At 62.6% G+C, this 56,396-nt stretch carries 55 protein-coding genes (2 of these 55 running past the window's edge); 29 read left to right on the forward strand and 26 right to left on the reverse strand.

The annotated features are described in order from the left end of the window. From A7A77_RS07495 to A7A77_RS07505, 3 genes are all read left to right on the forward strand, one after another. Positions 1-319 carry the 3' portion of a TonB-dependent receptor gene (locus A7A77_RS07495; RefSeq protein WP_082835979.1) on the forward strand. 2,075 nt of this gene lie to the left of the window's left edge, so the window shows 319 of its 2,394 coding nt (coding positions 2,076-2,394); the start codon falls outside the window, past its left edge; it ends in the stop codon at positions 317-319. 72 nt (positions 320-391) lie between these two features. Further along, positions 392-1,306, forward strand: coding sequence for an SDR family oxidoreductase (locus A7A77_RS07500; protein WP_066555874.1), 915 nt, complete (start codon positions 392-394; stop codon positions 1,304-1,306). Positions 1,307-1,393: 87 nt separating this feature from the next. Beyond that, positions 1,394-2,029, forward strand: coding sequence for a TetR/AcrR family transcriptional regulator (locus A7A77_RS07505; RefSeq protein ID WP_066555877.1), 636 nt, complete (start codon positions 1,394-1,396; stop codon positions 2,027-2,029). 3 nt (positions 2,030-2,032) lie between these two features. On the opposite strand, the gene fahA is transcribed toward A7A77_RS07505, so the two are convergent. From fahA to A7A77_RS07520, 3 genes are all read right to left on the reverse strand, one after another. Beyond that, positions 2,033-3,328: a fumarylacetoacetase gene (gene fahA, locus A7A77_RS07510; protein ID WP_066555879.1), complete on the reverse strand. Its 1,296-nt coding sequence runs from the start codon at positions 3,326-3,328 to the stop codon at positions 2,033-2,035. Further along, positions 3,325-4,635: a homogentisate 1,2-dioxygenase gene (hmgA, locus tag A7A77_RS07515; protein WP_066556079.1), complete on the reverse strand. Its 1,311-nt coding sequence runs from the start codon at positions 4,633-4,635 to the stop codon at positions 3,325-3,327. Before hmgA ends, fahA begins: the two co-directional genes overlap by 4 nt. A 110-nt stretch (positions 4,636-4,745) precedes the next feature. Then, positions 4,746-5,960: an MFS transporter gene (locus tag A7A77_RS07520; protein WP_066555881.1), complete on the reverse strand. Its 1,215-nt coding sequence runs from the start codon at positions 5,958-5,960 to the stop codon at positions 4,746-4,748. 250 nt (positions 5,961-6,210) lie between these two features. Here A7A77_RS07520 and A7A77_RS07525 point away from each other — a divergent pair, with 250 nt between their 5' ends. The 6 genes from A7A77_RS07525 to A7A77_RS07550 all read left to right on the forward strand — a co-directional run bounded on the left by A7A77_RS07525 (position 6,211) and on the right by A7A77_RS07550 (position 12,214). Then, complete coding sequence (locus A7A77_RS07525; RefSeq protein ID WP_082835980.1) at positions 6,211-7,824, forward strand: bifunctional 3-(3-hydroxy-phenyl)propionate/3-hydroxycinnamic acid hydroxylase; 1,614 nt, start codon at positions 6,211-6,213, stop codon at positions 7,822-7,824. A 22-nt stretch (positions 7,825-7,846) separates the two neighbouring features. After that, positions 7,847-8,590 carry an SDR family NAD(P)-dependent oxidoreductase gene (locus tag A7A77_RS07530; protein WP_066555883.1) on the forward strand — a complete coding sequence of 248 codons (744 nt, stop codon included), beginning with the start codon at positions 7,847-7,849 and terminating at the stop codon, positions 8,588-8,590. Positions 8,591-8,714: 124 nt separating this feature from the next. Further along, a complete protein-coding gene (locus tag A7A77_RS07535; RefSeq protein ID WP_066555885.1) occupies positions 8,715-9,851 on the forward strand; it encodes an FAD-dependent oxidoreductase in 1,137 nt (378 codons plus the stop codon). 11 nt (positions 9,852-9,862) lie between these two features. Next, a complete protein-coding gene (locus A7A77_RS07540) occupies positions 9,863-10,747 on the forward strand; it encodes an ABC transporter substrate-binding protein (RefSeq protein ID WP_066556084.1) in 885 nt (294 codons plus the stop codon). 19 nt (positions 10,748-10,766) lie between these two features. After that, positions 10,767-11,765: a fumarylacetoacetate hydrolase family protein gene (locus A7A77_RS07545; protein ID WP_066555888.1), complete on the forward strand. Its 999-nt coding sequence runs from the start codon at positions 10,767-10,769 to the stop codon at positions 11,763-11,765. Next, the gene (locus A7A77_RS07550) at positions 11,762-12,214 is read left to right on the forward strand and encodes a PaaI family thioesterase (protein ID WP_066555891.1); all 453 of its coding nucleotides are present in this window, start codon (positions 11,762-11,764) and stop codon (positions 12,212-12,214) included. The genes A7A77_RS07545 and A7A77_RS07550 overlap by 4 nt, the downstream gene beginning before the upstream one ends. Before the next feature lie 10 nt (positions 12,215-12,224). Here A7A77_RS07550 and A7A77_RS07555 read toward each other — a convergent pair whose 3' ends face one another. After that, a complete protein-coding gene (locus A7A77_RS07555) occupies positions 12,225-12,890 on the reverse strand; it encodes a FadR/GntR family transcriptional regulator (protein ID WP_245638422.1) in 666 nt (221 codons plus the stop codon). 139 nt (positions 12,891-13,029) lie between these two features. Here A7A77_RS07555 and A7A77_RS07560 point away from each other — a divergent pair, with 139 nt between their 5' ends. Genes A7A77_RS07560 through A7A77_RS07575 form a run of 4 tightly spaced genes read left to right on the forward strand, consistent with a single transcriptional unit; the run spans position 13,030 to position 17,727 of the window. After that, entirely contained in the window at positions 13,030-14,037 is a 1,008-nt protein-coding gene (locus tag A7A77_RS07560; RefSeq protein ID WP_245638423.1) for an ornithine cyclodeaminase family protein, read from the forward strand. Positions 14,038-14,051: 14 nt separating this feature from the next. Then, the gene (locus A7A77_RS07565) at positions 14,052-15,062 is read left to right on the forward strand and encodes a dihydrodipicolinate synthase family protein (protein WP_066555894.1); all 1,011 of its coding nucleotides are present in this window, start codon (positions 14,052-14,054) and stop codon (positions 15,060-15,062) included. Positions 15,063-15,100: 38 nt separating this feature from the next. Further along, positions 15,101-16,588 (forward strand): NAD-dependent succinate-semialdehyde dehydrogenase, encoded by a 1,488-nt coding sequence (locus A7A77_RS07570; RefSeq protein ID WP_066555896.1) that lies wholly within the window; start codon positions 15,101-15,103, stop codon positions 16,586-16,588. A 32-nt stretch (positions 16,589-16,620) separates the two neighbouring features. Beyond that, positions 16,621-17,727 (forward strand): aromatic ring-hydroxylating oxygenase subunit alpha, encoded by a 1,107-nt coding sequence (locus A7A77_RS07575; protein ID WP_066555897.1) that lies wholly within the window; start codon positions 16,621-16,623, stop codon positions 17,725-17,727. Here the strand turns inward: A7A77_RS07575 and A7A77_RS07580 are convergent. Beyond that, a complete protein-coding gene (locus A7A77_RS07580) occupies positions 17,724-18,428 on the reverse strand; it encodes an EthD domain-containing protein (RefSeq protein WP_066555899.1) in 705 nt (234 codons plus the stop codon). The two genes, A7A77_RS07575 and A7A77_RS07580, sit on opposite strands and share 4 nt — an antisense overlap. Then, positions 18,425-19,489, reverse strand: a complete 1,065-nt coding sequence (locus A7A77_RS07585; RefSeq protein ID WP_066555900.1) for an aromatic ring-hydroxylating oxygenase subunit alpha — start codon at positions 19,487-19,489, stop codon at positions 18,425-18,427. Before A7A77_RS07585 ends, A7A77_RS07580 begins: the two co-directional genes overlap by 4 nt. 113 nt (positions 19,490-19,602) lie before the next feature. On the opposite strand from A7A77_RS07585, the gene A7A77_RS07590 reads away from it, so the two are divergent. Further along, positions 19,603-20,511 (forward strand): AraC family transcriptional regulator, encoded by a 909-nt coding sequence (locus A7A77_RS07590; RefSeq protein ID WP_066555902.1) that lies wholly within the window; start codon positions 19,603-19,605, stop codon positions 20,509-20,511. On the opposite strand, the gene A7A77_RS07595 is transcribed toward A7A77_RS07590, so the two are convergent. Genes A7A77_RS07595 through A7A77_RS07625 form a run of 7 tightly spaced genes read right to left on the reverse strand, consistent with a single transcriptional unit; the run spans position 20,488 to position 24,940 of the window. Then, a complete protein-coding gene (locus A7A77_RS07595; RefSeq protein ID WP_066555904.1) occupies positions 20,488-21,243 on the reverse strand; it encodes an HpcH/HpaI aldolase family protein in 756 nt (251 codons plus the stop codon). The genes A7A77_RS07590 and A7A77_RS07595 overlap by 24 nt on opposite strands. Continuing rightward, on the reverse strand, positions 21,240-22,046 hold the full coding sequence (gene hpaH / locus A7A77_RS07600) for a 2-oxo-hept-4-ene-1,7-dioate hydratase (RefSeq protein ID WP_066555906.1): 807 nt from the start codon (positions 22,044-22,046) through the stop codon (positions 21,240-21,242). Before hpaH ends, A7A77_RS07595 begins: the two co-directional genes overlap by 4 nt. A 6-nt stretch (positions 22,047-22,052) precedes the next feature. After that, a complete protein-coding gene (locus A7A77_RS07605) occupies positions 22,053-22,436 on the reverse strand; it encodes a hypothetical protein (protein ID WP_066555908.1) in 384 nt (127 codons plus the stop codon). Next, positions 22,436-23,254: a DODA-type extradiol aromatic ring-opening family dioxygenase gene (locus A7A77_RS07610; RefSeq protein WP_066555910.1), complete on the reverse strand. Its 819-nt coding sequence runs from the start codon at positions 23,252-23,254 to the stop codon at positions 22,436-22,438. Before A7A77_RS07610 ends, A7A77_RS07605 begins: the two co-directional genes overlap by 1 nt. After that, positions 23,251-23,577 carry an aromatic ring-opening dioxygenase subunit LigA gene (locus A7A77_RS07615; RefSeq protein ID WP_066555912.1) on the reverse strand — a complete coding sequence of 109 codons (327 nt, stop codon included), beginning with the start codon at positions 23,575-23,577 and terminating at the stop codon, positions 23,251-23,253. The genes A7A77_RS07610 and A7A77_RS07615 overlap by 4 nt, the downstream gene beginning before the upstream one ends. Continuing rightward, the gene (locus tag A7A77_RS07620; RefSeq protein WP_066555914.1) at positions 23,574-24,326 is read right to left on the reverse strand and encodes a fumarylacetoacetate hydrolase family protein; all 753 of its coding nucleotides are present in this window, start codon (positions 24,324-24,326) and stop codon (positions 23,574-23,576) included. Before A7A77_RS07620 ends, A7A77_RS07615 begins: the two co-directional genes overlap by 4 nt. Continuing rightward, on the reverse strand, positions 24,323-24,940 hold the full coding sequence (locus A7A77_RS07625; RefSeq protein WP_066555917.1) for a fumarylacetoacetate hydrolase family protein: 618 nt from the start codon (positions 24,938-24,940) through the stop codon (positions 24,323-24,325). Before A7A77_RS07625 ends, A7A77_RS07620 begins: the two co-directional genes overlap by 4 nt. 68 nt (positions 24,941-25,008) lie before the next feature. Here A7A77_RS07625 and A7A77_RS07630 point away from each other — a divergent pair, with 68 nt between their 5' ends. Continuing rightward, entirely contained in the window at positions 25,009-25,494 is a 486-nt protein-coding gene (locus A7A77_RS07630; protein WP_066555920.1) for a MarR family transcriptional regulator, read from the forward strand. Positions 25,495-25,524: 30 nt separating this feature from the next. On the opposite strand, the gene hpaE is transcribed toward A7A77_RS07630, so the two are convergent. The 7 genes from hpaE to A7A77_RS07665 all read right to left on the reverse strand — a co-directional run bounded on the left by hpaE (position 25,525) and on the right by A7A77_RS07665 (position 32,645). Further along, the gene (hpaE, locus tag A7A77_RS07635; protein WP_066555922.1) at positions 25,525-27,027 is read right to left on the reverse strand and encodes a 5-carboxymethyl-2-hydroxymuconate semialdehyde dehydrogenase; all 1,503 of its coding nucleotides are present in this window, start codon (positions 27,025-27,027) and stop codon (positions 25,525-25,527) included. 150 nt (positions 27,028-27,177) lie between these two features. Further along, positions 27,178-28,590 carry a sulfatase family protein gene (locus tag A7A77_RS07640; protein WP_066555924.1) on the reverse strand — a complete coding sequence of 471 codons (1,413 nt, stop codon included), beginning with the start codon at positions 28,588-28,590 and terminating at the stop codon, positions 27,178-27,180. A 29-nt stretch (positions 28,591-28,619) separates the two neighbouring features. Then, a complete protein-coding gene (locus A7A77_RS17445; RefSeq protein WP_082835984.1) occupies positions 28,620-29,027 on the reverse strand; it encodes a c-type cytochrome in 408 nt (135 codons plus the stop codon). After that, complete coding sequence (locus A7A77_RS07650) at positions 29,024-30,697, reverse strand: FAD-binding oxidoreductase (RefSeq protein WP_066555926.1); 1,674 nt, start codon at positions 30,695-30,697, stop codon at positions 29,024-29,026. Before A7A77_RS07650 ends, A7A77_RS17445 begins: the two co-directional genes overlap by 4 nt. A gap of 3 nt (positions 30,698-30,700) precedes the next feature. Continuing rightward, the gene (locus A7A77_RS07655; RefSeq protein ID WP_066555933.1) at positions 30,701-31,330 is read right to left on the reverse strand and encodes a hypothetical protein; all 630 of its coding nucleotides are present in this window, start codon (positions 31,328-31,330) and stop codon (positions 30,701-30,703) included. Positions 31,331-31,445: 115 nt separating this feature from the next. After that, positions 31,446-32,069, reverse strand: a complete 624-nt coding sequence (locus A7A77_RS07660; protein ID WP_066555934.1) for an O-methyltransferase — start codon at positions 32,067-32,069, stop codon at positions 31,446-31,448. Between the two features lie 3 nt (positions 32,070-32,072). After that, positions 32,073-32,645, reverse strand: coding sequence for an NADPH-dependent FMN reductase (locus A7A77_RS07665; RefSeq protein ID WP_066555937.1), 573 nt, complete (start codon positions 32,643-32,645; stop codon positions 32,073-32,075). A 215-nt stretch (positions 32,646-32,860) separates the two neighbouring features. On the opposite strand from A7A77_RS07665, the gene A7A77_RS07670 reads away from it, so the two are divergent. Further along, complete coding sequence (locus tag A7A77_RS07670; RefSeq protein ID WP_066555939.1) at positions 32,861-33,781, forward strand: VOC family protein; 921 nt, start codon at positions 32,861-32,863, stop codon at positions 33,779-33,781. A 166-nt stretch (positions 33,782-33,947) separates the two neighbouring features. On the opposite strand, the gene kce is transcribed toward A7A77_RS07670, so the two are convergent. The 3 genes from kce to A7A77_RS07685 all read right to left on the reverse strand — a co-directional run bounded on the left by kce (position 33,948) and on the right by A7A77_RS07685 (position 37,018). After that, positions 33,948-34,874: a 3,5-dioxohexanoate:acetyl-CoA acetone transferase gene (gene kce / locus A7A77_RS07675; RefSeq protein ID WP_066555941.1), complete on the reverse strand. Its 927-nt coding sequence runs from the start codon at positions 34,872-34,874 to the stop codon at positions 33,948-33,950. Beyond that, positions 34,871-35,440, reverse strand: a complete 570-nt coding sequence (locus tag A7A77_RS07680) for a cupin domain-containing protein (RefSeq protein WP_245638424.1) — start codon at positions 35,438-35,440, stop codon at positions 34,871-34,873. The genes kce and A7A77_RS07680 overlap by 4 nt, the downstream gene beginning before the upstream one ends. A 183-nt stretch (positions 35,441-35,623) precedes the next feature. Then, a complete protein-coding gene (locus tag A7A77_RS07685) occupies positions 35,624-37,018 on the reverse strand; it encodes a spinster family MFS transporter (protein ID WP_082835985.1) in 1,395 nt (464 codons plus the stop codon). Positions 37,019-37,233: 215 nt separating this feature from the next. Between A7A77_RS07685 and A7A77_RS07690 the strand changes: the two genes are divergently transcribed. Beyond that, complete coding sequence (locus A7A77_RS07690) at positions 37,234-39,573, forward strand: TonB-dependent receptor (protein WP_245638425.1); 2,340 nt, start codon at positions 37,234-37,236, stop codon at positions 39,571-39,573. Positions 39,574-39,647: 74 nt separating this feature from the next. Here A7A77_RS07690 and A7A77_RS07695 read toward each other — a convergent pair whose 3' ends face one another. Beyond that, positions 39,648-40,214 (reverse strand): TetR family transcriptional regulator, encoded by a 567-nt coding sequence (locus A7A77_RS07695; RefSeq protein WP_082835986.1) that lies wholly within the window; start codon positions 40,212-40,214, stop codon positions 39,648-39,650. Between the two features lie 146 nt (positions 40,215-40,360). On the opposite strand from A7A77_RS07695, the gene A7A77_RS07700 reads away from it, so the two are divergent. Further along, entirely contained in the window at positions 40,361-41,413 is a 1,053-nt protein-coding gene (locus tag A7A77_RS07700) for an aromatic ring-hydroxylating dioxygenase subunit alpha (protein ID WP_066555947.1), read from the forward strand. A 24-nt stretch (positions 41,414-41,437) separates the two neighbouring features. On the opposite strand, the gene A7A77_RS07705 is transcribed toward A7A77_RS07700, so the two are convergent. Continuing rightward, positions 41,438-42,970: an aldehyde dehydrogenase gene (locus A7A77_RS07705; RefSeq protein WP_066555949.1), complete on the reverse strand. Its 1,533-nt coding sequence runs from the start codon at positions 42,968-42,970 to the stop codon at positions 41,438-41,440. 242 nt (positions 42,971-43,212) lie between these two features. Between A7A77_RS07705 and A7A77_RS07710 the strand changes: the two genes are divergently transcribed. The 11 genes from A7A77_RS07710 (at position 43,213) to A7A77_RS07760 (ending at position 55,743) form a co-directional block, all read left to right on the forward strand. Continuing rightward, positions 43,213-44,556, forward strand: coding sequence for a spinster family MFS transporter (locus A7A77_RS07710; protein ID WP_082835987.1), 1,344 nt, complete (start codon positions 43,213-43,215; stop codon positions 44,554-44,556). Positions 44,557-44,602: 46 nt separating this feature from the next. Further along, complete coding sequence (locus tag A7A77_RS07715; RefSeq protein ID WP_082835988.1) at positions 44,603-46,819, forward strand: TonB-dependent receptor; 2,217 nt, start codon at positions 44,603-44,605, stop codon at positions 46,817-46,819. A gap of 100 nt (positions 46,820-46,919) precedes the next feature. Then, positions 46,920-47,927 carry a LacI family DNA-binding transcriptional regulator gene (locus A7A77_RS07720; protein WP_082835989.1) on the forward strand — a complete coding sequence of 336 codons (1,008 nt, stop codon included), beginning with the start codon at positions 46,920-46,922 and terminating at the stop codon, positions 47,925-47,927. 117 nt (positions 47,928-48,044) lie between these two features. Continuing rightward, positions 48,045-49,067: a dihydrodipicolinate synthase family protein gene (locus A7A77_RS07725; protein WP_066555954.1), complete on the forward strand. Its 1,023-nt coding sequence runs from the start codon at positions 48,045-48,047 to the stop codon at positions 49,065-49,067. A 60-nt stretch (positions 49,068-49,127) separates the two neighbouring features. Then, positions 49,128-49,772: an RraA family protein gene (locus tag A7A77_RS07730; protein ID WP_066555956.1), complete on the forward strand. Its 645-nt coding sequence runs from the start codon at positions 49,128-49,130 to the stop codon at positions 49,770-49,772. Positions 49,773-49,812: 40 nt separating this feature from the next. Beyond that, positions 49,813-50,394: an OsmC family protein gene (locus A7A77_RS07735; RefSeq protein WP_156500469.1), complete on the forward strand. Its 582-nt coding sequence runs from the start codon at positions 49,813-49,815 to the stop codon at positions 50,392-50,394. A gap of 28 nt (positions 50,395-50,422) precedes the next feature. Then, on the forward strand, positions 50,423-51,379 hold the full coding sequence (locus tag A7A77_RS07740; protein ID WP_066555958.1) for a C-terminal binding protein: 957 nt from the start codon (positions 50,423-50,425) through the stop codon (positions 51,377-51,379). Positions 51,380-51,381: 2 nt separating this feature from the next. Beyond that, a complete protein-coding gene (gene eno / locus A7A77_RS07745; protein WP_066556096.1) occupies positions 51,382-52,662 on the forward strand; it encodes a phosphopyruvate hydratase in 1,281 nt (426 codons plus the stop codon). After that, complete coding sequence (locus A7A77_RS07750; RefSeq protein WP_066555959.1) at positions 52,659-53,645, forward strand: phosphotransferase family protein; 987 nt, start codon at positions 52,659-52,661, stop codon at positions 53,643-53,645. The genes eno and A7A77_RS07750 overlap by 4 nt, the downstream gene beginning before the upstream one ends. 49 nt (positions 53,646-53,694) lie before the next feature. After that, a complete protein-coding gene (locus A7A77_RS07755) occupies positions 53,695-54,564 on the forward strand; it encodes an alpha/beta hydrolase (RefSeq protein WP_172799863.1) in 870 nt (289 codons plus the stop codon). Positions 54,565-54,606: 42 nt separating this feature from the next. Continuing rightward, positions 54,607-55,743 (forward strand): FAD-dependent monooxygenase, encoded by a 1,137-nt coding sequence (locus A7A77_RS07760; protein ID WP_066555965.1) that lies wholly within the window; start codon positions 54,607-54,609, stop codon positions 55,741-55,743. Between the two features lie 45 nt (positions 55,744-55,788). Here A7A77_RS07760 and A7A77_RS07765 read toward each other — a convergent pair whose 3' ends face one another. Continuing rightward, positions 55,789-56,396, reverse strand: the 3' portion of a protein-coding gene (locus A7A77_RS07765; RefSeq protein WP_066555967.1) for a VOC family protein. Its footprint extends 439 nt past the window's final position; only the last 608 of its 1,047 coding nucleotides appear in the window; the start codon falls outside the window, past its right edge — the gene reads right to left on this strand; its stop codon occupies positions 55,789-55,791.

A 56,396-nucleotide genomic window follows, 5' to 3' on the forward strand; every position in this document is an offset into this window, starting at 1 on the left:
GCAGGGCGGCATTGACCAGCGCATCCCGCTGGGCGAGACCGGCGACATCACGGTCAGCCTGAATACGCGGTATGAAAGCGGCAGCTATACGGGCATCGAGCTCTTGCCCTCGCAGTACCAGTCGGGCTTCTTCACGTCCGGAGCGCAAGTCGGCTTCACCACAGCTGACAGACGTTTCAACATTGCCGGCTTCGTCGACAATATCGAGGACAATGCGACGGTCGGGTTCTCCCAGCCGCACAACTTTGCCGGGGGACAGCTGTTCGTCCGCCTCCAGGCACCGCGGACTTACGGCGTACGCGCTGGCTACAAGTTCTGATAGTCGACCCGACCTGACGACGGATTTGCCGTCGTCAGGTCGGCACTTCTGATCCAACGGAGACACCGCCCCATGACCGAACCCACTTATCTCGTGACCGGCGCGTCCGGAAACCTTGGCAGGGCGATCGTGCAATCGCTGTTGCGGCGGGGCGCGAAACGCGTGATCGCAACGACGCGCTCACCCGATTCCCTCGCCGACCTGGCCGCGGCTGGCGTTGAAGTGCGCAAGGCCGATTTCAACGATGCCGAAGGTCTGGTGGAGGCGTTCTCCGGCGCGACCCATCTGCTGCTGATCAGCACACAGTCGGTCGGTGCGCGCGTAGACCAGCATGGTGCGGCGCTGGCTGCCGCAAAGGCGGCGGGCGTGCAGCAACTGTTCTATACCTCGCACTCGTTCCCCGACACTTCGGTGTCGGCTGTTGCGCCCGAACATGCGGCGATGGAACGCAAGATCATCGCCAGTGGGATGACTTATACCATCCTTCGCAACTTCCTCTATTCGGAAAACGTGCTGCTGATGCTGGCAGGGCCGATCCAGGCGGGCATCTGGCATGGCGCGGCGAAGGACGGCCGCAATGCATTCCTGAGCCGCAAAGACTGTGCCGATGCCGATGCCGGCGCGATGCTGGCGGCAGACCGGTTAAAGAACATGGTGCTCGATATAACGGGTCCGCGAACCTATTCTTACCCGGATATCGCCCGGATCGCGAGTGAAGTGCTGGATCGCGACATTCCCTACGTCGATCTTTCGCCTGACGAGTTTCTGGAGCATCTGGTGGGCGCGGGCCTGCCACGCAGCCATGCCGAAACGCTGGTCAGCTTCGACCGTGCCACCAGTCTTGGCGACGGGGACCTCGTCACTCCGACGTCCGAGGAACTCGCGGGGCATCCGCTCGAGTTGCTGGAGGATTTCCTCGCGCGCGAATTGCCGCGAATGGATGCGACGCAGACGCTGTCGGTACTGCTCGACAATCACCTCGGGTGATGGCCTGGGATGTCCGGCGAAACGGATGGTGCGTTTCGCCGGTCGAGATGGTTGACCGGTGCACAGGCACTCCGTAGGGGAGGTGAGATGGAGGGCAAAGAGACCGAACGGAAAGCCAAGGGAGGCGGGCGACCGCGTAGCGAGTCGACGCGTCGATCGATCCTTTCCGCAACGATCGCTCTGCTCCAGAACGAATCCCTGCAATCGATCACCGTAGAAGCGATCGCTCGCGAGGCGGGGGTCAGCAAGGCCACCATCTATCGCTGGTGGAGCTCCAAGACGGCGGTTGCCATCGATGCCTTCATCGAGAACCATCTCGTCAAGACACCGATGCCCTATGACATCCATCCGGCAGAGGCGCTGATCCGCCACTGGCGCGCGATGGCGGACCAGTATCGCGGGTTCGCGGGGCGGATCGTCGCGCAAATCCTGGCGGAGGGGCAGTCCGATCCGGAAATCATGCGGGAATTCCGCCAACGCTTCCACTATGGTCGCCGCGCCGTGGTGCGCGAGGTGATCGAAAACCTGAAGGCAGTGCATTCGCTGCCGGAAGGGCTCGGCAGCGAACAGCTGATGGATATGTTCTACGCGCCGATCTACATGCGCCTTCTGTGGGGCCATGCCCCGCTCGACGATGAATTTATCCTCGAATATCCGAGATCGGTGATGAGCCTGATCGGCATCACTCTGAACGAAAACGACAAGGTCGTCACTGTCGCCTGACGGTTATCGCGCGGGCGCGATGGTCGCCCGGCATTCGCCAAGCCCGATCGAACGGAAACCTTCCTTCGTTGCCGTGCCGGATAGCACGACTTCGTCGCCATCTTCCAGAAACGTGCGCGTTTCGCCGCTGGGCAGGGTAATCGACTGAGTCCCGCCCCGGCTCATTTCCATCAAACTGCCGTAGGCGTCGCTCTCCGCACCCGATATCGTGCCCGAACCCAGCAGGTCGCCTGCGGCAAGATCGCAGCCGTTGACTGTGTGATGGGCCACCATCTGGGCAGGCGTCCAGTACAGGTTCGTCGCAGCGGTCCGTCCCAGTCGCATCGGCTCCATGACGGCATTGCGCATACTTTGCGTTCGCAGACTGACGTCGATCCGCACGGCAAGCGCTCCCTCTTGCTGGTCGCGTTCGTCGTCAAGATAGGGCAGGGGTGCCGGATCGCCATCCGGCCGTTCCGGCTGCGCCACACGGAACGGGGCGAGCGCTTCGGCCGTCACCACCCACGGGGAAACGGTGGTGCCGAAGTTCTTGGCAAGGAACGGGCCGAGCGGTTGATATTCCCATGCCTGGATATCCCGTGCCGACCAGTCGTTGAGCAGGCAAAGCCCCGCAATCCGCGAACCGGCCCGATCGATGGGCACCGGCTCGCCCAGATCCGAGCGTCCTCCGATCCAGAAGCCGAGTTCGACCTCATAGTCGAGCCGGCGGCTCTGGCCGACGACCGGAACTTCGGAATCGGGCGCGCGCAACTGGCCCGATGGACGACGCACTTCGCCGCCCGAAACCCGGATAGATGAAGCACGACCGTGATAGCCGACGGGAATGTAACGATAGTTGGGAAGCAGCGGATTATCGGGGCGCAGCAGCGACCCGACGTTGCGGGCGTGGTGTATCCCGGCATAGAAATCGGTGTAGTCGCGCACGGCCAACGGCAAGTGCATCGTGCACTGTGCGGCGGGGACCAATGCAGCCTGACAGTGGGCTGCATGCACCTCGTTCGTCAGCAGTGCGAACACGGCGCGACGCAAATCCCGGCGAGCGACGTGTTCGAGCGCAAACAGGGCGTTCAACGTCTGCGCGCCTTCGATCGCCGCAACCGCTGCAGCCGCCTTGCCGCGAAGGAGCTCGGCAACTCCGCTCAGGTCGAGCACATGATCGCCGATGGCCGTGCCGATGCGCGGGGCCGATCCCGACGTCGAGAACACGCCCAGCGGAAGGTTCTGCACGGGGAAATCGGCATGATCATCAGCCCCCGCCACCCAGCTGGAGACCGCGGCATCGTGCGTGTGATCGATCATCGCGCACTCCCCCGGAAACGCCCTTCAATACCGGCCCAGCAATCGTCATAGTCCGGCTGCAGGGTGGCGGCACAGGCTGGCGCCAGGCTGGCGGCGAAGTTGGCGTGGGTCTCGAACATGAAGGCCATCGTGCCTTCCTGCTTGTGCGGCGCGAGCGCGGCTTCTTCCGCGCGGCGGGTGGTGTCCTTGTCGGGGCCGTGCGCGCTCATCCGCGGATGCAGGGAAACGCCGCCCGGCGTGAACCCTTCGGCCTTGGCGTCATAGACGCCCGTCACCAGTCCCATCAGCTCGTTCATCAGGTTGCGGTGATACCACGGCGGCCTGAAGGTGTTTTCCGCGACCATCCAGCGTGGCGGGAAGATTACGAAATCGATGTTGGCCTGCCCCCGAATCGGCGAGGGCGAGGTCAGGACCGTGTAGATCGAGGGATCAGGATGGTCGTAACTGACCGTACCGACCGCGTTGAAGCGGAACAGGTCGTACTTATAGGGCACGTTGTTGCCATGCCACGCCACCACATCCAGCGGTGAGTGATCCAGCGTCGTCGTCCAAAGCGCGCCCTGGAACTTGGCCACCAGTTCGTGATCGCCGGTCGTCTCGTCATAAGCGGCGACGGGCGTCAGGAAATCGCGCGGGTTGGCAAGGCAGTTCGATCCGATCGGGCCCAGATCGGGCAGGCGCAGATCGGCGCCGTGGTTTTCGCAGATGTAGCCGCGAACAGGGCCGGCGACCGGGTCTATCGCGAATTTCATGCCGCGCGGAATGACACAGATTTCACCCGGAGAGACTTCCAGCGTGCCGCATTCGGTGCGGAACCGGGAGAGCCCTTCGTGCGGCACGAACAGCATTTCACCATCCGCACTGTAGAAGGATCGCTGCATCGCCCGATCGGCGGCATAGCGCCACGCGGAAATGCCGCAATCGGGCGCGTCGACCGTGCGGGCGATCGGGACGAGGCCATCTATGAAGTCGCTTCCCGGCACCAGCGGCATCGGGTCCCAGCGCATGCGATTGGGCGATGCCTTCGCGTAGCCCGCATCGACGCCCGCATGGGCCAACGGAACGAATGCCGACTGTGCGGCGGATGGACGGATGCGGTAGAACCAGGTCCGCCGAACCTCGGTGCGGGGCATGGTGAATGCCGTGCCGGAGAATTGTTCGGCATAGAGGCCGAGCGGGACGCGTTGGGGCGAGTTCTGGCCGATCGGCAGGGCGCCCGGCACGGCTTCGGTTGCGAACTCGTTGCCGAAACCGCTCATATATCCTTCGACGATCGCCGAATGCTGCATCTTGTCCTGAATGGTCATCACAAATCCCTCGTCGCGCGCTCGTTCGGCGCGCATGAATGCCCGGTCCATTGAGTTGTTAATTAGTAAACGTGACGGATCGAAATGTCCATCCTCTGGTGTCGTTATGATTAACCCACCTGTACCGGAACTGCGCCGCGCTCCGTCATAAAAGCGATCAGGGCAGCGCCGAACAGGCCGCCCGCTGCGACAATTAGCCACGTTTCGTAACTTCCGGTTGCGTCGAACAGCGCGCCGGCAGCCATCCCGCCGATCCCGGCGCCGAAAGCGTGAACCGCGAAGATGGAACCATAAACGCTACTGAAGCCCTTGATCGGGAAGCGTCGGCCCAAAAGGTATGCGAGCAGATCGGTTTCGGTCCCGACACCGAAGCCGATCAGGGCCGCGCCGGCAATGGCAAGGCCCGGACTGTCGATACGCAGCATCAATGCGCCAAACGCTGCAAAAGTGAGAAGCAGGAAAGTGACCCATCCTGCGTCCCACCGATCCAGCAGAACGCCCGCAACGAGCCGTCCCCCGATGACGGACATGCCGAGCACTGAAGCGATCGCGCCGGCTTCTACCGCGCTGACGCCGCGGTCGGTCAACATCGGTACCAGGTGCAGCGTCGTGCCCAGCACTGCGGTCGACGACAGGAAGATGAGCGCACTGACAGAGTAGAAAGACCGGTTGCGCAAGATTTCGGCGAAAGGCAGCGGTTCCCGGGCGATGTGTACGCCGCGTCTGTCAGGTGTTTCTCGCAGCAGGAGCCATGCGATGCCGCTTAACACAAGTGTCGCTACGGCGAGAGCCAGGTAGGCCGCTCTCCAGCCGTGCGTCGCGATATAGGGCCCCAACACCGGCGGCAGGATGATAGCGCCGACGCCTGTTCCCATAAGGGCGAGGCCGAGGGCCAGGCCGCGGTTGGCCACGAAATGGCGCACGACCACGCGGTTGTAACTTACCGAATTCGTGCCCGCCGATACGAGAGTCAGCAACAGGGTGAAACTGAGGAACGTCACCAGGTTGCTGGTGAACAGGCCCAGCATGGCGAACGTCGCTGCAAGACCGAAGCTGGACAAGAGAGCGACTTTCGCTTCACCGAACCGGTCGACCAATCTGCCGGTAAACGGGAGCGCGAAAACATTGCCGATCATGAAGGCGATCGCGACCAGCGAGGCTTCCTGTCGCGACCATCCGAATTGAGCCGAGAGTGGCTTGATGAACAGGCCGGCCGAATAGAAATATAGGGAGGCGAAGCCGCCGCCGATGCCGACAAACGCGCCCAGCAGGAAACGCCAGCCTGCGCCGAACTCGCGGCGGAATTCCCGTGTGGCACCTGTCACTGAATGTCATCCCCTCACATTTGCCGAATCGATTGCCAAGCCCGGGCATCGTTCGCCGTTACAGCATTATTAGGCTACGTTTAGTTTCGTAACAAGACGCAAGGGTCGTTCCAGCACATAGCGACGGGCAATACGCTCTAATATCTGTAAATAGCGCGAATCTGCACCCGCAATGTGAGATCCGTGCCCGGTTGGGCTTGCTATATCGAGTACATAACGATACTTATCGGCTCGAAAGTTGAGGCGGGCGATGAATGCGTCCGAAAGGGGAGAGATCGCAGTGGCCGAGGTCGGCAAGTACGACATCGTGATCGTGGGAATGGGGCCGGTCGGCGCGACTTTGGCGTGCCTGTGTTCGCGGGCTGGGATGAGTGTCGCGATCGTTGATCGCGAACTCGGCATTTTCGACAAGCCGCGCGCGATCGTGCTCGATCACGAGGCGCTTCGCGTGCTGCAGTTCTGCGGTATGGAAGCTGCGTTTTTCGACACCGTCACACCCCATACCGGAACCGACTTCATCGGCGTTGACGGACAACTGATCAAGCTGTTCGATCCGAAGGCACCGCCGTTCGAGCTCGGCTGGGCGCCGAACGTGATGTTCATCCAGCCGGAGCTGGAAGAGGCCTTGGCGCGGGCGATGGACCGGTGTCAGACGCTGACCGCGATGCGCGGCGTGAATATCACCAGCGTAACGCAGGACGCCGACGGAGCGATGGTGAACGGCACCGATCGCGAAGGGGCGGAAGTGTCGTTTCGCGCCTCGTGGGTCGTCGGGGCGGACGGCGCCAACAGCATGGTTCGCGAAACCGCCGGACTCGCCATGGAGGGGATGGACTTTGCCGAATGGTGGGTCGTCATCGATGCATGGCTGACGGGCGAAATCGACCTGCCGAAGAAGACGACGCAGTATTGCCAGCCCAAGCGGCCGGCGACTTACGTGGTCGGGCCGCGCAATTTGCGCCGCTGGGAAATCAAGCTGCTGCCCGATGAGGATCCGGCAAGCTATCGTGACGAGTCCCGCGTAAGCGAACTGCTGTCGCAATTTGCCGACGTGGATGCCCTGTCGATCTGGCGCAGCGCGGTCTATCGTTTCAGTGCGGCGGTTGCCGATGGCTGGCGCAACGGTCGCCTGCTGATCGCGGGCGACGCGGCACACACCACGCCGCCGTTCCTTGCGCAGGGACTTTGTGCCGGAATGCGCGACGCCGGCAACCTGGCGTGGAAGCTGGCGCAAGTCGTGCTGCGCGGTGCGGACCCGGCCCTGCTCGATACATACGAGGTCGAGCGCAAACCACACGTCGCCCGGATCATCCACCATGCCAAGGAATTCGGCCTGATCATCGGCGAACTCGATCCGGCTGCGGCTGCCGAACGGGACGCTGTATTGGGCGAGCAGCTGCGCACGGGCGCGGCACCGACCGAGCGGCAGGCATTCGTGCCGCGCCTTGCCGGCGGCATGCTCGACAACCTTTCCGCAGCAGCGGGCGACCTGTTCGTGCAACCGCGCATCCGCGGCGAGGATGGCGACGCGTCACTTATGGACGACGTTGTTCCGCCCGAGTTTCTCGTTGTTTCCCGCGATCCTGCAATGCTTGAGCTTGGAACCGACCTTGCGGCAGCCTGGGCGGCGATCGGCGGTGTGCTGCTGCTCATCGGTGATGGTGCCGCCCCGCCCGGCGTTGGATCGCTGGCCGATGCGGAAGGTCTGATCCAGACATGGCTCGATCGCAACGACGCGACCGCAGCGATCGTGCGACCGGACCGCTATGTCTATGGTGCGGCAAGCGAGGTTTCCGAAATACGCCGCATGGCCCGTGACATCGTCGCCATGCATCGCCCTGCCGATACTGCGCAGGCGGCCTGACATCCATGGAGCTGGAATAGTGATGAATCTCGAAGGACGTGTCGCCATCGTCGTCGGTGGCAGCAGTGGCATCGGTGCCGCAACAGTACGCATGCTGGCTGACGGTGGGGCAACGGTTGCCATCGGCTACAACAGTGGCATGGAACGGGCTGAAGCGCTGCGGGCATCTCTGCCGGGCGAGGGACATTCTGTCTTCCAGATCGCGATCGATCAGCCGACCTCCGTGGTCGCGGCGGCCAAGGGGGTGCTGGAAAAGCATGGCCGGGCCGATATCCTCGTCAACTCCGCGGGCACTACACGTCCGGTTCCGCATGCCGATCTAGACGGGCTGGACGATGCCTTGCTCGACGAAATCATGGCCAGCAATGTTCAGGGGCCTTTCGCCACGATCCGCGCCTTTGCTCCGGCATTGAAGGCGAGCGGCGATGCGGTCATCATCAACATATCCTCGATTTCCGGATTCACCGGCAGCGGCAGCAACGTCGGTTACTGCGCTTCCAAGGGGGCGCTGGACACGATGACCTTGTCACTTGCGCGTGCGCTTGGCCCGGAAATCCGGGTACTTGCCGTTTCTCCGGGCGCCGTCGCCACCGATTTCGTGGCCGGTCGCGACCGGGCCGCGCTTGAGGCCATCGCTGCCAAGACTCCACTGAAGCGTGTAGTCGAACCGAGCGATGTGGCCCGGACGGTGATGGCTTGCATCACTCACCTTACGGCCACCACGGGGGCCCGGATCATCTGCGACGGCGGCCGCTTTCTCGTGTGAAAATGACGCGCGACCCGCAGCTGCGGGGTTTACGAAACGCGTCGTATTGTTTAAGTAATAAGCAGATGCCCAAACCGGCGGTTGCACGCCGTGCTTAGGGCGCAACGGACGAGGATGGATCACGATGGCTAATGACAGGCGCGTTCTCATTGTCGGAGGCGGGATCGGCGGCATGGTTGCTGCCGTTGCGCTGCGTCGGCAGGGCAACGCGGTCCATGTTGTCGAGGCAGCCCGGCGGGAGGACCAGCTGGGCACCGGCATCAACCTGCAGCACAACGCGCTGGTCGCCTTGCAGGAGGCCGGACTGCTGGAGCAGTGCAAGGCCGAGGGTTTCCCGTGGGAGACGATCACCAATCGCAACGGACTGACGGGTGAGATCATCAGCCGCGTCGATATGCCCTGGCCCAAACGGCCTGGGGTTCCCGGGGCGATGGGTATCATGCGTACCACGTTTGCCGAGATTCTCGCGCAAGAGGCGCTCTCGCTGGGTGTCGAGATCACTTACCAGACGAAAGTGGCATCGCTGGAACAGGACGGTACCGGCGTAACGGTCGAGCTGACCAATGGCGTGCGTGACCGAGCCGATGTGCTCGTTTCTGCAGATGGAGCCTATTCGCAGATCCGCAGCATGGTGTTCGGCGACGAGCACAAGCTGGAATATGCCGGGCAGGGCGTGTGGCGCTTCACTGTGCCGCGGTCAAAGACGCTGGACGGGTTCACGATGTTCCGCAACCCCGATGGCAAGTCGACTGGCTTCCTGCCGCTCGCGCCCGACCTTGCCTATTACTTCCTGCTGGAATCGACGGAAGAGCCGCTGTGGGTGCCGACAGACAAGGCTGCCGACATGCTGTCGGAGCGCATGTCCGTCTTCGAAGTGCCCGAGATACGCGACCTCCTGCCGCTGATGCATCAGGGGTGGCACGTCAGCTATCGCCCGTTCGACGTGTTGCTGATGCCGGCACCCTGGCACAAGGGTCGTGTCGTGCTGTTGGGCGATGCCGCACATTCGCTGACGCCGCAGCTCACCTCTGGCGGTGGCATGGCGATCGAGGATGCGGTCGTACTGGCGCAGGAATTGCGCGACCACGACGATGTCGATGAGGCGCTGGCTTCCTATAGTGTGCGGCGGCAGGAACGCTGCGGGATTGTCTATCGCAACTCGCGCCGCATCTGCGATATCGAGAAAGAGGGTAGCAAGGACGGCGCTGAAGGCACCCGGATCATGGTCGACAGCTTCAAGCTGCTGGCAGAGGATTATTGAGCGTGGGCGCGATGCCGGCGGCCCTGAATGTCATCTGGTTCCTGCCGCCGACAATCCAGACGGTTGCGGCACACAAGGGGTACCTCGACCGGGTCGGGCTGGAAGTCGTCGGCACCCAGACGCAGTCCTCGGAAGAACAGTTCGAGGCGTTGCGTGACGGCAAGGTCGACGCAGCGGTTACGGCGATGGACAACGTCATCATGTGGAGGCGGCGTCCCGGCGGGGAGAACCTGCGCATCGTGGCCCAGATCGAAGCCGATACCGGGCTGTCCCTGATGGCGCGGCCCGGCACGAAGGGCATCGCCGATCTTGCCGGATCGCGCCTGCTGGTCGATTCCGCGCAGAACGGGTTCGTGATCGCGCTTCGCGCCATTCTGGCCGATGCCGGGGTCGACTATTCGGCTTGCGATATCGTGGAAGCCGGGGGTGTCGTCGATCGGTTCGAGCGGCTGGCAAGAGGCGATGGCGCCGCCACCCTGCTTGGCCCTCCGTTTGTCGAGCGGGGTATCGGCATGGGCATGGCTCGTCTGGCCGAGGTCGGTGAGGCATTTCCCGGATTTCCCGGCCAGGGCATCGTCGTGCGCGGTGATATTATCGAAAGCAAGGAAGAGGCGCTTGCCGACTGGCTGTGCGCGCTCGAACGGGCACGGGCCGAGTGCCGTCGCGATCCTGCGGCGGCGACGAACTTGCTCGAGGCCAACGGACTGCCGCCTGCCATCGCAGCGCGAATGGCGGGATTCGTCGCCGATACGCTCCAGCCCTCCGGCGCGGGCGTAGCAATCCTCGTCGAACAGCGCGGCAGGCTTGGCCTTCCGGGCGGCAACGACGATCCCACTACGCTGCAGGACGACCGGCTGCTGCGCGCAGTCGCGCGACGGTCGGCGGCAGCTTCTTAAACCACGGAAGACCTGATCGATGACACGATACGCCCTGGCAACAATTTCGGTCGATGGCGGTGCCAAGACGGCGGCCATGGTTCTTGGCGACGAGGTCGCGACGCTGGACAATCTTGTCGCGGCGCAAGGGAATACGGCGATCGCGCCCGGCACCACGCTTATGGCGCTGCTGGAAGACTGGGACGGGCTGCTGCCTGTACTGGACGCCATCGCCGCCGGTGCCGAAGCGGCGAACGGGATCGACTGGCATGCTGCTGATGCCGTCCACTATCACCCGCCTGTCGAACCGCGGCAGATTTTCTGCACCGGCGCGAATTATCGCACGCATGTCGTCCATCTCACCATCGACACCAATTCCGGACCGGAAGGCCTGGAAGGCGACGAGCTTCGTAAGTGGGCCGAGAAGATGATGGACGACCGCCTGGCCAATGGCGATCCCTATGTCTTCACCAAACCGCTATGCACCCTGGCCGGCGCAAACGACACGCTGGTCCTGCCCAAGGTCACGACCAAGCCCGACTGGGAACTGGAACTGGCCGTCGTTATCGGCAAGGAAGCCTATCAGGTGTCGGTAGAGGACGCGATGGACTACGTCGCCGGCTACGCGATGGTGAACGACGTCAGCGCCCGCGACCTGATCCCTCGTACCGATTACAAGCTGCTGGGTTCGGACTGGCTGCGCGGTAAAGGCATGGCCGGTTTCCTGCCGTTCGGCCCCTATATCGTGCCTGCCTCCTTCATACCCGATCCCTATGACCTCGGCATCCGGCTCAGCGTCGAGGGTAAGCTGATGCAGAACGAGACGACCGGGGACATGATGTTCGATATCGCGCGGCAGATCGAATATATCACGCGTTATGCAAAGCTGCTGCCCGGTGACATCATCTGCACCGGATCGCCGGCCGGAAACGGCACGCACTACAACCGGTTCCTGCGCGACGGCGACCTGATGGTCGGCGAAATCGACGGCCTTGGTGCACAGCGTATCCGCTGTGTCGCGGAAGGCAGCGGGGCATGACCGAACGCCCCGACAACGAAACACGCCGCTTCATCGCGGATGCTCTTGCCGACGGCAAGGCGAACGTCCCGCTTACCTGCAATGCCGCGTTTGAAACGATGGGCGCCGTACTGGTCGAGGGGACGCCGGGCGATGTGCTCGTATCTTTTCAGGCGGGTGAGGGCACGGCGCAAGGCAATGGTGTCGTCAGCGGCGGAACGCTTGCAGGGTTCCTTGACAGTGCGATGGCGGTAGCGGTCTTGTCGGCCCTGAAACCCGGGCAGACGTGCTCTACCATCTCGCTGAACGTCAACATGATGCGCCCCGGCCTTGTCGGCACGCTTTACGTGAAGGCGGGCGTGGAACGGATGGGCCGCCGCGTAGCCTTCGCCCACGCGCGCCTGATCGACGGGGACGATAAGGTGGTGGCCACGGGTACGTCGTCGCTGGCCGTCATCGACATGGCCTGACGGCGAAACTTCAGGCAGTGGCGAATAGCTGGTCGCGGACCGATCCGATGTGGTCGCGCATCAGCTGCTGTGCCAGCGGGGCGTTGCGACCGGCGATGGCATCGACGATCGCGCGGTGTTCCTCGTTGGTGGAAACGCGTGGTACCGGCGGCGCGTCGAACACTTCCTCCAGCCGGTTTTCTATCCCGACGCGGATCGGCACGTGCAGCGATTCGTGAAGCATCAGGAGCAGGGCATTTTGTGTCGCCATGGCGATCAGGCGATGCAGCCTCGCATCGAGCCGCTTCCATTCCTGGAACGAGCCTGCGCGAACCATCGCATCGATCACCTCGTACATCGCCGCGATGTCGCGATCGGTCGAATGCAGTGCCGCCTGCGCGGCCAGTTGTGATTCGAGGAGGAGGCGCGCGTCGAACAGGTCGTCCGCGCTGACGGATAGGGCGCGGGCCGCATCTTCACTGACGATGGGCCGCGAACCGGCGAAAGTGCCCTTTCCCACGTGGCGCCAGATCAGCCCGTCACTCTCCGCCCGCTTCAGCAGGGTACGCAGGCGCGCCCGCGTCACGCCTACCGCTTCGGCAAGGCGCGGTTCGGGCGGCAGTCGCAAGGTGCCCTCGCGCTCGTGGCTCTCGATGATGTGGCAAAGCCGGTCAAATGGCGCGTCAGCGATGGTCAACTCTGTCTCCTGAATCACAAAATGCATCAATTACTCGATTGATGCAAATTAAAATGCAGATTGACTTCAGGCTATAAAACGATACGAAGGGTTCAGTAATGGTCGCGAATGCAAGCGACCGTCGTTGAGGATGACTTTGGTGACAGCTGCACCCGACTGCCCCGTTTTCGTGTCCGCCGATGTTGTACGTCGGGTATTCGACTGGAAGGATGCCATCGCCGCGTTGCAGGCCGCCTATGGCCACGCGTTCACGGAACAGGCCGCTCCGTCGCGTAGTATCGCCCAGTCGGAAGGTGCCTGGCTGCGCACGCTGCCTGCTGCACCGCCGGGTGGCCGCTATTACGGTGCCAAACTGATGGGTGCGGACATGAAGGCCGCCGACCCCACGGTGGAATATGTCGTCGTCCTGTTCGAGCGGGCCACAAGCCGGATCGCAGGTTTCGTCGATGCGAATCTGCTGACGGGGTTCCGCACGGCCGCCACATCGGGTGCCGCACTGGACAAGCTGGCACCGGAAGGACCAGGCAGACTGGCTGTGATCGGCAGCGGTCTGGAGGCGACGATGCACGTCCGCGCTTTCGCAAGCGTCCGGCCGTTGAGCGAAGTCACGATCTACAGCCCGACGCCCGAAAAGCGCGCAGCCTTTGCCGAAGCGGTGACCCGCGATCTGGGCGTCCCCGCTCGCGCCGTGGAATCGGGTGAGGAAGCGGTCGATGGTGCGGATCTCGTGCTGTCGGCGGCACGCTCGCGCGGTGAAGTCCCGATCCTGTTCGGCGACTGGCTGAAGCCCGGCGCGACCGTGGTTTCAATCGGCTCGACCGTCCCGTCGCAGCGCGAGATCGACGTATCTGTAGCAAACCGCGCCGATTTCATCGTCTGCGATAACCTGCACGAAGTCGTTGACGAAACCGGCGACATGCTCGCCGCGCTGGAAGCAGGCATCGACGTGCGTTCCAAGTCCTTCTCGCTCAACCAGTTGCTGAGCGGCGAGATCGAGGCGCAGCGGCAGGCTGCGGCAATGCCGATGTACAAGTCGGTCGGCGGCGGCGTTCAGGATGTCGTCGTCGCTGAAATGATCCTCACCAAGGCGATCGAGCAGGGGCTGGCCCAGCCGCTGCCGATGACCTTCGACCCCAAGCATCTCTAAGTCAGGAACCGGCAATGGCCAGCTATACGAAATCCGAAGCACGCGCATGGGCGCGGGAGAAGTTGAACGGCGTCGCGCAAGTGACGATCCCGACGATGACCAACGACTTCAAGCGTATCAACGAAAAGGCGATTCGCCACGACGTCGCCCTTGCCAAGGAGCACGGCTTCATCGGCTCGCTGGCGGTGTCGGAAGTGCCGATCTCCGAGGAAGAGCACGACATCTTCCAGAAGATCATGATCGACGAGGCGGGCAAGGACTTCATCGTCGTCCACCACGCGGTGTTCAACACGCTAGAAGACAATATCGAGATGGTCCAGCGGGCCGAGGCGAACGGCTGTGAGCTGGTGCTGCTGGGCTACCCCCCGCACTTCTATCCCAAGTCGATGGAAGACATTTACGCATACACCAAGGCGTTCTGCGACGCGACGAACCTTGCCGTCATGCTGTTCCCGATCCCGATCTGGGGTTTCACCCGGCTCGACCCGTCGGACATCTCGCTCTCGGTCCTGCGCCGTCTGGTCGATGAATGCCCGAACATCGTGGCGATCAAGGCCGAGGGCGGTCAGCCCTACGTCATGTCGCTGATCGAGGTGCACCGCGAATTCCATCAGGAAGTCGTGATCGCATCGCCGCTGGAATACGAATACCTGACGATGGCGCAGCTGATCGACATCCCGTTCTGCGGCACGAACTACAGCGCGTTCTTCGGCCCCACGATCCCGCGCGCGCACAAGTTGATGCAGGAAGGCAAGTACGACGAGGTCACGAAGATCTTCTACCAGATCGACCCGATGCGTCGCGCCGTGGGCCAGATCGGCTTTGGCGGGCCGGGCCTCGCCAGCCGCCTGATGTGGAAATACCAGGCTTGGCTGCAGGGCTACAACGGCGGGCCGATCCGTCACCCCTCGATGCGCGTCTATGCCAAGGACATGGCCCTGCTTCGCAACGCGACGAAGGCGGCGGGGCTCAATCCCACGGAATCGCCGGACGAGGAATTCTTCATCGGTCGCAATCCGGCCTGATCCGGCGCAAACGTCCATTTTTGAAAGAGGCAATTACCATGTCCCAGTCAGGACACCCTTCGGACATCCTCGACGATCGTTCGCTCTGGAAAACAGCCGCGTACATCGATGGCGCATGGGTTGGTGAAACGCCGCATGGCACTTACCAGCTGACCAATCCGGCCAATGGCGCCGTCATCGCCGAATTGCCGCGCTGTAAAGAGGCGGAAACCGACGCCGCGATCGAGGCTGCGGAACGCGCCTTCCAGAGCTGGCGCCGTACGTCTGCCCAGCACCGCGCCGATATCCTGCGCCGCTGGTTCGATCTGACGATCCAGCACAAGGAAGACCTCGCCCGCCTGATCACGCTGGAAGAGGGCAAGCCCATCCGCGAGGCGCGCGGCGAGATCGACTACGCCTCTTCGTTCATGCGCTGGTTCAGCGAGGAAGCGACCCGGGTGCGCGGCGACGTCATTCCCGCCAAGCTGCCCAGCCAGCGTATCGTCACGCTGCGCCAGCCGATCGGCGTTTGCGCCGCGATCACGCCGTGGAATTTCCCCGCCGCGATGATCACGCGCAAGGCCGCACCCGCGTTGGCAGCAGGCTGCACGATGGTGGTAAAGCCGGCCGGCGAAACCCCACTGACCGCGCTGGCGCTGGCCGAACTGGCCGAGCGGGCAGGCGTGCCGAAGGGCGTGTTCAGCGTCGTTACCGGCAACGATTCCCGCGCCATCGGTGGCCGCCTGACCGGCCACGATCTCGTGAGGAAGGTGACCTTCACCGGCTCGACCGGAGTGGGGCGTGTGCTGCTTGAACAGTCGGCGGCCACGATCAAGAAATGTTCGATGGAACTGGGCGGCAACGCACCGGCGATCATCTTCGACGATGCCGATCTCGATGTCGCGGTCGAAGGCGTGATGATGGCCAAGTTCCGCAACACCGGCCAGTCGTGCATCGGCGCGAACCGCATCTATGTGCAGGACGGCGTTTACGAAGAGTTTGCCCGCCGCTTCACCGAGCGTGTCGCAGCTATGAAAGTGGCCGATGGCATGGACGAGACATCGGACATCGGCCCGCTGATCGGTCCGGGTGCCGTGGCCAAGGTGGAGGAACATATCGCCGACGCCGTGTCGAAGGGTGCGCGCGTGCTGTGCGGCGGCGAACGGTCCGAACTTGGCGGGCAATTCTTCCTGCCCACGGTTCTCGCCGATGTGCCGCAGGGCGCATTCGTCGCTTGCGAGGAAACCTTCGGCCCTGTCGCGCCGCTGTTCCGGTTCAAGGATCAGGCGGAAGTCATCGCAATGGCGAACGACACCGAGTTCGGCCTCGGCTCGTACCTCTTCACGCAGAACGCATCGCGCATCTGGGCAGTGGCGGAGCAGATCGAGGCGGGCCTTGTCGGCATCAACACCGGCTTCATTTCCAACGAGACCGCGCCGTTCGGCGGGATCAAGCAGTCCGGCCTTGGCCGGGAGGGTTCGCATCTCGGAATCGATGAGTTCCTCGAAGCGAAATACCTCTGCTGGGCCGGCGTAGAGGATTACTGAAAGGGCTGCAGCCCGGAGATGGGAGACAGGACATGACCTTGCCAACGGCGGAAGTGGTGCGCGCAGCGCGGCGGGCATCGTCAGGAATGGCCGATCGCGATACCCCGTTCATTTTCGACGAGTGGTATGTGGCCGCCTTTTCCGACGACGTCGGTCGTGAGTTGCTGCCCCGCAAGCTGCTTGGCAAGAATGTCCTGCTCTATCGCACATCGGCGGGGGAGGCAGTGGCCCTCGACGATCGCTGTGCGCACCGTTCCTACCCGTTGTCTGACGGCACGCTGGAAGGCGACACCGTCGTCTGCGGCTATCACGGCTTTCGCTACGATGCGAAAGGGGACTGCATAGAAGTTCCCGCCATGGCCAAGTGTCCGCGCAGCATCGGCGTGAAGCGCTATGCGCTGGTCGAGCGGGGGCCGCTGCTGTGGATCTGGATGGGCAACGCAGAGGCTGCCGATCCGGCGCTGATTCCGGATACTTCGTACCACACCAGCCCTGAATGGGCCTGTTCGAAGGAATATCTGCATCTGCCCGGCAACTACGTCAGCCTGCACGAAAACCTGCTGGATCTGACGCACCTTAGCTACATTCACGCCAAGAGCTTCGGTTCGCCCGAATATGCGCGTGCACCCTATACGACCGAACTGGGCAACGGGCGTTTCACAGTCCGGCGCGAGGTCATCCCCACAGTGCTGCCGCCGGTCTGGGCCGATCCGATGGGACTGACCGGTGTGACGACGGCTGCCCGCATCGCCATTTCCGCCTTCGAATCCCCCGGGTTGCACAGGGTGACGACGAGTTTCTATGATTCTGCCGTGCCCGAAAGTGAACGTGTCGTCGGCACGATTTGCACGTCGCACATTCCGACACCCGAAACCCGCACGTCCACGCACTACCACATCGTGCACGGGCGCAATTTCGGGCTGGACGATGCGGTTGCCACGCAGGTGATGCACGAACGGCTGTTCACCGCTTTCCGCGAGGACGTTGACGCGCTGACGAAGCTGGAAGTCGTGCTGGAAGAAACCGCGCCGGAAGACTTTTACGAAATCTCCGTTCCTACCGACGGCCCGTCAGTGGCGATGCGCCGTTACCTGTTGCAACGCGCCGATGCAGAGGCGCAGGCGCGCGCGGAAAGTTAGCCGATCGCCACTGTCCGCGCGTTCACCATCATCGCGCGGGATTTGGCAGGGTCGGTAAAGCGCGGCTCGTCCGGCGCCATGTTCAGGCGGTAGTGATCGCTTGCGAATTCCGCCGCAAGGCTGGCGGCGCTGTCGAACACAATATTGCCGATGCCGTCGAACGGGGCGGCCGCGAACCCGTCAATGACCCGACCGTCAGTGGCACAAGATGCCAGGTTGACCAGCCGTTCGCGCGTGCCCTGTCCGGCAAGGGCTAGACCGGCGTGGTGCACGGTCCAGTATTCGAAGAATTCCGCCATCGTCATTCCCGCGCGCCGCACGGGCAGGGTAAGAATCTTCACGGAATCCGGAGTTGCGGGCTTCCCGTTCCAGATCTGCCGCACCGGACCTGACACCACCTGCGGCGGTTCGGCCAAAAGCGATCTGCGCGGGCCGAGCCAGTCGGCGGTAAAAGCGGTCGACGCGAAGAACGCCGCCGCGTCACCGGCCCGCTCGAACTCGTATTCGTCCACAGTGTCGTAGGGTGCGGGCGGGGCGTTCTCGATCGGGTTGTCCACCGCGCAAGCCGAATTGTGGATGTGGCTGACGAGACCATTACCCATAACGCCCGATCCCGCAGCGAACCATCGGTCCGGGAACTCGTTCGGACTGATGGCATCACTGCGGGTCAGGAAAAGCGCTACCTTGTAGCGGTCGCTCACGCAGGGACCGCTTCGGGAGCCTTGGCTGTTTCAGCCTGCTCTTCGGCGATCTTACGGTCGATCAGGCGCCGGCCCAGCGTCAACCCGTTGTCGAAGTGGGTATAGGCCATCTGGTCCTCGCCTGCTTCATTGACCACCTGTTGCTGCGCCTCGATCATCGTGCGGTCCTCGACGAACCCTGCCGAAACGCGCTCGGCAAGCGAGTTGGTCAGGTTTGCGTCGTCCAGCGCAAAGTTGTGAGCATAGACCCAGAAGTAGTGGGTGTTATGTTCGTCCGCCGGAGTGATCAGCTGGTTCGAATGGAACACCATCGTTTCGGGCGCGAGCTTGCCTTCGGGTGCGCCGGTATTGGCAGGCGCACTGCCTGACGACATCGAGAAGTGATTGCTGAGCGTCGACAGGTGATAGATGTTCCAGCGATCGACCGCTCCCTCGAAGCGTTCGTGACCCTTCAGGTAAGGTGCGAAGCCAGCTTCGTTCAGATACCAGCGGGTCATCTTCACGCCCTTGTCGGTCTGCTCGACCTTGGGATTGACCTCCGCGATCGTGCGCGATCCGCCCAGCGAATTCTCGTGCACGAAGGAAAGGTGCGAGAAGTCGAGCAGGTTGTCGAGCACCAGCAGGTAGTTCGCCTTGAAGCTGGCGTAACGCGGCACGCAGGCCCATTCGGCGCTATCGTTCTGGTGACAGTCTGGGATCAGGTCCGGATCGGCCTTGTCGGCATCGCCCATCCATACCCAGACCAGCTTGTGACGTTCGACTGCGGGGAAGCTGCGGATGTCGGTATTGGGGCTGACGCCCTTGCGGCCCGGTTCTTCCACGCAGGTGCCTTCGCCGTCGAAGACAAGGCCGTGATACATGCAGCGGATGCAATCGCCTTCGCGGCGGCCCAGCGACAGCGGGGCGAAACGGTGGCTGCAGCGATCGATGATCGCCGCGACGGAATCATCGGCCTTGCGATAGAGGATCAGGCCCTTGCCCAAAATCTTGCGGGCGAGGAAATCGTCCTTGGTAAGTTCATGGGCCCACGCACTTGCGTACCAGGCGTTCTGGATGAACATGTCTTCTCTCCGTTGCATCTCGTTGCCCGCATTCTAACAACGGTGTGCCCAAGATTCGATACGCATCGTTCAAATATTTTGGCCATTTCCTGAAATCGGGTTAGGATGGCCGCATGACGTCGGCGCGAACGATCCCTGCCTATTCCCTGTTCGGCCAACCGGCGGGCCTTGTCGAACCGCGCTTCTGCCATGTGGAGCGGATCGGCGACCGCTGGAAGCTCCATGCCGGACTGGTGGAGCGCCACAGCCATCCGCACCTGCACCAGATGACGCTATGGATCGCGGGTAGCGGCGAATATTACGCGGACGAGGAAGTCAGCACGATCCGTGCCGGAACCTGCTGCTGGATGCCTGCCGGCGCTGTCCACGGTTTTGCGGTAGAGGCGGGGAGCGAATCCATCGTCCTTTCCATGTCCGACGACTTCGCCCGCGAACAGTTTGCCGGACTGTCGCAGTTCACGCCGTTTCACACGTGGCTGATCCAGAAGTTCGATGCCGAACAACGCGGCTGGATCGGATCGCTGTTCGCGCGGATGGAACGGGAATACGGCTCCACCGGGCCAGGTCAGGTCCAGTCGATCGGTTCGCTGGCGCGGCTTGTCATCGTCGACATGCTTCGCATGGCCGAAGACCATGCCGGCGGAACGGAGGAGCGGGGCGGCGAATCCTCGCTGCTGGTTCGCTTCATGTCGCTGGTCGAAATGCGGCTGGGCGAAAGGCCGGGTGTCGAGGCGCTGGCCGACGAGCTGGGCACGACGCCCTACCTTCTTAACCGTGCATGCAAGGCGGGTCTGGACATGCGGGCATCTGACGTGGTTCGCGCACGGCACTTGCAGGAAGCAAAGCGCCTTTTGCTGTTCACGGTGCTGGACGTGGGCGAGATCGGGGCCCTTGTCGGCTATCCCGATCCGGCCCACTTCGCGCGAACGTTCCGGACTGCTACGGGCCAGACACCGCGCCAGTGGCGCGACGACCGGATGCGCGCGATCGACGAAGCGTCAGCGCGCGACAGAGGCGAGTAGCGTTGCCGCGCCCTTTGTAAGAAGGCCGATGTCCGTTCCGATGGAGATGAAGGCAAAACCTTCCTCTACCCTTCGTTGCGCATCTTCCGGCGAAAGACCGAAGATGCCGGCCGGCTTCCCCGCGGCGGCAATCCTCTCCCGCGCATGGGTGATCGCGGCCTGGACTTCGGGATGGCCGGGATTGCCAAGATGGCCAAGCGAGGCCGAGAGATCAGCGGGGCCGATGAACAGGGCGTCCACGCCGTCAACCGCCGCGATCGCGTCGATATCTTCCAGCGCCGCGCGGCTTTCGATCTGGACGATCAGGGTGAGCCGGCTGTCCAGTTCCTTGAGGTACGCCGGATCAGCGCCAAAGCCGGTCGCCCGGGCGGTGGCGCTGGCGACGCCGCGAATGCCGACGGGCGGGTAGCGGCTGGCCGCAACGGCGTCGCGGGCCTGCTGCGCGCTGTCCAGCATCGGGATCAGCAGGGTCGTGAACCCGATGTCGAGATACTGCTTGATCGCAACCGGTTCAGCCAATGGCACGCGGGCGATGGCATCGACGGGGTATGGTGCTGTTGCCTGCAACTGTGCCAGCAGCGTCTGCGCCGTGTTGGGCGCATGCTCACCGTCGAACAGCAGCCAGTCGAACCCGGCGCGGGCGCAGATTTCGGCCGTGTAGTTGTTGGCCAGCGCCTGCCACAGTCCGAACAGCGGCTTGCCAGCGGCAAGGCGGTCCTTGAAAGCGGTCATACGAAGCGCACCGAAATCGAGCCGAGCGGACCGTAATCGGCATGGAACGTGTCACCGGCGCTGGCGAATACCGGTGCGGTAAAACTGCCGCCCAGCACGATCTGCCCCGGTTCCAGCCATTCGCCATAGGGCGCAAGCTTGTTGGCCAGCCAAGCGATACCCATCGCTGGATGGTTCAGGACGGCAGCGGCAACACCCGATTCCTCGACAACGCCGTTCTTGTGCAGCAAGGCCGAAACCCAGCGCAAGTCGACGGCATCGGGCTTCACCGGCAGACCGCCCAGCACGATCCCGGCATTGGCGGCGTTGTCCGAAATGGTATCGAACACCTTGCGGGTCGTTCCGGTGGGCTTGTCGATCCGTTCGATCCGCGCGTCGATGATTTCCAGCGCGGGGGTCACGTACTCTGTCGCGCGCAAAGCGTCGTAGATCGTGCAGTCCGGCCCCTTCAGTGGTTCCTTCAGGATGAAGGCCAGTTCCACTTCCACCCGCGGTTCGATGAAGCGAGAGATTGGAATGTCCTGTCCGTTGGGGAACAGCATGTCATCCAGCAGGGTGCCGAAATCCGGCTCCGTCACGTTGGACGAACGCTGCATGGCCCGGCTGGTCAGCCCGATCTTGTGGCCGATGACCTTGCGCCCCGCGGCGATCTTGTTGGCCACCCATGCGCGGCTGACGAGGTAGCCGTCCTCCAGCGTCATTGATGGATGTTCAAGGCTGAACTGCCCGACTTGCGTACGGGTGCGTTCCGCCTCGTCAAGCCGGCCGGCCAGTTGCTCGATAATGTCAGATGCCAGCGCCATCCGGAATCAGCCTTTCAACCGCTTGTGAATCGAATTCTTCTTCCAGCCGTCCACTTCGGTGACGTAAAGCGAAAACGCGAACGGGCGCGTTTCGAACAGGTCGGCCAGGAAATCGGTGATCCGCGCCGACAGGGCATCGAAATAGGCCTTGCGGAACTCCGCACTGCGTCCGACGCCCATCTTGATGTCGATATTGACGAAAGCATCTTCGGCACAAGTGCCGTCGGCGATGACATAGTCGTCGGCGCGATAGGCGCGGACGCGGATGCCGCCGATCGGGAACACCCCGTCGGAACGGTTCGCCATGTCGTCGGCGATCAGGTTCATCAGCCCCTTTAGATCGAGCGCGCCTTCAAGGTTCGCGCTCCATTCGATGATCGCGTGCGCCATTAGACGATCTCCATTCGGCCGACCGTGCAGCCCACGGCGAAGATCGGGATGGGGGCGAAGAACTGCACGTCGCCCTTGCCGCCGCCGGCTGCCGCTGCGGTGATGAAAGTGCGGATCTCGAACCCGCCTTGCCCGGCGTCGCGATAGGTTTCGGCATCGGTGTACGAAAGCATCGCGGCCCGGTCGTTCGCTTCCCAGCGAGTGATGAATTCGCGGTCCCACGCCTCGTTGATCTTGCCGCTGTCGGGGGTTGCGGGCCAGTGCGAAATGCCGCCGGTGCAGACCAGCGCGATCCGTTCCGGCACGCTGTCGGCGGCGCGGCGGATCGCTTCGCCAAACGTCCACGCGCGGTGAAGCGGGGTCAGCGGCGGGCCCTGGCAATTGATGTTGACGGGAATGATCGTCAGCTCGTTGTTCGGGTCGAGGAAATGCAGAGGCACGGAAATGCCGTGGTCGAACTGCCATTCCTCGGCATAGGCGACATCGACGGTTTCCAGCATTTCGGCCACGAGCCGTCGGCCAAGATCGGGGTTGCCTTTCGCCGTGCGCAGTGGAACCTTCAGCCAGTCCGGGTCCTCGATCGGGCCGGTGTAGCTTTCGCCCATGCCGATCGCATAGGCGGGCATGTTGTTCATGAAGAAGTTGGCGAAGTGCTCTGCCGCCACGATCATCAGCGCGTCGGGACGGGTCGCCATGATTTCCTGCCGCTGGTTTTCCAGCGCCGCATAGAACGGATCGCGCAAGGCCGGATCGGCCATGTCGGAACGCGATGTGATGCCGGGCGCATGGCTGCACACGCCGCAATAGACAAGGCTCATACTCCTGCCACCTTTTCGTTGAACTGTGTGGTCATGGCATAGAGCCCGGCGCGGACCGGGCCGTATTTTTCTACCCCTTCGCGCATGAGGCGGATGTAGTCCGCCCATGCGATGCCGCACAGAGCGGCGAAATGCATGAGGATCTGCCCGTTTACGCCCAATACGTAGAGCATGCCGATATCGTGTTCGAGCAGCGCGGCGCGCTCCTCGTCGGTCAGGTCGTAGCCGTCGAGCAGCGAAGCCGGTTCCGTGTGCCAGAGTCGCTTGGCCGCATCGTCACGGTTGAGGACGTAGAGGACCTTGGAAAGCTGATAGAGGCTCATGCCGGCACCAGATTGCTGACCAGTCGGCCAACCCCTTCGATCTCGCAGACGACGGTATCGCCCGCATTACAGAAATGAACGCCCTGCGGCGTCCCGGTCAGGATCATGTCGCCCGGCATCAGCGTGGTTACCGATGAAAGATAGGATACGAGGCCCGCGACGCTGAGGATCATGTCGGCGGTGCTGCCGTTCTGAACGACCTCGCCGTTGACCGAAGTCGTCAGCCGCAATGCCTGCGGATCGGGCACGTGACTGGCATCGACAACCCATGGTCCGATCGGCGTGGTGGCATCGCGGTTCTTCACCCGCGCATTCGGGCGGTAGTAGTTTTCCAGATACTCGCGGATCGCGTAGTCGTTGGCGACGGTGTAGCCGCTTACGCAATCAAGTGCGTCCGCCTCTGCCACGTTGCGGGCAGGCTTGCCGATCACCGCGACCAGTTCGCATTCGGGATGCATCTGGTTGCCGTCTGCCGGGCGAGGGGTGTCGCCGTCGTGGCCGACGAAACAGTTGTCGCCCTTCATGAAGACCAGCGGGGTTGCCAGCTTGGGCGCAAAGCCCAGTTCCTTGTTGTGGTCTGCGTAGTTCAGACCCAGCGCATAAACCGCTGCCCCCCGCTGCACGGGCGGAAGCCAGTGGGCATCGGCGGCGGCGATGACCTGTCCGTTCGGCAGGCGCAGCCCGCTGTCGCCATCGACGACTTCGGCCCAGATGTCGCGCCCGCGATGAAAGATCCTCGCCCGCTTCATGCTGCCATCTCCCGCATGGTGAGTTCGAGCGACGGGATGCCATCCGCTTCCACCCGCAGGCTTGTACCGCCTGTGACCGTCGGCGCGTCACCGGGCAGTCCGACAAGCAATACGTCGCCAGCCTTCAGCGTCATGAACGCGCCGAGATCGGCGATCAGCGTTGCGATCGGGCGAACCAACCGGTCCAGAGACCATTCGTGGATGCAGGTCCCGTCTGAAATCAGCCGAATGGAGGCCGGGACGTGGGGAGTAGTGAAACTGCCCAGCGAAAGCCGGTCGTCGGCATTTTTCTGCGCTACAGCCGGACGATAGTAGCTGTCCGCCGGGACCGACAGGTCCAGCGCCAACGCGGTTGCGCCGATGCAGTCGTTCGCTTCACCGGCCGAAACGCCGCCCGTGTCGCGAGCGATAAGCACCGCCAGTGTGGTCGCAGCGGTCAATCCGCCGTTGGGCACGGCGATCGATCCGTTCGCGATGCTTGCCAGCGGCTTCATGTATACGACAGGCGCAACCGGTGGCTTGGCATAGGGTTTCTCGTCGAACTGGGCGGCAAGCGCTTCCCGTTCCGGCGCGTCGTTCAGAACGACGCCATAGATATTGCCCGCGATGGTCACGAGGCACTCTCCAAATTGTTTACTACGTTAAGTTTGAGTCGCTGCAAATTGTATGGCAAGGCAGCCGGATGGTCGAACCTTCTGTCCTGCCGCCCTATCCCCAATCCCTGGCCGGACGGCTGCTTGCCGCACGAGAGGCCGTGATGGCGCCGATCCGCCCTATCCTTCGCGCCGCGGGGATGACCGACCAGCAATGGCGCGTCGTAAGGGTTTTGTCCCAAGCGGACGGGCCGCTCGATGCGGGCACGGTGGCCGAGGCTGCGTTGCTGCACGCACCCAGCGTGACGCGCGTGGTTCGCGAACTGGAAGAACGCGGACTGCTGAGCCGCGCGATCGATCCGGGCGATCGTCGCAGGTCCGTGATCACGATCTCCGAAGCTGGCGAAGCGCTCGTGCGCGAAACCGCCGCGCAAACCTCGATCATGCTGTCCCGCTACGGCGAAGCCTTTGGCAAGGAACGGCTGGCGGCCTTCATCGCCGAAGCCGCCGCCTTGTCCGAAGCCCTCTCCGCATTCGCGCCAAGCGATGCCGCATCGTCCCGCGAAGGGGGCTGATACTGCAAGGAGCGGCGCTGGCGTCACGTTTCAGGCGCCCAGCCGCTGGATCTTGTGCGTGCCCTTCGCCAGCGCGATGTTCTTCGTCTCCATGTAGAAGTCGAAGCTCCAGTCACCACCGTCGCGGCCAATGCCGCTGGATTTCGTTCCGCCAAAGGGGGTGGGCAGGTGGCGCACGTTCTCGCTGTTGACCCAGACCATGCCGACATCCATCGCTTCCGACACGCGCAGTGCCCGGCCGACATCGCTGGTCCACAGGTAACCGGCAAGGCCGTATTCGACATCGTTCGCCTTGGCGATGGCGTCGGCCTCGTCATCGAACGGGATCGCGGTAAGCACCGGACCGAAGATTTCTTCCTGCGCGACGCGCATCGTCTGTTCGGCGCCGGTGAACAGCGTGGGCTGGAAATAGAAGCCGTCACCTTCGACCGGAGCACCGCCCGCAGCGATGGTCGCGCCCTGATTGGTCGCGATTTCAATGTAGCTGCTGACTTTGGCAAGGTGTTTTGGGTGGATCAGCGGGCCGACTTCTGTCGCCTTGTCGAAGGGATCGCCGACCTTCAGGTTCTTGGCACGTTCGGCCACCTTGGCGGTGAAGCTGTCATAGATCGAACGCTGGACCAGCAGTCGCGAGGACGAAGTGCAGCGCTGGCCGTTCAACGAATAGATCATGAAGACCGCGGCATCGACCGCACGTTCGATATCGGCATCATCGAACACGACGACAGGGTTCTTGCCGCCCAGTTCGAAGTGGACCCGCTTCAGCGTGGCCGCACCCTGCCGCATGATGGCGGAACCGGTCGAGGATTCGCCGACGAAGGCGATGGCCTTGATGTCGGGATGTTCGGTCAGCCGCTTTCCGGTCGTTTCGCCAAGGCCGTTGACCGCGTTGAACACGCCATCGGGAAGGCCGGCTTCGTGCGCGATCTCGACCAGCAGGCGCGCCGAATAGGGCGACCATTCCGCAGGCTTGTGCACGACGGTACAGCCGGCGGCGAGGGCGGGCGCAATCTTCCACGTCGACAGCATGAACGGCGTGTTCCACGGTGTGATGACCGCAACCGGACCGATCGCCTTGCGCGATGTGTAGTTCAGGTGCTCTGCGCTGGGCAGGGCAAGACCGTCTGCCGCCGAAGGAGCGCGGTCGGCGAAGAAACGGAAGTTTTCCGCCCCGCGCAGCGCGGCTTTCGACATGAAGCGCCATGCCTGCCCTGCATCGAGGCACTCGACTGCCGCGATCTCGTCGGCGCGGGCCACGATAAGGTCGGCGACCTTGTTCAGGATTTTGCGCCGCGTTTCGGGCGGTGTCGCGGACCATTCGGGGAAGGCGCGATGGGCAGCGGCCACTGCGTCATCCACCTCATCGGCAGTCGCATCGCGGGCCTGGCCGATCACGTTGCCGGTCGACGGGTCGAACACATCGAACGCGGTGCCCGCGCCGTCGCGCGGTTTCCCGTCGATGAAGTGGGACAACGTGCCGTCGCTATACTGGGCGGCCATTGCCTGCACGGACTTGAGCGCAGTTTCACGCATCGGATCTATCTCTCCGGCTAATCGGCCCGGGATGCGGCGGAAAATTGCTGCGCCCGACGGACCTTCGATTCGTCTCGATCACCTCAATGGATTAACATGATAACTATTGCAAGATAGTTATTGTGATAAATAAATTGTATCCGTCAGCTCTCAGTGCTGGGAGACGGCTCCCACGTGGTCGGCCATGTCGCGCGCTTCGAAGCCGTGCGTCGTCGATTCCGGATCAAGGGGCAGCATCGTTGCGTCCCATGCTTTCCAGGCGGCTTCCAGTTCGGCGTAGATCGCCGGTTCGCGCAGCTTGTGGTTCCCCCGCTCCAGCGGGTCGGCGATCACGTCGAACAGGAAGGTGTTGTCGGCAATCCTCAGGTATTTCCAGCGCCCGCGCCGCATCGCCTGCTGTCCGTGGTTCTTGTAGCGCCAGAACAGGTCGCGCTGCGGCAGCTCGCCGCCTTGCAGGGCGGGGCGGATGTCCAGACCGTCGCTTTGGAAGGCAGCGTCCTGGCTTGCGCCGCCGGCTGCAACGAAGGTCGGTAGCCAGTCCATCGACATGATCGGTGCGTCGCTTTTCGTTCCGGCCTGTGTCACGCCCGGCCAGACGACGATTGCGGGAATGCGCAGGCCGCCTTCCAGCAACTCGCCCTTCTTGCCGGAAAACGGCCAGGTATCGGAATAGCGCTCTCCGCCATTGTCGCTGGTGAACACGATCACGGTATTGTCGTCGATGCCCAGTTTGCGCACGGCATCGACGATGCGGCCCACCTGATAGTCGAGCCGTGTCACCATTTCCGCATAAGTGGCTAGCGAACCGCCATCCCAGTGCATCATGGCGAACATGCCCGGCAAGGCGTTCAGGCGGTCGGATTCGGCCTTGTCGTCCGGACCTTCCCACGGCCAGTGCGGCGCGGTGAAATGCAGGCTCATGAACCACGGCTGGTCTGTGGCCGCCATTTCAGAGATGGATGCGATCGCGCGGTCGGCGAGCAGGTCGGTAAGATAGCCGGCTTCCTCGATCGGCGTCTCACCGTCCCACAGGTCAGGCATGTGCGCAAAATCGTGCGTGAAATAGTCGACGCCGCCGTTGCGGATGCCCCAGAACTCGTCATAGCCGCTCTTCAACGGGCCGTAATCGGGCAATTGGCCCATGTGCCACTTGCCGATCAGGCTGGTGCGGTAACCGGCCTTGCGCAGCAGGGAGGCCACGGTCGGATGTTCGGGCGGCAGGCCGATCTTGCGCAGGGCAAGCGGTTCTTCCAGTCCGACCGGCAGGCGGTACTGGTAGCGCCCGGTGATCAGGCCGACCCGCGTCGCGGTGCACACCGCGCTGTTGGCATAGGCGCTGGTAAAGGACATGCCCCGATCGGCCAATGCATCGATGTGCGGCGTGCGATAGTCGCGGCGGCCGTAGCAGGACAAGTCGGCATAGCCGAGGTCGTCGGCCATGATGAACAGGAAGTTGGGCTGCTTGCGGCCCGATCCGGCGTGCAGGGGCGAAGTGGCGGCGATGCCTGTCGCGGCCAATCCTGCCAGAACGGTGCGGCGGTCGATGCTGTTGGTCTTGTTCATATTGTTGCCTCCCGGGGGGCTTTGCGTCTTCAGTCGGGCCGGGCCGGAATGGCGGGTTCCGGCTCATGGCTCAGGTATGCGCCCAGCGCTGCCAGCTCGTCGTCGGAGATTTCGGTCTTGCGGAACGGCGGCATGACCATGATCCCGTTGCGCACGAAATAGGCGACGATTTCGGGCGTCAGATCGTCCCGCTCCTCCAGCGCAGCGGGTATTTCGCCGTTGTATTTCTGCGCCAGCGATGCGGTGCCGGGATAGCGCGGGCCGGCGGCATGGCACGGGGCGCACCACTTGTCGAAGACCTGCTCCCCCGGTGATGTGGGGGCAAGTTCGGCAGTTCCGCCATCTCCCGCAACTTGCGAGGTATCGGCATCGTCGCGCTGCGAACATGCGGCAAGGGCCAGCGAAGCGGCGACCAGCGACAGGACCGGGCGGATCATGACTGCTTCCGCAGGTGGCGCGGCCAGATGCCGTAGCGGCCGGGCGAAAGGATGCCCTTGGGGTCGATCGCGTCCTTCACCGTTTCGTGGAAGCGAAGCAGCGCGCCGTCGTTGAAATCGTAGATGCCCATGACCTGGTCCTGGAAAAGCGGGGCCGTGCGATATTCGCCCCAGCCATGTTCGGCGCCGATGTCGATCAGTGCGCGGAAGGCCTTGATGAATTGCTCGTTCATGGCCGGATCTTCCACCACGGGCATGCCGAAGATCATCAGGAACGTCCGCTCGTGGAAACCGGCCGGCAGGGCGAATGGACGCAGACCCAGGATCGGCATGTCCTTCAGCACCGGATTGCTGCGCGATGCCTCGTCGAACACGCGGTTCGCCTCCAGAATCGCATCGGCAGTTTGCGGCACGACGGCGGAGAAGAACAGGTGGCCCGTCATCTGCACCGGATTGCCCGGCGTTCGCGCACCAAGGGCGAAGAACTCCAGATTGGGGATGCCCATGTCCTGCGCCCACACGGTGTGTTCGGCGGCGGCCTTCTTGAAATCGGTAATCAGGGGGCCGGTTTCGAATGCGACGTCCTTGATACGGGCTTTGGCCCGCGTCTGTATCGCTTCCCATTTGGCCTGTACGACATTCTCGGGGCCGTACATGCTGAGGTACAGTTTCCAGTACGGCAGGTCGTTGTCGATGCCGTATCGTTCGAGTTCCGGCGAATATCCGACCTTGGCCTCTCCGATCAGCTTCATCTGTTCGGGCGGCAATTGCGGCGGGCCGTCGTAAAAGATGTCGACCAGTGCCTTGGTGTCACCGGGCGAGCCGAGCAGCGGGCTGCCGAGTTGCGGGGCACCGTCGCAAAGGGCGCTGTTTTCGGCCCATTTGAGCAGCTCGACCATCTCGTGCAGGTCTTCATACCGCGTGGCCAGGACTTCGCCCTTCAGCATCGCTTCGGGTTCCGGCATCAGCCAGAAGCCCATCTTGGTGACGATGCCGAAATTGGACTGCGAGAACATCCCGTCGATCACCGGGCCGTAGCCCATCTTGAACTGGGCCCATGTGTTGGAGCCGGACAGGGCGCCCATGCCGGTGCGCATGATTTCGCCATTGGCCAGCACGACTTCCATGCCGCAGTGGGCGTCGAAGTGATTGCGAAAGCGCGATGCGGTATGGCCGACGCCATGATCCAGTGCATTGCCGATCGGACTGCCCCAGCCGGGATCGGGGCAATCGATCCAGACTTTCAGCCCCTTTTCCTGAATGTAGTTATAGAGGTCGAAATAGCTGACGCCCGGCTCGACGATGGCGTAGTGATTGCTTTCGCTGACCTCGATGATGCGGTTCATTCGCTTCAGGTCGAGGACCACGCAACCTGAGTAGTTGGGGGCGGACCCGCCGTAACCGAGGTTACGACCGGTCGAGATCGTGTAAAGCGGGATCGAATGTTCGTTGGCGATGCGCACGATCGCCTGCACTTCTTCTACCGATTGCGGCGCGACCGCAGCCGAGGCGGTGCGTTCGTCCTCATCACCGCGCAAGGGGGAATAGGCGTCGCGATAGAGGTCGAGATCCTCATCGCTGGTAAAGACCCAGTCCTCGCCCACGACGCCGGCGAATGCCGTGAGGGCGGTGGTAAAGACCGATGGCGAAATTCCGGTTGGCGTACGCATGGTTCAGACAATCATCCAGGAAACGAGTTGGGCCCGGGCTGGCAAGTGGTCGGCAGGTGCGCCGAGGCGGCAGGACTTGAATTCGCGGCGTTCGCTGGCGAGACATCCAGTTACGGCCTGCGCCATCCTGTCGGGCCATGCAGCACTGTTCATGGCACCGCCCATCAAGGCCGCATGACGGCTGGCCGGCACGTCGATGCTGTGGCCGAGCGGCAGACCGTTGGCGGCAATTTCATGGATGCCCAGAATGCGGGGTTTGCGGAACTGGCCAATGGCTTGTTGTGAAAGTCCGTCCCACACAGCGCGAGTGGTGAGGCCTACAACCGCGCCGCTCGATTTGCGCCAAAGGGGGGTGAGGTGGTTCAGCCATATGGCCGTTAGTCCGTTCTGTACGTCCAGAACTTGCGCGCCGTTGGTCGACAGGCTGGCGGCAAACCGCCGACTTTCAGCGAAGCGGCCATCGGTGATGATGACGTGGACCGGGCCGGAAGGTTCCATTGCGCCGCCACGCAAGATCGGTGAAACAATCGCCGCCGCGCCAAGCGCCAGACCGGCACCGAGCAGGGCCCTGCGATCGAGAGTCAGACCCTGTTCGGGCTGGCATCGAATGCCGCTGTCGGCTGCTGGTTTCATTGGTCCTACTCCGTATGCTCGCGCAGTCTTTTGCTGACGCTCCGCAGAACGAACCTATCCGCTCCCCCGAATAATTTCAATACGCAAAGTATCGTTATTATCCGACGAATCGGACTCAGTTTCGCCAGAACGTCGAAAGTTCAATGCCCTGACCTACGGGCAAGAGCGTACTCAGAACGCCCGGTATTGCGCGTACTGCGGTTTGGTATCGCTCGGCGTCAGCACGAACCAGCTCTGGAAACAACATGTTGTCGGCTGCGACCACACCGCCGTTCGCAATTTGGGGGGCGAGTAGCTCGAGGCTGGGAACATAAAGTTCCTTCCAGATGTCGACGAGCACGAAGTCGAACGTGCCGGTCATTCCCGACAGCAATTCCAGCGCGTCGCCGCAAAGCCATTCGACGTGATCGGCCAACCCTGCCTGTGCCAGTTGTTCGCGGGCATATTCCTGTTTGTCGGCGGACAGTTCCAGGGTGAAAACCTTCCCGCCGGTAATCCGCGCCGCATCGGCAAGGAACAGGGTGGAATAGCCGTAGGAAGTGCCAAGTTCGACGATCGTTCGCGATCCCAGCCCGACGATCATCGCATGCAGTATCCGCGCAACGTCTTGTCCGACGTGCAGCAGATAATTGTCACGCACCGCCAGCGCGGTGCGCGGGTCGCCGGCGCGCTGCATTTCTTCCTCGCGCGCGGCACGCTCCTCATAACGGGCAAGGACGGTTTCGAAGGCGGCGTCCATGACTCAGGCGCCCAACCGGGCACAGAGCTGGTTCACGACCTTGTCCAGCATGGCCTTGTTCGCATCTGATTTGAGCTCGCCGTTGGCATCGAAAGCCTCGTAGGCGGCAGCGATATGCGCCATCGCCGGAATGACGGTGGCGCCAAGGCCGATGCCCAGCTTTTGCCGCAGTGCCATCAAGGCGCGATAACCGCCGATCGGGCTGGGCGATGCTGCGCACACGGCATAGAGGGGCCGTCCGAAGACTTCATCCATCCCGCCTTCGTAGTGCCGCACCCGCGACAGCCAGTCTAGCGCGTTGAGCAGCAGCGGTGAGGGGAAGGAATTGTATTCCGGCGTGATCAGCAGAATTCCGTCGTGTGCGGCGAACTTTGCGTGAAGTTCGGCAACCGCGGACGGCATGTCGCCGCTAGAGTTGCCGCCATCCACGAAATCCATCGGATAGTCGGCAAGGTTGACCAGTGTTGCCGCGCCGCCGCATGCTTCGATGCTGCGCACCGCGGCATTGGCGAGTTGCGTGTTGAACGAGCCTTCGCGAGTGGAGCCGGGCATTACGAGAATTTTGGGGTTGGCCATGGTGTCGTCTCTCCCGTTGGATCATGCTTTCCTTAGTGATAAATACGATACGATGCGTATTTCATTGATGCAAGAGATACTCTGTAACCGGCACTCGAATCCGTTGGCGCGGCGCTCTTGCGTCAACGGCACTCGTTGAAAGGCACCTTTACGATACGATGCGTATTGGTTATAGCGTATGGTGCAGAGATGATGCGAATACGAGGCATGACAGAATGAATATCACCGGTCCCGAAAGCCTGCTTATGGGTGTCGACGATCTCGCCGAGTCCCGGCGGTTCCTCAACCTCTATGGTCTCAAGGAACTCGATCACGGAGCCAAGGGTGCTTCGTTCGAGGCTCTGGATGGCAGCGGGGTGGAGCTGCGCCTGCTGGACGATCCCGTGCTCCCCGCCGCCAACGTGCGCGGGCCGACGCTGCGGGCATCGATCTGGGGTGTGGAAAGCGAAGCCGATCTGGATGCCATTGCAGAGGAACTTTCGCGCGACCGGCAGGTGCGCCGCGTCGACGGCATGGTGCAGTCGGCTGACGACGACGGCAACGCGCTGTGGTTCCGCGTGTCGCAGCGCCGCGCCTACGAAGCGCCGGGCTATGAACGCAATATCGCTGGCAACAAGTACGAACGTTTCAACAAGCGCGTTGATTTTGACGATCACAGCCCTGCCCGACAGATGGGCCATGTGGTTTACTGGTCGAAAGACCCCAAAGAATCGGTCAAGTTCTATCGCGATCGTCTCGGTTTCCGGATTACCGACTCCTTCCTTGACAACATGGGTGTCTTCGCCCGCGCGCAAGGGCATTCGGACCACCACAGCCTGTTCCTGATGCGGCCGTTCCAGGACGATATCCCGAACTGCTTCCAACATGCGGAATTTACCTTCGGCGACGTGCAGGACGTGTTTGCCGGCGGCTACAAGCTGGACAAGGCGGGTTTCGAAACGGCGCGCGGGCCGGGCCGGTTCGAGCTGGGTTCGAACTGGTACTGGTATTTCAAGACGCCGATGGGCGGCGCCTTCGAACTGGGCGCCGACATGGATCAGGTCGACGACAACTGGGTTGCGGGCGAATTCGACAATGCCGGGGTGACAGGCGGCTGGTACTTCGACTTCAACAAGCAGTGGTCGCGTATCCGCTGACGGGCGGGTTTGTGACGCAAGGCCGGATGTGGCCGCATCCTTTCGGGTGCGGTCCGCATCCGGCCTTTTTCGTGGTTCGACCGCCGGCGTCCTGCGGATGAAAAAATGGCCAGCCTCGTGTGGAGGCTGGCCATCGTTTGACTTGGCTTGTTGGTGTGACGGCGGGTCAGAAACCGACGTCACCGCCGCCCTTCAGCTGCAGCATATCGCGCGCTTCGTCAGGCGTGGCGATTTCCATGCCCAGTTCTTCAAGCACGCGGCGGATCTTGGCGACCTGCTGCGCATTCGAAATCGCCAGCTTTCCGCGTGAGATGTAGAGGCCGTCTTCAAGCCCGACGCGAACGTTGGAGCCCATCAGCGCCGCCATCGTGTTGATCCGCATCTGGTGCACGCCGGCCGCCAGCACCGACCAGCGGTATTCGTCGCCGAACAGCCGGTCGATCGTGCGCTTCTGGTGCATCAGGTCTTCGGGATGGGCGCCGATCGCGCCACGCATGCCGAAGGCGGTCTGGATGAAGAATGGCGGTTTCACCAGCCCCCGGTCCGCGAAATAGCGCAAGCTGTAAAGATGGCTCACGTCATAACACTCGAACTCGAAGCGCGTGCCGTTGGCGCCGATATTCTCCATGATCCATTCGATGTCGGCAAAGGTGTTCTTGAAAACCAGATCCTTGGTCGATTCCAGGAACGGCTTTTCCCAGTCGTGCTTCCAGTCTCGATCCCGTTCTGCGAGTTCGGACAGGTTGAGGTTGATCGACCCCATGTTCAGCGAACACATTTCCGGGCGCAGGGTCAGCGCCGCTTTCGTGCGATCGGACACCGTCATCGTCGGTCCGCCGCCGCCGGTGGAGATGTTGACGACCGCATCCGTTGCGCCCTTGATCCGTTGCAGGAAGCGCTGGAAAATCGCCGGATCGCCTGTGGGCCGGCCATCGTCGGGATCGCGGGCGTGCAGGTGGATGATCGACGCGCCTGCATCCGCGGCTTCGATCGACTGATCGGCGATCTCTTCCGGCGTGCAGGGCAGGTGCGGTGACATCGATGGGGTATGTGCCCCGCCGGTCACCGCGCATGTGATGATGACCTTGCTCATGCGTGCGATTCCTCGTCCTCGGCGATGAGCACGAAAGCCATGCGGCAAAGCTTGCCCGAACGATTGGACCAACTGTGGTTGGTTGCGCGCTGGATCAGGATGTCACCCGGACGCATCAGCACTTCGCCATCGTCCATCATCGCGTAAATCTCGCCTTCGAGACATATAGCATAATCGAGCGACGGGGTCTTGTGGAACCAGAAGTGACGCGGCTTTTCCGTATCGCGCACGCCATATTCGTCGAGGAAATTCTCGACCTTCGAATAATCGTATTCCTCATCGGGCGGAAAGTCCGCAACGCGCAGGATCGTGCCGTTGGCAGAGTGGAAGCCGAAGCCATGACCTGCCGGTGCCGGATCGTCGCCTTCCGCAGCGCCTTCGCCCGTGGCCCAGACAACCTGCGCCAGCGTGGGGGAGTGGGCGGGCAGTACGTAATTCGGTGTGGGGCCGTCGGAAACGATATATGATCGTCCCGCCTCGTTTTCCCCGGTTACGATGCGCCGCGTACGCCGCATCACCGCGCCATTTTCAGCCCTCTCATATGTATTTTCTTCGACTATGGACATGTTTTTCGATCCACCCATTTCCCGCACTGATAATTACGGTCCGTCACGTTCAGTTACTCCATGTCACCAATTGGAGTCCCGGTCAACCGGCTAGGGGCTGTCAGGCACTTTGACGCGTGCGTGCAGAGCCGGAAGGATTGCCCAACCCCGTCGGGATTAGCCGGCGGCATGACGCGGCAAATATTACGCGGTGGCCGGTGCGGCCTGCAGGTGACGGCGGGCGGCAATATAGAACCCGGCGCCGATCAGGCCCGCTGCCGGCACGCAGAGCAGGGCCAGGCGCAAGCCTTCGACGCCGTGCGACCGGCCGAACGTGTCCGATAGCCAGCCGACCAGCGCAGGACCGACGGCCAGACTGACGATGTTGCCGATCAGCAGCTGCAACCCGGTTGCGAGCGATCGCGATCGTATCGGTGCCGTACGCTGGACGACGGCATTGGTCGGTCCCATCCATGCGGTGATAAAGGTGTAGAAAACGAACATCCACACAATGGCGGTGCGGGTGGTTTCGGCCAGCAGCACGCCGAACAGCGCAATAAGTGCGATCACGGTCGTCACTGCAGGTACGATGACCTCTGCGGAATGCATCTTTGGGCGGCAGCGGTCGACAAGAATGCCGCCGCCCAGAACCCCGACCGATCCGCCCGTCATCACGCACAGGCCAATCCAGAGGCCGGCTTGCCCGACATCCATTCCATGCAGGCGAATGTAGAACGCCGGCAGCCAGGCATTGCAGACATAGTTCACGAAGATCGCGCAAGAACCGCCGATGACGGGATAGAGCAGCCCGCGCTTGCGCAACAATTCGCGGATCGCGGGGCCGAACGGTGGGCGTTCCATGGCCGTGCCGTCGATGCCATCCGCGGCCCCGCGGTGAGGCTCACGCAGGAACCAGAGAATGACCAGCGCCAGAAGAACCCCAGGAATGGCGGCGATGGCAAGTGCGTGGCGCCAACCGACCAGTGCGTCGAGATATCCACCAACCACGAAACCCAGTGCGGTGCCGATCGGAAGGCCCATGCTGAAAATTGCCAGGGCCGTCGCCCGCCGCGAGGCCGGGAAATAATCCGAAAGCAGTGACTGGGATGCCGGTGTGCCGCCGGCCTCCCCTATGCCAACGCCGAGCCGCGCAATGAAAAGCTGCGTGAAGCTGGCGGCCAGGCCGCAAAGTCCGGTGAAGACGCTCCACACCATCAGGGCGGCGGACAGGATACGCACCCGGTGTGTGCGGTCTGCAAGGCGGGCGATGGGAATGCCCAGTATGGAATAGAACATTCCGAACGCTGTGCCCGTCAAAAGCCCCAGCTGAGTGTCGCTGATCTGCAGGTCGCGTTTGATCGATTCGGCGAGGATATTGATGATCTGGCGATCGAGGAAATTCAGCGCGTAGGCCAGTGTCAGCATCGCGAGAACCGCCGCTTCGTATGCGCGGGAGCTTTCCCGAATCGGGCCTCGGGTATCCTGTGGCAACCGCGATCTCCCCATCTTTCGTATTTGTCCCAACCTATAAACAACACGGAGCGGATCGCTAGGCTTAAACCTTATGTTGCGGTCTCCTCGTCCGCGTTTCAGCCGCATTTTCCATGGAAACGGGCCATTCCGGCGGTCTCTAACCACTCGCCAATTGGTGACAATACATTGCAGCTGCAAATTCCCCCTTCCATTATGATACGCAGCGTTTTATAAAATCCCTATCATGATAAATAATTGATCAGGTGCCCGATCCGGCGGGAGCCTGCGACCTGAACGCAAAAGGGCCTGAACGGTCCGAGGTAACGAGAGGGAGGATCTACGTGTCCATCAACAAGTCACTTTTGGTTTCCACGATTTTGGCCATGGGGGCGGTCGCGCTTCCCGCGACGGGCTATGCTCAGGATTCGGATGATAATGACACCACGGCGGAAGGCGGCCTCGCCGAAATCGTGGTGACCGCGCAGCGGCGCGAGGAAAGCCTGCAGAAGGCCGCTCTCGCAATCACCGCAGTCGACAGCGAATCGCTGGCACGCGCCGCGATTACCGACACGGCAGGCCTGGTTCGCGTGGCGCCTGCCTTGCAGATCTCGACGATCGGCGGGTCCGCGACCCAGTTCTATCTTCGCGGCGTCGGTAACTTCACCACGAACTCCAACAGCGACGCGGCTGTTTCCGTCGCGGTCAACGGCGTGACCATTGCGCGTAGCTCGGCTGTGCAGGGCATGTTCTACGATCTTCAGCGGGTCGAGGTTCTGAAGGGGCCGCAAGGCACGCTTTATGGCCGTAACGCCACCGGCGGTCAGATCAACGTCATCACCCGCAAGCCCGATCTTGGCGAAACGGGCGGCTACCTGAATGGCGAATTCGGCAATTTCGGTGCGGTAAAGGTCGAAGGCGCCGTCAATCTCGCGATGGGCGACGATGGCGCGCTGCGCATTTCCGGCATCAAGTCCGAGCATGACGGCTATCTGTCTGATGGCACCAATGACGAGGACATGTACGCATTCCGCGTCCAGATGGCCGCCGAGCCGACGGAGAACTTCTCGATCAACGTCATGGGCGATTACGCCCACGTCGGCGGGGTGGGGCCGGGCGTCACGATTCAGGGAATCGACCGCGACGACCGCATCGGTAGCCTGGATCCGGTCGCGCAGCCCTATTTGCACGCGCTTGCGTTCCCGGCTGGCTCATTCCTTGGCGAGCGAACCGGGTTCGAGCCGTATCAGGACAACGACTATTTCGGTTTCGCTGTCGAGGCGACCCTAAGCACGTCGATTGGCGACATCACGGTCATCCCCGCATATCGCCGCGCGGAAGTCGACTTCCTGACCTGCACGACCCAGTGCTTCCTGACGGAACTGGACGATGACCAGTACTCGTTCGAGACGCGGTTGACCTCGAACTCGGGCGGGCCGCTCGATTATATCCTGGGTGTCTTCTACCTGTCGGAGCAATCCCACGAACGGGCGAATTACAATCAGGATTTCAACGCGTTCTTCGCCGATTTCTCGAACGATACCGACAGTTACGCGGCCTTTGGCCGGTTGACCTACCACCTGTCGGACGCTGCCCGCCTGACTGCGGCGGGGCGTTACACGGTGGACAAGAAGAACGCCGAAATCTTCGCCTACAACGCCCGCGTCGTGTGCAACGACCTGAGCGGTCCTCCGTTCTGTATCGGAACGCCGCCGTTGTCGCCGGTCCAATTCGATCCGCTGCCGATCTTTTTCGATGGCAACGGCGACCTGATCCCGGCGCAGCCTTATGGCAACAACGCGACACTGCTGGTGGGAACGGCCTACAACACGCCTGACGAAACCTTCAAGAAGTTCACTTATCGTCTTGGCTTCGAATACGATGTCGCGCCGCAGTCGATGATCTACGGCAGCTTCGAAACCGGCTTCAAGGCGGGTGGCTTCTACAACTCGGTCGACGATCCGGTTTTCCAGCCGGAAACGATCGATGCGTGGACGCTCGGTTCGAAGAACCGGTTCCTGAATAACCGGCTGCAGCTGAACCTCGAACTGTTCTGGTGGGAATACAAGGACCAGCAGATCTCGCAGTTCGCCTTCAACAGCCAGGGCGGCGTCGAATTCGGCACTTTCAATATCGGCGGAACCCGCATCCGCGGTGCCGAGCTTGAACTGGTGGGCAAGGTTACCCCGACGACCACGTTGACGGGCCTTGTCCAGTACCTCGACACCGAACGGCGCAACTTCGTGTACGAAACGCCGGCGCTTGTCGGTCCCCCGCCCACCGGTTGCCCCTTTGAGCCGTCGGACGCGGTGTTCGTCGTCGATTGTTCGGGTTTCCCGGCGATCAACGCGCCGAAGTGGTCGATCAGCGCCGGGCTGGAGCAGGAGTTCGACCTGTCCGACAATGCACGGCTCGTCTTCAATGCCGACGGTCGCTACCGTTCGTCGGCCTATGTCGGCAACGAACAGCTTCCTTTCCAGCTGGAGAAGAGCAGCTTCATGGCCGACCTGCAGCTGAAGCTCTCCTTCTACGAGCCGGAAGTCTACATTGCAGGTTTCGTCAACAACGTGACCGACGAGATAACGTCGACCTACACGCCGTTCCACCCGCTCTCGACCAGCGTTGTGTTCGAATCGCTGTCGCCGCCGCGCACTTATGGCGTTCGCGTCGGCTACAACTTCTGATCCGGTTCCGGTCGGACGAAATCACGGGGCGCGTCGGACAATTCCGGCGCACCCTTTTTCTTTCGTGGCCAGCGTTATGGTGCCAGCTTCGCTTCCCATCCGCGGACGAGGGCATCGATGCTTTCGGCCACGAGTGGTTCTATCCGGACTTCGGCGGTGAAGGCTTCTGTCCCGGGCCCTTCGATCAGTGCGCTGAACCCCAGGATGATGGCCTGGGCCGAAAGGTGCATGTGCCGCGCATCGATCGGCGCGATCCCGAAAGCGAGCAGCGGCGCTGCCGCAAGGTCGGACATCGTCTCGATCTGGTCCGGCGTGAACGCTGTCGTTGCGACCAGCGAGCCGCTGTCGGGAATGCGGGTCTGGGTAGACCACAGCACGCGGCCAAGCTGTCGCAGCCATTCCTGCCACGTGGCGCAGGGTCCAATCTCGTCCAGCTGATTCGAGAAGAGGCGCACGGTGACGAGGCCTAGCAACTCGTCCTTGCCCCGGATGTGTTTGTAGAGTGACGGTGCCTCCACCTTCAGCCGTGCCGCCAGTCGGCGCAGCGTCACGTTTTCCAGCCCCTCGTCGCGCAAAAGGGCAATGGCCTCGTCGACGATGCGCGGGCGGCTCAATCTTTGCTGCGGTGGCCTGATATCCATGTTGACCTCCCATACCGTGACCGGCTAGACGATCAAGGCTAACAGTGTTAGCTAAATTTGGCGAGAGCGCGGAGCAAGGCCCCAACAGTTCCGCCGCAACAACATTTCCGGTCCGCAGGGCCAGATGAACAGACGGGAAGACGAGGATGGCGACGATCGCTGCAAGTGCTGGCCAGGCCAGGAACTATCCGCTCAATTGCTGGTGGGTTGCCGCCTTTGCCGACGAAGTCGGGCGCACGCCGCTGGCACGCTGGCTGCTCGATACTCCGGTCGTCCTCTACCGGACAGAGGCCGGAGAGGTTGTTGCGCTGGAAGACCGCTGCCCCCATCGGCAGGCGCCGCTGTCATCGGGCAAGATCGAGGGCGACGCGATCCAGTGCGGCTATCATGGCTTTGAATTCGCGCCTGACGGGCGCTGCCAGCGGGTGCCGTCGATGAATGGCCCTGCACCGATCCGGGTCGAGACTTTCCCCGTGCGCGAGGAAGGCTTGCTCGTCTGGATTTACCTTGGCGACAAGGCGGTGATCGACGATGTGCCGCCTCCGCCGAAATTCGACTGGATGACCGATCCGGCCTTCAACGCGCGCAAGGGTTCGATGGAGATCGCGGCGAACTACCTCCTGCTGAAGGAGAACGTGCTCGACCTCACGCATCTGGGCTATGTCCATGCCTCCAGCTTCGGAATCATGGACTTCGTCAATCCGCCCAAAGTAACGACCGAAGGCGACGTCGTCATGTACCGGCAGGCGTTCGAACGCAGCCCGCTGCCCGCCGCCTATGCCATCCCGTTGGGGTTCGAACCGGGCAAAATATGGACGCGGGTCGGAACCGGAAAATCGTTCTCTCCGGCATCCCACGAAAGCGAGGTCGCCTTTTTCGATCCCGACCAGCCGGACAATTGCAACGGACAGGTGTTCTTCGCGCACCTGACAACGCCGATCGATGCGACCAGTATGCTGTATTTCTACGTCGTGGGCCGCGACATGATGAACGACGATGCGACTATGGATCACTTCGCCGGTTTGCTGGTCCACGGGTTCAAGGAGGACGAAGAGATCCTTGTCAAGGTGCAGCAGACCATCAGCCGCACGCCGCGCCGCGGGTCCACCGGGGAACGCAGCGTCAAGGCCGATGCCGCCGGGGTGGAGGCGCGCCGCGCCGTCGAACGCTGGATGGCGCGCGAGACGATCCGGGATTGATCGTATCGCGCGCTGCCGGCGCGGTCAGTTCATTCGCATGTCGCGCATTTCCGGTTCGAACCAGTCGAACCGGTCGCTGCTCTTGTTGATCATCACAGCCTTGGTCGTGAAGTAGTAGTCGAAGGATTCCTGACCGCCCTCGCGCATGAGGCCTGAATCCTTGAAACCGCCCCACGGGAAGGATGCATCGGCACGGTGGTGGTCGTTCACCCAGATCACGCCCGCCTCCAGCCGGTCTACGATGCGATGCGCGCGGGTAAGGTCGTTGGTCCTGACAGCCGCGGCGAGGGCGAAGCGCGAGTTGTTGGCGATGGCGATGGCTTCCTCCTCGTCGTCGAACGGGATCACCACGGTATAGGGGCCGAACACCTCGTCCTGCGCGATCCGCATCTCGGGCGACACGTCGGCAAAGATGGTCGGCTCCATGTAGAACCCGCCTGAATCGGCGAGCTGGGAAGGCACGTTGCCACCTGCGACCAGCCTTGCGCCTTCGTCCCGGCCTATCTTCACGTAGTCCAGAACGATCTGGCGCTGACGGGCAGAAATCATCGGCCCCATTTGGGTGCGCGGGTCGGTGGGATCTCCAACGCGGATCGACTTTGCCTTGGCCGCGAAACGCTCCACGAATTTGTCATAGATCGTGCGCTGGACGATGTGGCGCGATGCGCAGACGCAGGTCTGGCCAGCGCCGATGAAGGAACCGAATGCCGCGTAATCGACCGCGCGTTCGATATCGAAATCGTCGAAGGTGAGGACCGGTGTCAGGCCGCCCAGTTCCAGTGTCGTGTGCGTGAAATTGCGCGCCGCGGCCTGTGCCGCCAACCGGCCCGATTCGGTGCCGCCGGTCAGCGCCAGCTTGTTGATGCCGGGGTGCCCGACAAGCGCGCGGCCCGCGTTGGCACCATCGCCGGTGACAAGGTTGAACACGCCCGGCGGTAGCCCCGCTTCGTGCATGATCTCCCAAAGCCTGATGGCGGTCAGCGGGGTCAGTTCGGATGGTTTCAGCACCGTCGTGCAACCCGATGCGAGCGTCGGTGCCAGATTGCGCGAGGCGATCAGGACGGGATGGTTGAAGGGCGAGATATTGGCCACGACTCCAACCGGAACGCGCTTGGCAAAGGCGTGGTACGGGCCATCAACCGGGATCAGGGGATCGCGCTTGGCGATCATCAACCCCGCGTAATAACGGTAGATGTCGGCCATCAGCGAAAGTTGCGCGCGGGTTTCGCGATAGGGACGTCCGTTGTTGAGCGTCTCCAGCTCGTAAAGTTCGTCCATGTTGCGTTCGAGCGCGTCGGCGATCTTCAGGACGAGCTTGGCGCGCGTGCGGTTCGACATGTTCGCCCAATCGGGATCGCGAAAAGCGCGCTGCGCACTGCGTACCGCCATGTCGACCTCGGCTTCGCCGCAATTCAGCGTGTGCGCGATGGTCGTGCCGTCCTTCGGCGACAGCACGGCGATGGTTTCGCAAGCCGGCCGCGCCATTTCGCGCCCGTCGATGAACAACCCGCGACTGCGAACCGCACTTGCGTGGCCGATAATTTTTTCGGCTGCCATGAACCTCTCCATTGTCGATATGCGCACACGTGTACATAACCCGACTTTCCCTCACAATAGGGTTCTCGCCAGTCAATCGGGATTGATAAAAATAAACTCACCGTTTCGAAAGTTGATTGACATGATAAATATTGGGTGTAGGTGAATGTGAGGCGCTTTTCCTATCTGTGTATGTGATCGGAAATGGGCTTTAACAGGGTAAGGTATACGGCGTGTATCGTATATCCGGGGTTGGAGAAGGCATGGCCGTGGCGTCACCTGCGGGGCGGGAACATTCCCCTGAATATCCTCGTGCGCACTATGCGTGGTACGTCGTCCTCGTGTTGCTGGTCATCGGCATCACTTCCTATCTGGATCGCAACATCGTTTCGCTGCTGGTGGAGCCGATCAAGGCCGATCTGGATCTGACCGATACCGAAGTCAGCGTTCTTCAGGGAATGGCTTACGCGGTGTTCTACGTCGCCTTTGGATTGCCGTTCGGCGCGCTGGTCGATCGCTATAATCGTCGGCGCTTGCTTGCTTTCGGGATCGCCTTGTGGAGTGTGATGACGGCTGCCGGTGGCTTTGCCGACACATACTGGGAACTGTTCGCCGCGCGGGCGGGCGTGGGCATCGGAGAGGCCTGTCTTGCGCCGGCCGCGTTCTCGCTGATCGCCGACTATTTCCCGCCGTCGCGCCGGGGCAGGGCGATGAGCGTCTACAACATGGCGAACTACCTTGGCGGTGGTGCGTCGATGCTGATCGGCGGGCTGGTGCTGAAGGCCCTTGGCGGCGTGGGTACGGCTTACCTTCCCTACATCGGCGAGATTGCCAGCTGGAAGGGCACCTTCATTATCATCGGCGCGCCAGGCATTCTGCTGTCCGTGCTGATGCTCACTGTCCGTGAGCCGGAGCGGCGGCAGGTCACCCTGTCCCGGACAGGGTCGGCCGAAGGCTTCATCGAACACATGCGCCACGCGCCGCGAGTCTACGCCACGGTTCACATCGTGTCGGCCTTTACCGCCTTTACCGGATATGCGGTGGCAGGCTGGATCCCGACCTATTTCGTACGCATTTTCGGAATGCAGGTGGCCGAAGCCGGGATGATGATCGGGCCGGTCGCCGCGCTGGCCGGAATGGCCGGTTGCGTATCGAGCGGAATTCTCACCGACTTGCTGGTGGCGCGCGACGTGCGGGGCGGACGCTTCGTCTTGCCGCTGGCTTGGTGGCCTTTGGCCCTTGCGGCGCTTGTCGTCATCGTTTTCGCAGCCAGCCGGTCGACGGCACTGGCCGGTGTCGGGCTGTTCTTCTTCGGCAGCGGGCTCGGCCTCGCCAGCGTCGCGCCGACGATCCACGACATCACGCCGAACCAGTTCCGGGGGCGGGCGACTTCATTGCATTTCGTGCTGTCGGGATTGCTGGGCATGACCGCTGCGGTCACGCTTGTCGCGCTGGTCAACGACTACTTGTTCAAGGACCCGAATGCGCTCGGAAAATCAATGATCGTCGTCCTGACGCCGATCATTCTGGGCAGCTTCGTCGCCTGTCTTTCCTGCCGCAACGCCTACGAGGAAAGGCGGCAGCACTACCTTGATGTCAACCACTGAAGAAACTCGGAAGAACCGGGCATTATCGAACAAAGGGAGATCAGACATGAGGAACAAACGCTTTCGCGAACGACTTCTGACCGGTGTGGTCATCGTTGCGGCTATGCCTGCCGCCGCCTTTGCCCAGGATGAAGACCAGCAGGGCGGCATCGGCGAAATCATCGTCACCGCGCAGCGGACCGAGGAATCGGCCCAGCGCGCGCCGGTCGTGATCGATACGGTGACGGCGGACGAGTTGAGCGGCGTTACCGACGTGCGCGAACTCGCCAACGCGGTGCCGGGGCTGCAATTCGCCAATGCCGGCAATTCGGTGCAGACCTACATTCGCGGCGTCGGTTCGTTCAATGCGAAGTCGGTGCAGGAATCGGCTGTCGCCTACAGCGTGGACGGCGTTTACCTGTTCACCACCAGCCAGATCTCGCCCGCGATGTTCGACCTTGCCCGCGTCGAAGTGCTCAAGGGGCCGCAGGGCACGCTCTATGGCCGCAACGCGAGCGGCGGTGCGGTCAACATCATCACGCAAGGCGCACGGATCGGTTCGCTGGAGGGGTATTTCGAAGGTAGCCTCGGCAACTACAGCCTTTTCGATTTCACGGGCGTCGTGAATCTGCCCGTCAGCGACACTTTCGCCGTCAGGCTGGCCGGCCACCATGTCGAGCATGACGGGTATCTGTCCGACGGAACGAGCGATGACGATACCACCGCTGGCCGCGTCCGCGCGCTGTGGGAGCCGTCGTCGCTGGTCAGCGTGAAGTTCGCTTTCGATGCGGCCCGCGTACGGGGTGTGGGGCCGGGGTCGGTCGTGGTGCCGCGCGTCGATGCCGACGATCCGTGGATCGGTGCGCTCGATCCGCGTAGCGATACGGGGCCAACTACGGTCAGCGGGTTCCGCCCCCTGGGAGATCCGTTCAACGAGCTTGACCAGTGGAGCTCCAGCGTCGAACTCGACTGGGATCTCGGCTTTGCCACGATGACGGTGCTGCCCGCCTACCGGCACGAGCGGCTGAAGCAACTCAGCTATGTTCCCGGCTACGGGATCAGCGAAGATGCCGACATCGGGCAGAAATCGCTGGAGGCGCGACTGGCCCATCAGGGCGGCGGCATTCGCTGGGTCGCTGGCGCCTATTACCTGAAAGCCACCAACGACGAGACGTTCGACATCATCAATCCGAATCCGGCGGCCGGTCGCCCTGCGGTCAACCTGCTGGTCAATCCGCTGGCAGTGGAATCGTGGGCCGTCTTCGGGGAGACGACGGTGGATGTGACCGACAGTTTCCGGCTGATTGGCGGGTTGCGCTACACTTGGGAAAATTCGACGTCAGGCGGTTACCAGAACCAGGTCTATCCTTCGCCGACTGCGACTGAGGAATTCCTGCCCGGTGTCGAGCCCGGCGACTTCTACGTCAACGAAGACGTGACCGCCGATGCCGTTACGTGGAAGGTTGGTGCGCAATACGATATTGCCGAGGATTCATCGGTCTTCGCCACTGTCAGCAAGGGCTTCAAGGGCGGCGGTTCCTACGTCGATATCGCCTCGGTCGATCCGACATATGAGCCGGAGACGATCGTCGCATATGTCTTCGGTTCGCGTAACCGCTTCTTCGACGATACGCTGCAATTGAACCTCGAGGCGTTCTATTGGGACATCTCCGACCAGCAGATTTCCTTCGTCGGGTTCAACGCGCTCGGCCAGCCGAAATTCCAGACGACCAACGCGTCGGATTCGAAATCGGTCGGCTTCAGCATCGATACGATCTGGCTGCCGACTCCCAACGACCGGCTGACTTTCGGTGTCGAATATGTCGATTCCGAATATTCCAACTTCGTGCGCGTTCAGCCTGCCGCTCCGGTCGGCACGCTGTGCCCCACGACGACCCTGTCGGCAGGGCCGCCGGCCCGCGTTGCGATCGACTGTTCGGGCTTCCCGATGATGCGAACCCCAAAGTGGGCGGGCAGCGCCAGTTATCGCCATGTGTTCGACATGGCCGACGGCGGCGAACTGACCGCGGGCGGCGACATGACCTTCGCGTCGAAGCGCTATACGTCGATCGATTTCAGCCCGACGACGCTCGATGGCGGCTATGCGATTTTCAATGCCGAAATCGAGTACAAGGCACCGCAACAGCGGTGGAGCCTTGCTCTCTGGGGTCGCAACCTCACCGAAACCGCCTATTATTCGGGTGGTATCCAGTCCGGTGCGTTCAACCGCCCGACGATCAACCAGCCGCGCACATACGGCGTACGCGGGCGGATCAACTTCTGATCCGGCATGCGGGCCGGGGATCGTGTTTCCCGGCCCGCAACCTTGAGGTGACAGGTCGGTTCGTGGCTGATAGTCGATCGGTCGACGAGCGGAGGACCGAGTGCGCAGGCCGCAACCGACCTTGAAGGACATTGCTGCCGAACTGAACCTGTCGCACCCGACCGTGTCGCGGGCGCTGTCCGGCCATCCCAGCATCAGCGCCGAGACGAAGGCACGGGTGCGGGAGGCTGCGGACCGGCTGGGCTATGTCGTCAATTCCGGCGCACGAATGCTGAAACGGGGGCATGGCAATGTCGTCGGCCTGTTGTTGCCGGACATTACCAACGAATTCTACGCCGCCGTCGCCAAGAAGCTGAGCGACGATTGCAGCGAGCGGCACCAGCAGCTGATCCTTTCGGTTTCGGCCGACGACGCCGACCGGGAGCTTGCGCAGGTGCGGGCACTGCTGGAATCGCGGCCGACGGCGATCGTTGTGGCGCTGACGCGCAAGCCGCATCCCGAAACGATCGCGCTGTTGAACACGGTTCACTGTGTTCAGTTCATGCAGACCCATCCGGTGCTTTCAGGGCCGCGCGTGACGGTGGAAGCGAGTGGCGGCGCGCGGCTGGCGATCGAACACTTGTTGTCACTGGGCCACCGGCAGATCGGTTTCGTCGGCCCCACACTCGACTATGCGATCGGTCAGGCACGAATGGAAGGTGTGACCGCAGCGATGGAGGCGGCAGGGTTGGCCGTGGATCCGACATGCGTCCGGCTGGGCCCAGCCGATGGCGAGTTCGCATTCGATGCCGTGCTGGATCTGCTCGCGATGGAACCACGGCCGACAGCCCTCTATTTCTCCAGCGCACCGATCAGTGTCGCGGGAATGCGCGCCCTGATGCGCGAAAACATTGCCATTCCTGCGGATATGTCGGTCGTCGTGGCCGGCGTTTCGCCATGGTATGAGGCGTGGCCTGGCGGCCTGACCTCGATCACGCTGCCAGTGCGCGATCTGGCCGATGCGGCCTCTCGGTATGTGGCAGAGGTCGCAAAGGGGGATGTCGCGGCAGGAGAAACCATGCTTTCCTTTGAGCTGGTCCGGCGCGGCTCTACTGCCGTTAATCCTTGAAATCCGAAATAACGATCCGCAGCGTTCAATTTTTGTGGTAGCAGATATTGCGGACTATCCACCGGCAATGTACACGTGTGCATAAGCCAAGTGAACCAGTCCGGAGGATGCAGGAAAATGGGTAGTCTGCCGCAGATCAGTGTCGATGATATCAAGGGCGTAGTCGCTTATCAGCCGACGACTGTGCGTACCGATATCGTGATCGACCGGAATACAAGGAATGCCGTCGATCTGGACGAGGCGGCGCGTGCCGCGGATGTTCTTGTCAGGGATGGTGCCAGCGCCATCGTGCTGAACGGCACGTTCGGCGAACTGGCTTCGCTGTCGCTGGACGAGATCATGGATTTCACCCGGGCCGTCGTCGAATCGGTGAAGGACCGCGTGCCGGTCTTCGCCGGTGCGACCACGCTGAACACGCGCGAGACGATAGAGCGTGCGCGCAAGTTCCGTGAGATGGGCGCGCATGGCCTGAACCTGGGGCGTGGCATGCTTTCGGCCATGGACGATGTCGCGGTCGTCGAATGGTACAAGGACATCACCGAAGAGTTCCCAGACATGGCGGTGATGCTCTACGACGATGCGCAGGCGTTCAAACGGCCGATCACCACGCCGGTCTACCGTGAACTTGCCAAGATGCCGCAGATCGTCGCGTGCAAGTATCGCACGGTGCTGGTCATCAGCAACATGATTGGCAACGGCACCTACAACGCCGATTTCGAAGCTGTGGGCGGCAGGATCAAGTTGCTGACGCAGGAAACCGACTGGCCGATCGTAAACCGGATGTTCGGCGTCGATGCCTGCTGGTCGAGCTACATCAACTGCGCGCCGGGCTTTGTCATGGCCGTGCGCGATGCGGTATTGGCGGGCGAGCTGGACCGGGCGCAGGCGATGATCGACGAGTCCCCGTGGCCCGGCGACAAGTTCAGCACGGCTGGCGGTCCGGACAGTTGGCACATGAACAAGATCATGGCGCTCAAGACCCGGATCCACCACGCCGGTTACATAAAGGCCGGCCCGCCGCTACCGCCTTATCACGTGGCCCCGGCAGAGCGCGGCGATACGGCTCGCGAACTGGCGATGCTCGATCGCGAGATGCAGAAAAAATACCCCCACAGGACGGCGCTTGAAGCGGTCGCCTGATCAACAGGACATGCCGTACGCCAAAGTCTGGCGCACGGCGGAGAGGAGTGAACGACAGACATGTCCGAGAATACGAACGCCGAGGCTGATGGCACGGCGCTGGCCGGTTTTGCAGTGTCGGCATTGGCGAATGCTGCGGGCGGTCGTGGTGTGCTCGCCCCCGGGCTGATCCGCTATTCGGGCACGGGAACGGCGGCAGGGCCAGCCGTGACCGCCGATTGCGACGAAGGCTCGCTGGAAGCGGTCTGGGCGGCGATAGAGGGGATGCAGCCGGGCGCTGTGCTATGTATCCGTGGGCCGGGCACTTCCGCTTATATGGGCGACATGCTGGCCAGCGATCTGGCGCGCCGCGGTGTCGTCGCGGTGATTGTCGATGGCTACATTCGCGACCGTGCGGCGCTTTCGCAGATGGGGGTGACGTTTCTGGCGCGGGGGCTTTACCCGATGGCCCATCGCCGTCCCGGACCGGGGCGCCCCTCGGTTCCACTGGAAATCGGCGGCGTGCGCATATCGCCGGGTGACCGGGTTGCTGTCGATGACGACGGTGTCATCGTGATCGTACCGCAGGACGTGTCCACGGTTCTGGCCAAGGCGCACGAGAACGAGGATATCGAGGCGGGCATCAGGGCGCGGATGGCAGCCGGTGCAGGCGTGGCGGAAGCTGCCCGCGCCGAACTGGCCGCACGCGCAGCCGCCAAGGCGTGAGCAGCGACGCCGTGAGAGCGAAGCGGAAGAGGATGAAGGCATGAACGAAACAATGTCCTGGGCAGTCGTGAGGCCCGAAGGGCCGACCGTGCGCAAGGCGGAAGCCCTGCCGCCGGTCGAGGGTCTGACCGAGCTTGCCCACGTAAAGAGCAGTTCCGCCAATGCCGTGCGTTTCCACATGCAGGCCGTGGCCGAACCGGTAAGCGGGCAGGGCAAGCGGGCGATTGTCGGCACCCCGATGCCGGGATGGAGCCCGTTCGAGATTTATTGCAACGAGGGCGGCCCGATCGGCGGCGATGACGATGCGCCTTCGCCGCTTGGCTATCTTACGTCGGGGATCGCGTTCTGCCTGCTCACCCATATCACGATGGCGCTGGCGCATTCGAAACTGGCGGTGAACCGGATCAAGGTGGAGGTGCGCGGGCGTTTCTTCGGCCAGATCGAACCGCCGGCGGGCGGCGCGGAAGGGTTCGATACCTGCATCATCATCGACAGCCCCGAACCGTCGGAGCGCATTCGCGCCTTCGTGACCGGCGTGCAGGACGCATGCATTGCCTTGCAGTCGATCCGCCAGCCCACGCCGGTCCATTCGCGGATCCTGCACAACGGGGAAGACCTTTGACCGCTCCCAATCCCGACAGGTTCGACTGATGGCACTGGTTCTGCAGACAGACTATGCATGGCCGGACACGTCGATAGAGCGTGGCGTGATCGAGGCCGCGGGGCACGCTTTCGTGGCGGGACCGTCGGTTCCCGCACCTGCGCAAGAGATTGAGGCGTTGGTCGCGAAGCATCGGCCCGATGCGATCATGACCTGCTGGGCAGAGGTGTCGGCAGCAGCGATTGCGGCAGCACCCGACCTCGTCATGGTGCAGCGGATCGGCGTGGGGCTGGACAACATCGCGATGGAGGAGGCGACCCGTCGCGGGGTTCTGGTCACCAACGTCCCCGACTATTGCGTGGGCGAAGTAGCCGATCACGCGGTCGCGCTGCTGCTGGATTGGGCGCGGGGCACCGTAGTGTTCGATCGTGACGTCAAGGCGGGTAACTGGAACCCGGCAGCCGCGCGGTTGCGGCGCGTTTCCGACCTATCCGTCGGGATCGTCGGATTTGGCCGCATCGGCAAGGCCACGGCAAGCAGGCTGCTCGCCTTTGGCTGCGCGGTCGGTACGGTGGACCGTGGGCACGAAACCGGCATCAACGTGCGCGCAGTCCCGTTCGAACAGCTGCTGGGCGAAAGCGATGTCGTGATCGTTCACGCCCCTTTGACGGAGCAGACCCATCACCTGTTCGATGCGCAGACCATTGCGCGGATGAAACCGGGCGCATGCCTGATCAACGTCAGCCGGGGGCCATTGGTGGACAACGATGCGTTGCTGGCCGCGTTGGAGGCGGGGCACTTGTCCGGCGCAGGTATCGACGTTGTCGAAGGCGAACCCGAACCTCCGCGCGCGCTGGTCGACCGGCCGGATGTCATTGTCACACCGCACATCGCCTTTTCGTCGGCGGCCTCGCTGGCCGAACTGCGGCGGCGATCGGCAGAGGAGGTCGTTCGCGTCCTTGCCGGACTCGCGCCCGAAAACCCCTGCAACAACGCCCGGACCTGATGATGACCGATACCAGGATTGCCGCCGTCCATGCGCGGCAAATTCTCGACAGTCGCGGACGCCCCACTGTCGAGGCGGAAGTCACGCTGGCAAACGGCATAAGGGGCCGTGCTTCGTCACCCTCGGGCGCGTCGACGGGCAAGGCCGAGGCGGTGGAGCTTCGCGACGGACGGGCCGAAGCCGAAGGGCTTGGAGTGCGCGATGCCGTTGCCAACGTGAAGGGCGAGATCGCAGGGGCGGTCGGCGGGCTCGACGCGATGGACCAGCAGGCGATCGACAATGCGATGCTTGCGCTGGACGGCACGGCGAACCTGTCGCGGCTGGGCGGTAATGCAACGCTTGCGGTAAGTCTTGCCGTTTTGCGGGCCGGCGCGATGGCGCGGGGCGAACCGCTTTGGCGCCGCGTGTCCGAACTCGCCGGTGCAGAGCCGTCGATGCCGTTGCCCATGGTGAACATCCTGTCCGGCGGGCTGCATGCCGGACGCGGCATGGACGTGCAGGATTTTCTTGCCGTTCCGGTCGGCGCGGGTTCCTATTCCGAAGCGCTGGACTGGATCTGCCGCGTGCGGGCAGAGGCGGCGCGCTGCTGCGCTGCGCTGGGATTGCCGACCCTGCTGGCGGACGAGGGCGGGCTTTCTCCCGGTTTCGAACATGCCGAGCAGGCTCTGGACCTGATGGTGGATGCAATCGGCCGCGCCGGGCTGAGGGCTGGCGACGACGTTGCCATCACGCTGGACATCGCATCGTCCTCGCTGGTCGATGCCGAGGGGAATTATCCTTTCGCGCGGCAGGGGCGGGTCTACAATTCGGCCGAAATGATCGAGATGCAGGCCGGTTGGGTCGCGCGCTATCCGATCGTTTCGATAGAGGACGGACTTGGCGAGGATGACTGGGCGAACTGGCCTGAAATGACACGGCGGCTGCCCGGTATCCAACTGGTGGGAGACGATCTTTTCGCCACGCAGCCGGGTCGTATCGGGCGGGCAATCGACGCGAATATCTGCAATGCGGCGCTGATCAAGGTCAACCAGAACGGCACTGTTTCCGGAACGCTGGATGCCGTGCGCACCGCGCGCGAAGGCGGTTATGCCATCGTCGTTTCAGCGCGGTCCGGAGAGACCGAGGACGATTACCTCGCCGATCTGGCCGTCGGTTGCGGCGGGGGACAGATCAAGGTGGGGTCCGTCCGCACGTCCGACCGGCTGGCCAAGTACAACCAGTTGCTCCGGATCGAGGAAGCGGGCTTGCCGTGGGCCGGAACTTCGGGCCTTGCCCCGCTGTGAGCGCGCCGTCCCCCGAACTTGCCGATTTCCTGTACGAGCACGAGCTTGCCCCCGATGGCGAGGACTGTCGCTGGTCGGCTTTGACCGGCGGCATTTCTTCCGAAATCTGGCGCGTGTCGACTTCGCGCGGAGACTTGTGCGTAAAGCGGGCGCTCGCAAAATTACGGGTGGCCAGTGATTGGGAAGCTCCGGTCGACCGCAATGCGGTGGAGTGGAACTACCTTGACTTCGTCGGCCGGATCGAAGGCGTGCGCGTGCCGCGATTGCTGGCGCATGACGAGCCACGCGGTATGTTCGCGATGGAGTTCCTGCCGCCGGAGGATCACCCCGTATGGAAAGCGCGGATTTTTGCCGGTCATGTCGATCCCGAATTCGCAGGGCAGGTCGGGCGGATGATCGCCGCGATCCATTCCGCTGGCGCGCGCGATCCCCAAGTGCCGGAGCGTTTTGCTACGGACACGAACTTCGACGCACTGCGCATCGACCCCTATTTGCTTACGACGGCCCGCGCGCATCCCGACCTTGCCCCGATCATCACGCAAACCGCACGCTTGACGCAGCAAACGAAGCGCGCCCTCGTGCATGGCGATGTCAGCCCCAAGAATATCCTTTGCGGTCCGGAAGGCCCGGTCCTGATCGATGCCGAAACCGCGTGGTTCGGCGATCCGGCATTCGATCTTGCCTTTTGCCTGAACCACCTTGCGATAAAGGCGAGGATCCTGCCCCATCGCGACGCGCTGGCCGGATCGTTTGCGGCCCTGACGGATGCCTATCTTGCCAACGTCGACTGGGAGCGTCCGGCGGATGTCGAGGCGCGCGCTGCATCCTTGCTGGCGGCACTCGCACTGGCCCGCGTCGATGGCAAATCGCCGCTCGAATACCTGTCGGACGAAGACCGCGTTTCTTTACGCAAGGCGGCGCGTGATTGCGTCGCGGCACGTGTCGAGCGGTTGTCCGATGCTTTTGCGATGCTGATCGCATGATGCGGCACATCGTTGTGTGAAACCTATGTTGGATTGGGAGTTCGGTGCGTTGAACGATTGGATTGCGATGACGGTTACCGGTGAGGGACGCCGGGACCTGGCACTGGACGTGTTCCACCCTGCAGGCGAGGCGAACGGCGCGGCAGTCATCCTGCTACATGGCGGCGGATGGGCGCGCGGCCATCGTTCGGCAACCCATGGCTATGCAAGGGCACTGGCGGCAGCAGGCTTCGTCGCCATTGCAGCGGAATACCGCTTGCTGGGCGAGGCGGCTTTCCCCGCACAGGTCGACGATATCCGTGATACGGTGCGCTGGGTTCGTGCCCACGCCGAAGAATTGCGTATCGATCCCGACATGATTGCCTTGCAGGGCTATTCGGCTGGTGGTCACCTCGCTTTGATGGTTTCCGGAACGCAGCCCGGTTCGGGCCATGAAGGCAAAGTCGGCGGCACTTCGGATGGCAGCGGGGTTGCTGCCGTCGTGTCCTTCTTCGCCGCCGCGCGGCTGGACAGCGATCCGGAGGCGATAGAGATGCCGCCCTTTGCCGCGCTGCTGAACGGCGGGGGAATGGAAGCGGCGCGAGCGGCCAGTCCGGTCCACTATGTCAACGCGGCTTCGCCCACGACATTCATCATCGGAGGAACGGCCGACTTCATGCAGCCGCTGGATGCCGGGCTCGACCTGCTGCGCGCCTATGTTGCCGCAGGCGCGGAGGTCGAGTTCCACTACCTCCATTCGCAGACCCACGAATTCTGCGCCACGCCATCGGTTTTGCCTGCGATCATGGACGAAGTGATCTTCTTCTATCGCCGCACCCTTACCGAGCGCCGCGCTTTCGAAGACGAGGCGAAGGATCTCAACCCGTTTGCGCGGGTATCCAGCTTTGCCGAACTGATGGCGGCGATAACACCCGGATAGGGCCGACTCACACGCGGGCACACCATACGAGAGAGGATGAGGATGGCAGCAATCAGGAGCGTGACGATTGTCGGCGGCGGGATCGGCGGGCTGACGCTGGCCGTCGCCTTGCGGCAGATTGGGGTCGAGGTTCGCATCATCGAAAAGGGCGACCGGGCAAGTCGGCTAGGAACCGGTATTTCGCTGCTCGGCAATGCCTTGCGTGCACTCGACCGGATCGGTCTGGCCGATACCTGCATTGCGCGCGGCTATGGTTATGACTGTTTGAAGACCCGCGATGCCGCGGGTGAACTGCTCGACGAGATCGCGCTGCCCCGAACGTTTCGTCCCGATCGACCCGGTGCATTCGGCATCATGCGGCCGGTCCTCGCGCAGATCCTGGAGAACGAGGCGACAAGCCTTGGCGCGGCCATCGATTTCGAAACGACGGTTGAAGACCTGGAGGAGACAGCGGACGGTGTCACGCTTGCGTTGTCCAGTGGAGAGAAAGTCTGCTCCGACATCGTCGTAGGTGCTGACGGTGCGAATTCCGCCATGCGTGAACGCCTGTTCGGAACGGCCCTGAAGCCGGAGTATTGCGGGCAAGGCGGGCTGCGCTACACCGCGCTGCGACCGGCAGAGATGAACGGGGTCACGTTCTATCGCGATACTGTCGGCAATGCGGTGGGCGCGATCCCGCTGTCGGACGAGAAGTGCTATTACTTCATCCTCGAAACCGGCGAACGACCGGGCCACCTGTCGCAAACGGAAGTGGCCGATCTCTGGCAGGAACGGGTGGCAGGGTTCTCCGCACCCGAACTGGTAGAGACGGTCAGGCATGCCCATCAGGCCGAAGCGCTGTCCTATCGTCCGTTCGATGTCCTGATGATGCCGCGGCCATGGCACAAGGGGCGCATCGTCCTGATCGGCGATGCGGTCCATTCGATGTCGCCGCAGCTGACCTCTGGTGGCGGGATGGCCATCGAGGATGCTGTCGTGCTGGCAGAGGAGATTTCGGCGGGACGCGATTTCACCGCGACGTTGGCCCGCTTCGAAAACCGGCGCGAACCGCGTGTGCGCCCGATCCTCGAAACGTCGCTTGCCATCTGCCGTAACGAGCAGAACCCTTCACTCGCTGCACATGGCAAGAGCATGGACCTGCTGCAACGGGGATATGCCTTGCTTGCCGATGCGTTCTGATTCCGGCCCGGCGGCGCCATCGGGACGCCGCCGGTAACCGATCGCTCAACCGATCGCCGGTTCGTCAGGATGGCTCGCGGCCTCTTCCTGCGCTGCTTCCGGATAGACGAACTTCTCCGGAACGGACCCGTCCGGCAGCAGGGTCTTGTCGAAAGAGACTTCCCATGGAACCTCTTCCGGCAGGAACGGCAGGATATGATTGGTCCAACTGAATGCACCGAAACGCGCTTCCCACACGCGCGGCACCCATTGGTCGTCGAGGTAGTCGGTATCGGCACCGTATTCGGCCATGCCACCTGCCGGATTGTCGAAATAGCAGAACAGGGCCGATGCGATCCGGTGTCTGCCCACGCCGTTCAGCGGGCTCGTGTAGCCGCGCCGTTCCATATAGTTGGAGCCGGCGAGGATCTCGTCGATATCCTCTACTCCGAAGCATACGTGATCGAAGCCAAGTGTGAAGGGCGGTAGGGCTTCGGCGCGCTGGAAATAGTTGGTGTGATGCTGGTTCGCACCTTCCGGGCGGACGAAGATCCCGGCATTGACCTGATAGTCGGTCATCCTGAAATCCAGCCTATCGCGCCAGAACTCCATGCAGGCGTGCATGTCGGCAACCCGCCAGACCACGTGATTGATCGTCTTGGGCTTGGCCCGCA

The sequence above is a fragment of the Croceicoccus bisphenolivorans genome, assembly GCF_001634625.1.
Classification (GTDB): Bacteria; Pseudomonadota; Alphaproteobacteria; order Sphingomonadales; family Sphingomonadaceae; genus Croceicoccus; species Croceicoccus bisphenolivorans.

Bases quoted from the DNA above. Each gene is read 5' to 3' on its own strand.
- A7A77_RS07540 (WP_066556084.1), top strand. From the start codon at position 9,863: ATGCCGGCGGCCCTGAATGTCATCTGGTTCCTGCCGCCGACAATCCAG.
- A7A77_RS07545 (WP_066555888.1), top strand. From the start codon at position 10,767: ATGACACGATACGCCCTGGCAACAATTTCGGTCGATGGCGGTGCCAAG.
- A7A77_RS07700 (WP_066555947.1), top strand. From the start codon at position 40,361: ATGGCGACGATCGCTGCAAGTGCTGGCCAGGCCAGGAACTATCCGCTC.
- A7A77_RS07655 (WP_066555933.1), bottom strand. From the start codon at position 31,330: ATGAAACCAGCAGCCGACAGCGGCATTCGATGCCAGCCCGAACAGGGT.
- A7A77_RS07730 (WP_066555956.1), top strand. From the start codon at position 49,128: ATGTCCGAGAATACGAACGCCGAGGCTGATGGCACGGCGCTGGCCGGT.
- A7A77_RS07660 (WP_066555934.1), bottom strand. From the start codon at position 32,069: ATGGACGCCGCCTTCGAAACCGTCCTTGCCCGTTATGAGGAGCGTGCC.
- A7A77_RS07525 (WP_082835980.1), top strand. From the start codon at position 6,211: ATGAATGCGTCCGAAAGGGGAGAGATCGCAGTGGCCGAGGTCGGCAAG.
- fahA (WP_066555879.1), bottom strand. From the start codon at position 3,328: ATGATCGATCACACGCACGATGCCGCGGTCTCCAGCTGGGTGGCGGGG.
- A7A77_RS07695 (WP_082835986.1), bottom strand. From the start codon at position 40,214: ATGGATATCAGGCCACCGCAGCAAAGATTGAGCCGCCCGCGCATCGTC.
- hpaE (WP_066555922.1), bottom strand. From the start codon at position 27,027: ATGCGTGAAACTGCGCTCAAGTCCGTGCAGGCAATGGCCGCCCAGTAT.
- A7A77_RS17445 (WP_082835984.1), bottom strand. From the start codon at position 29,027: ATGATCCGCCCGGTCCTGTCGCTGGTCGCCGCTTCGCTGGCCCTTGCC.
- A7A77_RS07725 (WP_066555954.1), top strand. From the start codon at position 48,045: ATGGGTAGTCTGCCGCAGATCAGTGTCGATGATATCAAGGGCGTAGTC.
- A7A77_RS07615 (WP_066555912.1), bottom strand. From the start codon at position 23,577: ATGAGCCTCTATCAGCTTTCCAAGGTCCTCTACGTCCTCAACCGTGAC.
- A7A77_RS07590 (WP_066555902.1), top strand. From the start codon at position 19,603: ATGACGTCGGCGCGAACGATCCCTGCCTATTCCCTGTTCGGCCAACCG.
- A7A77_RS07640 (WP_066555924.1), bottom strand. From the start codon at position 28,590: ATGAACAAGACCAACAGCATCGACCGCCGCACCGTTCTGGCAGGATTG.
- hmgA (WP_066556079.1), bottom strand. From the start codon at position 4,635: ATGACCATTCAGGACAAGATGCAGCATTCGGCGATCGTCGAAGGATAT.
- A7A77_RS07530 (WP_066555883.1), top strand. From the start codon at position 7,847: ATGAATCTCGAAGGACGTGTCGCCATCGTCGTCGGTGGCAGCAGTGGC.
- A7A77_RS07550 (WP_066555891.1), top strand. From the start codon at position 11,762: ATGACCGAACGCCCCGACAACGAAACACGCCGCTTCATCGCGGATGCT.
- A7A77_RS07735 (WP_156500469.1), top strand. From the start codon at position 49,813: ATGAACGAAACAATGTCCTGGGCAGTCGTGAGGCCCGAAGGGCCGACC.
- A7A77_RS07670 (WP_066555939.1), top strand. From the start codon at position 32,861: ATGAATATCACCGGTCCCGAAAGCCTGCTTATGGGTGTCGACGATCTC.
- A7A77_RS07705 (WP_066555949.1), bottom strand. From the start codon at position 42,970: ATGGCAGCCGAAAAAATTATCGGCCACGCAAGTGCGGTTCGCAGTCGC.
- A7A77_RS07610 (WP_066555910.1), bottom strand. From the start codon at position 23,254: ATGAGCCTTGTCTATTGCGGCGTGTGCAGCCATGCGCCCGGCATCACA.
- A7A77_RS07505 (WP_066555877.1), top strand. From the start codon at position 1,394: ATGGAGGGCAAAGAGACCGAACGGAAAGCCAAGGGAGGCGGGCGACCG.
- A7A77_RS07715 (WP_082835988.1), top strand. From the start codon at position 44,603: ATGAGGAACAAACGCTTTCGCGAACGACTTCTGACCGGTGTGGTCATC.
- A7A77_RS07630 (WP_066555920.1), top strand. From the start codon at position 25,009: ATGGTCGAACCTTCTGTCCTGCCGCCCTATCCCCAATCCCTGGCCGGA.
- A7A77_RS07680 (WP_245638424.1), bottom strand. From the start codon at position 35,440: ATGTCCATAGTCGAAGAAAATACATATGAGAGGGCTGAAAATGGCGCG.
- A7A77_RS07535 (WP_066555885.1), top strand. From the start codon at position 8,715: ATGGCTAATGACAGGCGCGTTCTCATTGTCGGAGGCGGGATCGGCGGC.
- eno (WP_066556096.1), top strand. From the start codon at position 51,382: ATGACCGATACCAGGATTGCCGCCGTCCATGCGCGGCAAATTCTCGAC.
- A7A77_RS07620 (WP_066555914.1), bottom strand. From the start codon at position 24,326: ATGAAGCGGGCGAGGATCTTTCATCGCGGGCGCGACATCTGGGCCGAA.
- A7A77_RS07575 (WP_066555897.1), top strand. From the start codon at position 16,621: ATGACCTTGCCAACGGCGGAAGTGGTGCGCGCAGCGCGGCGGGCATCG.
- A7A77_RS07710 (WP_082835987.1), top strand. From the start codon at position 43,213: ATGGCCGTGGCGTCACCTGCGGGGCGGGAACATTCCCCTGAATATCCT.
- A7A77_RS07740 (WP_066555958.1), top strand. From the start codon at position 50,423: ATGGCACTGGTTCTGCAGACAGACTATGCATGGCCGGACACGTCGATA.
- A7A77_RS07650 (WP_066555926.1), bottom strand. From the start codon at position 30,697: ATGCGTACGCCAACCGGAATTTCGCCATCGGTCTTTACCACCGCCCTC.
- kce (WP_066555941.1), bottom strand. From the start codon at position 34,874: ATGAGCAAGGTCATCATCACATGCGCGGTGACCGGCGGGGCACATACC.
- A7A77_RS07585 (WP_066555900.1), bottom strand. From the start codon at position 19,489: ATGTTCATCCAGAACGCCTGGTACGCAAGTGCGTGGGCCCATGAACTT.
- A7A77_RS07605 (WP_066555908.1), bottom strand. From the start codon at position 22,436: ATGGCGCACGCGATCATCGAATGGAGCGCGAACCTTGAAGGCGCGCTC.
- A7A77_RS07760 (WP_066555965.1), top strand. From the start codon at position 54,607: ATGGCAGCAATCAGGAGCGTGACGATTGTCGGCGGCGGGATCGGCGGG.
- A7A77_RS07500 (WP_066555874.1), top strand. From the start codon at position 392: ATGACCGAACCCACTTATCTCGTGACCGGCGCGTCCGGAAACCTTGGC.
- A7A77_RS07570 (WP_066555896.1), top strand. From the start codon at position 15,101: ATGTCCCAGTCAGGACACCCTTCGGACATCCTCGACGATCGTTCGCTC.
- A7A77_RS07685 (WP_082835985.1), bottom strand. From the start codon at position 37,018: ATGCGGCTGAAACGCGGACGAGGAGACCGCAACATAAGGTTTAAGCCT.
- A7A77_RS07665 (WP_066555937.1), bottom strand. From the start codon at position 32,645: ATGGCCAACCCCAAAATTCTCGTAATGCCCGGCTCCACTCGCGAAGGC.
- hpaH (WP_066555906.1), bottom strand. From the start codon at position 22,046: ATGGCGCTGGCATCTGACATTATCGAGCAACTGGCCGGCCGGCTTGAC.
- A7A77_RS07565 (WP_066555894.1), top strand. From the start codon at position 14,052: ATGGCCAGCTATACGAAATCCGAAGCACGCGCATGGGCGCGGGAGAAG.
- A7A77_RS07595 (WP_066555904.1), bottom strand. From the start codon at position 21,243: ATGACCGCTTTCAAGGACCGCCTTGCCGCTGGCAAGCCGCTGTTCGGA.